Here is a 57,671-nt window from a genome sequence, read left to right as displayed (position 1 = left end):
GCCCTGGATGAGATTGGTAAGCGTTGCCTTGGGCATATTCAGCGAAGCGGAGGCGCGGGTGAAATTTCCGGTCTCGACGACCCGGAGGAACGCGCGCATGGCCGTGAGCTGGTCCATTTTCAAGAGCCGTGATTGTTCGAGAATACGAATAGTGTAGTCAGTTTGAAAAGACTATTCCAGACAGAAGACAATGTTATTCTCCTATCGTGGCTTGTTGTCGCCACATGTGGGTTGAGCTCGGGCCGAAGGCAAGAGAGATGGGCGAACTGTTCAAAGTGGAGACGATGCAGACCGGCCAAGGCTGCTGCACGGCACGCGTCTACCGCGGCGAAGCTTTGCTCAATCCGCCGCCGGTCGTGCTGCACCTGCATGGCGGCTCCTTCGTCGGCGGAACGATCGCCGCCGGTGAGCGTGTCGCCGAGGCACTCGCGGCAGCCGGAGCGGTGGTGATCTCTCCGGAGTATTCCGCGGCCTGCCTCAATCCGTTTCCCGCGGCGCTGGACGTCGCCTATGCCATGTTGTCGTCGATGCGCTCGCGCTGCCCGCAGTTCGCGCACAAGAAATCGTCGCTGTTCGTGGCTGGCGAAGAGGCAGGCGGCAATGTCGCCGCCGGTGCCGCGCTGATGGCGCGTGACCAGTATCTGACCGATCTCAAGGGCCAGATCCTGCTGTCGCCAATGCTCGATCCTTGCCTGGCCACGGAATCGTTCCGGCAATACTGTCCGCAATCCTCGGCGCAATCGATCGCCGATGGGTGGCAGCGTTACCTTGGTCAAAGCGGCGGATTCACCCACCCGTACGCCGCGCCGGCCCACTGCACACGGCTCGCCGGCCTTGTGCCTTCGCTGATCGTGACCAGCGAAGAGTGCCCGATGCGCGACGAGGCCGAAGCCTATGCCGAGCGCCTGCGGCAGGCGGGTGTGACGGTTGAATCCCATGTCCTGCCCGGACGAGCCGGATGGTTGCCGCAAAGTGCGGCTTCCGGCGAAGGCTGGCCGGCACAACGGCAAGAGATTACCGGCATCTTCTCCCGCTTCTTCCAGAAGACGGGGGCGAAGCCGGCGGAAATGACGGTGCGCTAGACGGGGGCGGCGATCACCCAGCCCATTCCCTCGATCTGACATCGAAAGCAAAGCGCCGGCTCCCAACCGGCAAGGAGAGAAAAGATGACATCGACAGTGACCCGTCGGGCCCTCTGGGGCGCCGGCCTGAGTATCCTTTTGTCTGTCGCCGGCGGTGGTGCCGTCATGCTCGGCCTGCCGCAGCATTTCGAAGCCGACGCCGCAACCGAGACCGCCGCGGCGCCGCCTCCGGCCGTGCCGGTCTCGGTGTCGCGGGCGCAGTCCAAGCGCATCACCACCTGGGAGGAATTCTCCGGCCGTCTCGAAGCGATCGAGCGCGTGGAAGTTCGCCCGCGCGTCGGCGGCGCCATCCTCAAGGCGCACTTCCGCGAAGGTGCACTCGTCAAGCAGGGCGACCTCCTGGTGACGATCGATCCCGAGCCCTATGCGGCCGCCGTCGAGCGGGCGAAGGCACAGGTCGAGGCAGCGGAAGCACGCGTCGCACTCGCCAAGATCGAACTCGAGCGTGGCCGCAAGCTTGTGACCACCAGCGCCATTCCGCAGAGCGGCGTCGACCAGCGCGCCAGCGCCTATGACGAAGCCCAGGCAGAGGTGCGCTCGGCCAAGGCAGCCCTGCGCACGGCCGAGCTCGACCTGCAATACACCGAAGTGCGTGCCCCGATCTCCGGCCGCGTCGGCCGGCTCGACATCACCGCCGGCAATCTCGTCGCCGCCGGTTCCGCCTCGCCGGTGCTGACGACGCTCGTCTCGGTCGACCCGATCTATGCAAGCTTCAACGCCAGCGAAGAGGTGGTAACCACCGCGCTTGCGAAGCTCGCGGCCTCTGCCGGCGGCAGCTCGATCGAGCGCCTCCCGGTGCAGGTCGGCACCGCTGCCGACGACGGCACGCCGATCACAGGCCATATCCAGCTCATCAACAACGAGGTGGATGCGGCGACCGGTACGATCCGGGTGCGTGCAGCGCTTGAAAACGCCGAAGGCAAGCTGATCCCCGGACAGTTCGTCCGTATCCGCATCGGCGAGCCGGACCCCGAGGAGAAGCTTGTGGTCAGCGACCGCGCCATCGGTTCCGACCAGGACAAGAAGTTCGTCTTCGTCGTCGGTACCGACAACAAGGTCGAGTATCGCCAGGTCAAGCTCGGACCGAATTCCGACGGTCTGCGCATCGTCGAAAGCGGCCTGAAGTCCGGCGAGAACATCGTCGTCAACGGCCTGCAGCGGGTTCGCCCGGGCGTCGTCGTCGCGCCACAGCAGGTCGAGGAAACGACCGCTTCGATCGCCAAGTAATGGTCCTGGCTGCTCCTCGCTGAGCGCGACGAGCAGCCAGCCAAGGCATCACTCAGCAGACTATGCCGCGCGGCGGACATTTCGCCGCGAACGCCCGAGGTCTGCCTAAAACGTCCCAAGGGGGATACCATGAATTTCTCACGCTTCTTCGTCGACCGCCCGGTCTTCGCGGGCGTCCTTTCGGTCCTGATCTTCGTGGCCGGCCTGATCGGCATGACCGGTCTGCCGATCTCCGAATATCCCGAAGTCGTTCCGCCGCAGATCGTGGTGCGGGCGCAATATCCGGGCGCCAACCCGGCCGTCATTGCCGAGACGGTGGCAACGCCGCTCGAAGAACAGATCAACGGCGTCGAAGGCATGCTCTACATGCAGAGCCAGGCGACCGCCGACGGCCTGATGACGCTGACCGTCACCTTCGAACTCGGTACCGATCCCGACCAGGCCCAGCAGCTGGTACAGAACCGCGTCTCGCAGGCCGAGCCGCGGCTGCCCGAGGAAGTGCGCCGCCTCGGCGTAACCACCGTCAAAAGCTCGCCCGACCTGACACTGGTCGTGCACCTGATCTCGCCGAACGGGCAGTACGACATCAACTATCTGCGCAACTACGGTGTGCTGAACGTCAAGGATCGGCTGGCGCGCGTCGAGGGCGTGGGCCAGGTGCAGATATTCGGCGGCGGCGACTATTCTATGCGCGTCTGGATCGACCCGCAAAAGGCAGCCGAGCGCGGCCTTGCGGCGAGCGACATCGCCAACGCCGTGCGCGGGCAGAACGTCCAGGCAGCCGCCGGCGTCATCGGCGCCTCGCCTTCCGTTCCGGGCCTCGACCTGCAGCTTTCCGTGAACGCGCAGGGCCGCCTGCAAACGCCTGAGGATTTCGCCAACATCGTCGTCAAGTCCGGCGCAGAAGGCGAAGTCACCCGCCTTGGCGACGTCGCCCGCGTCGAGATGGGCGCTGCCGACTATTCGCTGCGCTCGCTGCTCGACAACAAGCCGGCCGTCGGCATGGGTATCTTCCAGGCGCCGGGTTCGAACGCGATCCAGATCTCGGAGAACGTGCACAAGGCCATGGCCGAGCTGAAGCTCACCATGCCCGAGGGCGTCGACTACGAAATCGTCTATGACACGACCCAGTTCGTGCGCGCCTCGATCGAATCGGTCATCCATACGCTGCTCGAAGCGATCGCCCTCGTCGTCATCGTCGTCATCGTCTTCCTGCAGACCTGGCGCGCCTCGATCATCCCGCTCGTCGCCGTTCCGGTCTCGATCGTCGGTACCTTCGCGGTGATGTACGTCTTCGGCTTCTCGATCAACGCGCTCAGCCTCTTCGGCCTGGTGCTGGCGATCGGCATCGTCGTCGACGACGCGATCGTGGTAGTCGAGAACGTCGAGCGCAACATCGAACAGGGCCTGTCGCCTGTCCAGGCAACCTACCGCGCCATGCAGGAAGTGTCAGGCCCGATTATCGCAATCGCGCTGGTGCTCGTCGCCGTTTTCGTCCCGCTTGCCTTCATCACCGGTCTCACCGGCCAGTTCTATCGTCAGTTTGCGCTGACGATCGCGATCTCCACGGTAATCTCGGCGCTGAACTCGCTGACGCTGTCTCCGGCTCTGGCCGCCCTTCTCTTGAAGGACCACCACGCGCCGAAGGACTGGCTGACGCGGGCGATGGACAAGCTCTTCGGCTGGTTCTTCCGCGGCTTCAACCGCTTCTTCGGAGCAAGCTCGGAAGCCTACGGCCGCGGCGTCGGACGGATCCTGACCCGCAAGTCGCTGATCATGGTCGTCTATGTGGTGCTGCTCGGCGTGACCTTCACGCTGTTCCGCGCCATCCCTGGCGGCTTCGTGCCGGCGCAGGACAAGCAGTACCTGATCGGCTTCGCCCAGCTTCCGGATGCAGCCACGCTCGATCGCTCGGAAGACGTGATCAAGCGCATGAGCGAGATCGCGCTCAAGCATCCGGGCGTCGAGAACGCCATCGCCTTCCCGGGCCTGTCGATCAACGGCTTCACCAACTCGTCGAACTCCGGCATTGTCTTCGTCGCCCTGAAGCCCTTCGAGGAACGCAAGACGCCCGAACTGTCCGGCGGCGCGATCGCCATGCAGCTCAACCAGGAATTCGGCGCGATCCAGGATGCCTTCATCGCCATGTTCCCGCCGCCGCCCGTCCAGGGCCTCGGCACGACCGGCGGCTTCAAGCTGCAGCTCGAGGACAAGAACGGCCTCGGCTACCAGGCGCTCGACGAGGCAACCAAGGCATTCCTCGCCAAGGCCTACCAGACACCTGAACTGGCCGGTCTCTATTCGAGCTACCAGATCAACGTGCCGCAGCTCTATGCCGACCTCGACCGCGTCAAGGCGCGCCAGCTCGGCGTGGCCGTCACCGACGTCTTCGAGACCCTGCAGATCTATTTGGGCTCGCTCTACGTCAACGACTTCAACGCCTTCGGCCGCACCTACAGCGTGCGCATCCAGGCGGACGCCAACTACCGCAGCCATGCCGACGACATCGGCAAGCTGAAGGTGCGTTCGCAGTCCGGCGAGATGATCCCGCTGTCGGCGCTTCTCAAGGTCGAGCAGACGGTCGGCGCCGAACGGGCGATCCGCTACAATGGCTTCCTGTCGGCCGACATCAATGGCGGCCCGGCACCGGGCTTCTCGTCCGGCCAGGCTCAGGCTGCCATCGAGAAGATCGCCGCCGAAACGCTGCCGCCCGGCATCGGCTTCGAATGGACGGATCTCACCTACCAGCAGATCCTGGCCGGCAATTCGGGCCTGCTCGTCTTCCCGCTGGCGCTGCTGCTCGTCTATCTCGTGCTTGCCGCACAGTATGAGAGCCTGACGCTACCGATCTCGATCATTCTGATCGTGCCGATGGGCATCATGGCGGCGCTGGTGGGCGTCTGGCTGACGGGAGGCGACAACAACGTCTTCACCCAGATCGGTCTGATCGTGCTGGTCGGCCTATCGGCGAAGAACGCCATCCTGATCGTCGAGTTCGCCCGCGAACTGGAACTCTCAGGCAGCACGCCGGTGAAAGCCGCGATCGAGGCGAGCCGGCTGCGTCTGCGCCCGATCCTGATGACCTCGATGGCCTTCATCATGGGCGTGGTGCCCTTGGTGATGTCCACCGGCGCGGGTGCGGAAATGCGCTCGGCCATGGGTGTCGCGGTCTTTGCCGGCATGATCGGCGTCACGGCGTTCGGCATCTTCATGACCCCGGTCTTCTACGTGCTGATCCGCAAGCTCACCGGCGAGCGGCCCTTGAAGCACGCCGGAGCCCATATCGAGGCGCCGCATCTCGCGCCGGGAGAGTAAGCCTCTCCTTCCCTTTCACGATCTTCAGGCGGGCCGGATCACTCCGGCCCGTTGAAGCTGCGGCGCTGCGCCTCCGCCCAGGCGCAGCGCCGCATTGCATCCCGCTGGACAAATCGCCCTGCCGCGTAGCGGTGCCCATCCCACGTGACAGTTCACTGACGATCGGATAAACCAGCAGCCTCCATTCCATTGGCTCCAGCGGCCAAGCAGACGGCATAGCGTTAGATGACCCCCACCGATCCAATCGCCAATCTCGCCAACCTCATTCGTTGTCCCTCGGTCACCCCGGCCGAAGGCGGAGCGCTTTCCGCCCTCGAGGCCATGCTGAAGCCGCTCGGCTTTGCGGTCGACCGCGTGGTGGCAAAGGACGCCGGCACGCCCGACATCGAGAACCTCTATGCACGGCTCGGCACCGAAGGCCCGCATCTGATGTTCGCCGGTCATACCGATGTCGTTCCGGTCGGCGACGAAGCCGCCTGGAGCCATGGGCCGTTTTCGGCCGAGATCGCCGGCGGGGAAATGTACGGCCGTGGCGCCGTCGACATGAAGGGCGGCATCGCCTGCTTCGTCGCGGCGGTCGCCCGCCACATCGACAAGCATGGCGCGCCGAAGGGCTCGATCTCCTTCCTCATCACCGGCGACGAAGAGGGGCCGGCGATCAACGGCACCACCAAACTCTTGCAATGGGCGGCCGACAAGGGCGAGCGCTGGGACGCCTGCCTCGTCGGCGAGCCGACCAATCCAGACCAGCTCGGCGACATGATCAAGATCGGCCGTCGCGGCTCGCTGTCGGGCCGCATCACGGTCCATGGCGTGCAAGGGCATGCGGCCTATCCGCATCTCGCCGACAGTCCCGTGCGCGGCATCCTGCAATTGACACAGGCGCTGATGGATCCGCCGTTCGACAACGGCACCGAGAGCTTCCAGGCATCGAACCTGGAAGTGACGACGATCGACGTCGGCAATGGTGCGGTCAACGTCATTCCGGCGAAAGCCACCGCCGCGTTCAACATCCGCTTCAACGACTCGTGGACGGCCGAAAGCCTGATGGCCGAGATCATCGCACGGCTCGACCGCGCTGCAGCGGCCGGCAGTCTGCGCCCGGACCGCGCGCCCGTCCGCTACGAAATCGTCTGGAGCGAGCGCCCGAGCCACGTGTTCCTGACGCGCAACAATGCGCTGATCGATTCGCTCTCGGGCGCCGTCGAGGCCGTCACCGGCCGGCAGCCGAAGCTGTCGACGACCGGTGGCACGTCGGACGCGCGCTTCATCAAGGACTATTGCCCGGTGGTGGAGTTTGGCCTGGTCGGCCAGACCATGCACATGGTCGACGAACGTGTCGCCGTCGCCGACCTCGAAACCCTGACCAATATTTACGAGACCTTCGTCCTGCGCTGGTTCGGCCATGCCGCTGCTTGACGAGGTGCTTGCCTATATCAAGGGCCTCTGGCTCTTGGCTCAGGGCAACGAAGAGGGTTTCCGCTGGCTCGATTTCAGCGAGAGCGGCCTCTGGCGCTCGTTCACGTCGATGCTCTGGTGCCTGCCGGCGATCGCCGTTACCTGGGCGTCCTGGCGGTTCTACTATCTGTCGGCGATGCCCGATGGGACGGTGATCGGCATAGGCTTCATCTTCAAGCTGTTGGTCGTCGATCTCGTCAGCTGGCTGCTGCCGCTGGTGCTGATCGCCATTCTGTCCCGTCCGCTCGGCTTTGCAGGAGCAGTGGTGCCGATCATCGTCACCACCAACTGGCTCTCCGTGCCGCTTTCCTACGCGATGGCGGTGCCGGCGGCGATCAGGCTCACCATTCCCGGAAGCCAAGGCCTGACGAGCCTGATCTGGCTGACGCTGCTCGTGGTCAGCATCGCCGTGCTCTTCCGGCTCTTGCGCATGCTGACGGGCAACCAGACGCTGCTGGCCTCGGCGCTGACGGCGCTCTTCCTGCTGCCCTCGATGATGATCGGCGACCTGCTGCAGCGCTTCTTCGGCCTGATCCCGAGCTAGAGTGCGCCGCGCAAAAGTATGCTGCGGTTTTGCTACAACGGTATGCTGTGAGATCGCGCTTCAGAGCTTCGGGATCGGCTTGCGATCAGTAATCCACTTGCAGGAAATAGAGCCCATCGGGTGGGGCCACGGGGCCGCAGGCCTTGCGGTTGCGCGCCTCAAGCGCTGCCTGCAAATCGTCCGGCGACCATTTGCCCTCGCCCACCAGCTTCAGCGATCCCGCAAAGGACCGGATCTGGTTGTGCAGGAAGCTCTGCGCCGTCGCGCGGATTTCGATGACGCCGCCAACGAGCGCGACGTCCAGCCGGTCGAGGGTCCGCACCGGGCTCGTCGCCTGGCAATGGGCGGAGCGGAAGGTGGTGAAATCGTGATGGCCGACGAGGCGCTGGGCGCCCGCATGCATCGCCTCATGGTCGAGCGGCTTCGGCACCCACCAGGCGCGCCGGGCTTCAAGTGCCAGCGGCGCGGGCCGTGAGATGATGCGGTAGAGATAATGCCGGCGCAGCGCCGAGAAGCGCGCATCGAATTCCTCGGACACTTCCTCGGCCTCGAGGATCGCCACGCGCTCGCCCGCAAGCCCCAGATGCGCGTTCAGCGCATTGCGAAGCGTATAGGGCTTCCACGGACGGGTCAGATCGGCATGCATGACCTGGCCGCTGGCGTGCACGCCGGAATCGGTGCGGCCGGCGCCACGGATCGAAACGGTCTCGCCGGTCAGAGACAGGATCGCCTTTTCGATCGCCCCTTGCACGGACTCGCCATTGTCCTGCCGCTGCCAGCCGACATAGTCCGAGCCGTCATACTCGACGGTCAGCTTGAACCGCGGCATCAGCCGACCCTCGTGCCGGGCGCAACCGGTGTTCCGCGCAGGAAGTCGGCCGCTCCGAGCGCCTTGCCGCCGGCGCGCTGCAGGCGGGTCAGCCGAACCGCGCCTTCGCCGCAGGCGATCGTCAGGCTATCGGCGAGCACCGTTCCGGCCTCACCCGTGCCGGAAGCGGGCTGCGAGTTCAGCACCTTGATGCGCTCCGGCTTGCCGGCGATTTCGAGCTCAAACCAGGCGCCCGGGAACGGCGACAGGCCGCGGATATGATCATGCACCTCGCGTGAAGGACGGGCGAAGTCGATGCGGGTTTCCGCCTTGCTGATCTTCTGGGCGTAGACGACACCATCCTCGGCCTGGACCGTCAGCGGCAGATCGTCGGCCTCGAGCTTCGCCATCGCTTCCCGCATCAGGCTGGCGCCAATCTGCATCAGTCGGTCGTGCAGCTCGCCACCGGTCATCGTCTCGCCGATCTGGACCGTCTTGGTGAGAGCGACCGGGCCCGTATCGAGTCCCTTTTCCATCTTCATCACCATCATGCCGGTCTCATGATCGCCGGCCATGATCGCGCGCTGGATGGGTGCGGCACCGCGCCAGCGTGGCAGCAGCGAGGCGTGGCCATTGTAGCAGCCGAGCTTGGTGCCCGTGAGGATGGCCTCGGGCAGAAGCAGGCCATAGGCGACGACGACGGCGACGTCGGCGTCGAAATCACTGAAGGTCTGGCGATCCGCCTCGTCCTTGAAGTTTAGCGGCGTCAGCACGGGAATGCCGAGCAGTTCAGCTGCCTGGTGCACCGGCGACTTCTGCAGATCGAGCCCGCGGCGACCACCGGGCCGTGGCGGCTGCGTATAGGCGGCAACGATCTGGTGACCGGCTTCCGCGAGCGCTGCCAGCGTCGGCACGGAAAATTCCGGCGTACCCATGAAGATGATGCGAAGCGACAAGGCGGTAACTCCGTCCTCTCAGATCACTTCATGCGGGGAAACGGCGAAATGATCTCATTCTCTGAAACAGGGCAACCCCGGGAGGAAAACCGTTTCACGCTTTTCCTGGAGTCAAATTCAGCCGTTCGCGCGATCTGTTCGCGACCGCTTGTGCGATCGAAGCTCAGATCGCCTTGGCGCCGCGCGTCTTGGCGGCCTTGGTGAACTTGCGGATCACCATGTCGCGCTTGAGCTTGGAGATGTGATCGATGAACAACACGCCGTTCAGGTGATCGATCTCGTGCTGCAGGCAGGTGGCGAGCAGGCCGTCGGCTTCGATCGTCTGCTGCTTGCCGTCACGGTCGAGATGCTTGACGGTGATCGACGCGGGGCGCTCGACCTCGGCGTAGTAATCCGGGATCGACAGGCAGCCTTCCTCGTAGACCGAATAGGTTTCGGACGAAGCGACGATCTCGGGATTGATGAAGACGAGCGGCGTCTTCTCGTCGCCCTCTTTCGAAACGTCGAGCACCAGCATGCGCCTGGCGACACCGATCTGGATCGCGGCAAGGCCGATGCCGGGGGCATCGTACATGGTTTCGAGCATGTCGTCGGCCAGACGGCGGACGTCCGCGTCGACGGTTTCGATCGGCGTGGAAACCTGGCGAAGCACAGGATCGGGAAGGATGATAAGCGGCTTGATCGTCATGCTGCTCCCATAGCCGATCTTTCCATCGGCGTGCAAGGAAATTGGCTTGCCACCTTCGGCAGCCTTTCCTGGACGGGCCGGCGTTAACTGCACGGCGCAAATGTTCTTGTTTTGATCTACACATAACCAAAGAATCTGTTAGGTTTGGCGCATGGAACCTGCGCCTCTTCCCTTCGCCCAGCCGCTGTTTTTCATCGGCACCTTGCCGATCACCCTTGGCCATCTCGCGATTGCCGTCGGCCTGGTGGTCGTCGTTGCAATTTTGATGGCGCTTTCGCGGCGACGGGACAACGGCGACGAGGAGCGGCAGGAGCAGATGGCAATGCTGCTCGCCGCCCAGACGGAGATGCAAGGGCGGGTCGCCGCCATGGCCGAGGTCTTCGGCGCGCGGCAGGCAGAACTCAACCAGACGCTCAGCCAGCGCATCGACGGCATGACCCATCGCATCGGCGCCTCGATCACCGAACAGACCAAGGCGACGCACGAAAACCTCAGGCGGCTGCAGGAACGGCTGGCGGTCATCGACAACGCCCAGAACAACATCCAGTCGCTGGCCAAGGACATGGCCGGGCTGCAGGCAATCCTTTCCAACAAGCAGACGCGCGGCGCCTTCGGCCAGTCGCGCATGGAAGCGATCATCGCCGACGGGCTGCCTATGGGCGCCTTCGCCTTCCAGACGACGCTGTCGAACGGTGCACGACCCGACTGCACGATCCGCATGCCGAACGGCCAGCCGCCGCTCGTCATCGACGCCAAGTTTCCGCTGGAAGCCTGGAACGCGATGCGTGACGCACCGGATGCCGAACGCCGCCAGCAGATCGCCCAGCTTTTCCGCCGCGACATGGAAACGCATGTGCGCGATATCGCCAGCAAATATCTGATCTCCGGAGAGACGCAGGACACCGCGTTCCTCTTCGTGCCGTCCGAATCGATCTTCGCCGAAATCCACGAGCATTTCGAAGCGATCGTACAGAAGGCACACCGCCAGCGGATCGTCATCGTTTCCCCTTCCCTGCTCCTGCTGTCGATCCAGGTGATTCAGGCGATCCTCAAGGATGCGCGCATGCGTGAGCAGGCGCATCTGATCCAGGGCGAAGTCGCCAGATTGATGGAGGATCTCGGCCGTCTCGACGAGCGCGTGCGCAAGCTCCAGGGCCATTTCGCCATGAGCCAGAAAGACGTCGAGGACATTCTGATCTCATCGAGCAAGCTTACCCGGCGCGGCGCAAAGATCGAGGCGCTCGAACTCGAGGCCGAAGGCGGCACGCAGGAAACGACCGACCCGCGCGCTGCCGTCGACAACCGGGTGGGGCAATTGCGCCTGCGGGTGGTTGACGAGGACTGAGGCTCTCGGGCACTCTCCGGCCCACTCTGCAATCCGACGGGAAATTTTCACATGATCACTGTTTTTGGGTCCATCAACATGGACCTGATCGCCACGACCGCACGCCTTCCGAAGCCGGGCGAGACCGTCGCCGGAACGGGCTTTTCGACCGCCGCCGGCGGCAAGGGCGCAAACCAGGCCCTGGCCGCACGACGTGCCGGAGCGACAGTGCAGATGGCGGGTGCGATCGGGGCCGACAGCTTCGCCGAAGGTGCCCTGGAACTCTTGAAGGGTGCCGGCACGGACATGTCGCTGACCAAGACGGTAGATGAGCCGACCGGCACCGCGCATATCCTCGTCGGTGGTGACGGCGAAAACGTCATCGTCGTGGTCGCGAGCGCCAATGCGACCGTCGACGAGGCCGATGCGGTGAAGGCCGTCGACGGCATGAAGCCTGGCGACACGTTGATGCTGCAACTCGAAATTCCGGCGGCATCCGTCGAGAGGGCCTTGAACGCAGCCAAACAGAAGGGCGTGCGTTCGGTCATCAACATCGCGCCGCTGACGCCGGATGCGGCACGTCTCGGTCGCATGGCCGATATCGTCATTGCCAACGAGACCGAATTCGAGCTGCTGGCCGGCAAGAGCGGCATCAGCAGTGCGGAGCGCGAAGACGCGATGAAGGCTCTCCATGCGGAGACCGGACAGACTGTCATCGTCACGCTTGGCGCCGATGGCGTCGTCGCGGTGCACGAGGGCGAAATCCAGCGTGCCAAGGGCCTGAAGATCGAACCGGTGGATACGGTCGGCGCCGGCGACACCTTCTGTGGCTATCTCGCGGCCAGCTTGGATGCCGGCATTGCCTTCCCCGATGCGTTGCGCCGTGCCGCAGTTGCCGGTTCGCTCGCCTGCCTCAAGCGCGGCGCGCAACCTTCGATCCCGCTTGCCACGGAAGTGGCATCACGCCTTTAGTTCGTAACGCGTCTGGGCCGGATCGACCGGACCCACAATGCGAATGCTCGGCGAAAACCAAGCCGAGTGCGGGCGAAACGCGCCCGCACTTTCTTCCTGCCACGCTCTGGCGCTCGGCCATCTCCAGCCCTTGAAATCAGCGTTTGCGCAATCCGGACAGGCGATGTCGCGGAGATAAAACTTTGCGCGCAATTTTATCAAAGCGATCGGTAAAACAGCGTCCGCGTTGGCCCTATCTTAAGAATCTCCAGTCTATTCAGGACCCTGAGAGAGCCGGTCGAAAATGACCCGGTTGCCTCCGACATGCCGGTCGGCATCTGACGCTCCATGATGGAGTTCACCCCCATTGCGAAATGCGTCCACCGCAGGTGAAAGCCTGCGGACCTCCCAGCACGTGAGGATTTCATGTTCAAGTTCCAAGCCAAATCGCTGGCGACCAAACTGATCGCGGTGACAGGCGGCACGATCGCACTAGTCCTGCTCGCTTCGAATTTCGTTCTTATCTCCCAGACCCAGGATCGCGTCGAAACGCTGGTCCTCGAACAGGCAAGCGGTGAAGCCCGGGCAATCGCCTCGGACATCGCCGGCGACATCGGCGAGCTTGCAAGTGCAGCGCGCTCGATGGCCGGCATTCTTGGCCGCGCGCATGCCGAAAAGTCGCTGGAGCGCACCGGGGTGATCAATATCCTCAGGGCGAACCTCGAGCAGAACCCGTTTGCCTTCGGCAGCTGGTTCGCGGAGGAGCCCAAGGCCTTCGACGGCCGTCAGGAGGACGTCGTCAACAACAAGGAACTGGGCGGTAACGACAAGGGCATCTTCACGCCCTACTGGTCGAAGAGCCGCACCAACGAAATCCAGTACTCCACTTTCGGCGCCGACTACGCGGCCGAGTGGTACAAACTCGCTGCAACAAGCGGCAAGGGCGCGATCACCCAGCCCTACACCGCGCAGGACACCGACGTTCCGACCGCAATGAGCTCGATCGCCTATCCGGTCATGTCCGGCGGCAAGCTTCTGGGTGTTACCGGCGTCGACATTTCGCTCGCCTCGCTCGGCGATGGCCTGGCGAAGCTGAAGCCCTTCGACACTGGCCGCGTCTACCTCCTGTCGCAGAGCGGCAAGTGGCTGGTGGCGCCGATCCCGGAACTCCTGCTCAAGGAATATGACGGCGAAGGCAACGATGTCGTCAAGAATGCGCTTGCCTCCGGCAAGCCGGGCATCATCTCCAACCTTTCCTATGATGGCAACGAGCCCTTCGACCGTCTCGTCTATCCGTTCACCCTCTCGGGCGTGAACACCAACTGGGTCGTGCTCGTCGACGTGCCGCGCACCGCGATCAATGCCCCGGTCAAGGACCAGACCTACATGATGATCGTCGGCGGCCTCGTCGTACTCGGCGCCGTGCTGCTCGGTCTCTATCTCGCTGTCCGTGGTTTCGTGCAGAAGCCTCTCGCGGCGCTGGTCAAGGACGTCGCCAACCTCAGCCACGGCGACTACACCAAGGCGATTGCCGGCCAGGACCGCTCCGACGAAACCGGCGAAGTCGCCAAGGCGCTCGAAGGTTTCCGCCATCAGCTTGCTGACACCACGCGACTGGAAGGCGAAGCCCGCCACGAGCGCGAACAGGCCGAACGCGAGCGCAATCGCTCGGAAACCGAGCGTGCCGAAACCGGCGCCCTTCAGCGCGACATCGTCGCCCGCCTCGGCAAGGGCCTGTCGCACCTGTCGTCCGGCGATCTCGCCTTCCGCATCACGGACGATTTCCCGGGCGAATACGCTCAACTGAAGCGCGACTTCAACGCGACGATGGAAAGCCTCGAAGAGACGATCCGCACCGTCAACCATTCGGTCGTCAACATCGGCAACGGCACCAGCGAAATCAGCAGCGCCGCCAACGATCTGTCGCACCGCACCGAACAGCAGGCGGCAAGCCTGGAAGAAACCGCGGCGGCCCTCGACGAATTGACGTCGCAGGTCAACGCCAGCGCCGAAAACGCCAAGGTCGCCGCCAAGTCGGTGGAAGTCGCCAGCAGCGATGCCGGACAGTCGGGCGAAGTGGTGCAGAAGGCCATTGCCGCGATGAAGGGTATCGAGCAGTCGTCGCACGAAGTCAGCCGCATCATCGGCGTCATCGACGAGATCGCCTTCCAGACCAACCTTTTGGCGCTCAACGCCGGCGTCGAAGCCGCCCGTGCCGGCGATGCCGGCAAGGGGTTTGCCGTCGTCGCCCAGGAAGTGCGCGAGCTCGCCCAGCGCTCCGCCAATGCCGCCAAGGAGATCAAGACTCTGATCAACACCTCGGCCGGACAGGTGCGCGAAGGCGTCGATCTCGTCGGCAAGGCCGGCGGCGCACTCGAGAAGATCGCTGAGCAGGTCGTTCAGATCAACGGCCTCATCCGCCAGATCTCGAGCTCGGCCTCCGAGCAGGCCGTCGGCCTGAAGGAGATCAACTCGGCCGTCAACCAGATGGACCAGGTGACCCAGCAGAACGCCGCCATGGTCGAAGAGACGACGGCCGCCGGCATGGCGCTCAACGAAGAGGCCCGGACGCTGAACGCGCTGGTTGCCCGCTTCCGCGTCGCCCAAGCCTCCGGTTCGTCGCAGCCCTCCTCGTCCGAGATGCTGCGTGGCACAGCCGAACGCATGCGTGCGGCCGAACGTCCGGCACCGGCTCCTGTCCGCGAGGCGCGACCGGCTCCGGCGGCAACCCCGGCACGCAGCAGCTACTCCGCCTCGACGCAGCGGGTACTCACCCAGACCTCAGGCGCCAACGCGCTTGCCCAGGACAATTGGGAAGAGTTCTGATCAACAGATCGAGAAAAAGAAACGGCGCCCTCGGGGCGCCGTTTTTGTTTGATGCGTGGCGATCTGGCGCGGGATCAGATGCGCGCCAACCGCTCGGTCAAAAGATCGAAGAAGCCCTGGTCGTCGACGAAGCGCATGACCTTGGCGTTGCGCGGCCGGCCAGTGACCTGCCACCAGTCGACAACCGTCATGCCCGCCGTCAGCGGCGACTTGGTTTCGATCTCGACGTTGCAATCGCGGCCGGTGAAAAGCTCGGGGCGCAGCAGATAGGCGATGACCGTCGGGTCGTGCAGCGGGCCGCCATCGGTGCCGTATTTCTCGATATCGAACCGCTCGAAGAATTCGAGCATCTCCGCCATGGCGATCGCCGGGCGGCTGCCGATGTCGCGGATCTTCTGCACCCGCGCCTTGTGGGTGAGCACGCGATGGGTGACGTCGAGCGGCATCATCACGATCGGAATGCCCGAGCGGAAGACGAAATCGGCGGCTTCCGGATCGACATAGATGTTGAACTCTGCCGCCGGCGTGATGTTGCCGCCTTCAAAGAAGCCGCCGCCCATCATCACCAGTTCCTTCACCCGCGGCGCGATCTCGGGCGCCTTCTGAAGCGCGAGCGCAATGTTGGTGAGCGGGCCGAGGGTGCAGAGCGTTACGGTGCCCTCTGCCTCGTTGCGCAGTGTTTCGACGATGAAGTCGACCGCGTGCTGTTCCTCGAGCTTCATCGTCGGCTCGTCGAGCGTCGGGCCGTCGAGGCCGGTCTTGCCGTGGACGTGCTCGGCGGTCACCAGCGGGCGGGCGATCGGCTTGTCGGCGCCGGAAAAGACCCGAACCTTCGGCCGGTCGCAGAGTTCGCAAAGAATGCGGGCGTTGCGGGCGGTCAGGGCCAACGGCACGTTGCCGGCTACCGTGGTGATGCCGAGCAGGTCGATCTCTTCCGGGCTTCCGAAAGCGAGCATGATTGCGGCGGCATCGTCCTGCCCGGGATCGGTGTCTATGATTATCTTTCTCGGCACGGGCACTCTCTCGTCCTCCCTGGATCACGTTTGGCTGGGCCTACCCGGCACAAAGCGCGATCGATTGCAATGCACCGGAGCGTGTACGGGGCCGCATGCGCCCTCCTCGCTTCGCTGTTGGATTCTGCGAGAGCGGACTATGATTTGCGTGCACGTCTGAGGCAAGCGGCTTGCACTCATTGCGCACAGCTACCATATTGCCGCGAGGATGCTGCTGGGCAGGTCCGAACAACGGTCGCTTGATCTCGCAAGGACTTGAGGAATGAGCCGAATTACGCCCTTTACGAGCCCGCTGCTGCTGGGTTTCGACACGATGGAAAAGACCCTTGAGCGTATCGCCAAGGGCAACGACGGATATCCGCCTTACAATATCGAACGCGTTCGCGGCGATGCGTCGACGGACGAGCCGGAAAGGCTGCGCATCACGCTTGCGGTGGCCGGCTTCTCCGAAGAGGACCTCGAGGTCACCACCGAAGAGAACCAGCTCGTCATTCGCGGCCGCCAGATCGACAATGGCGATCGTGATTACCTGCACCGCGGCATCGCCGCGCGCCAGTTCCAACGCACCTTCGTTCTGGCCGATGGCATGAAGGTTCTTGGCGCCGAGCTGCGCAACGGCCTGCTCTCGGTTGACCTCGTTCGTCCTGAGCCGGTGCGTATGGTAAAGAAAATTAACATTTCAGTCCCAGAGTAGGATAACCGGCGGGATTCTCCCCTGGCCGGCGACCACGGAGTATCACCATGGGACTGAAAGCCATCAGCTCGTCACTGTCGAAGAACGACCTCGCGCATCTGGGCGAAGGCGAAATCGGTTACATCCGGAAAATGCGTTCGGACGAAGTGTCGCGCTGCTTCCCGGAAGCACCCGAGATGGGACCGGGTATTGATCTCTGGGCGCTCTTCGGCGCCGACGGCACGCCGATCCTCCTGACCGACAACCGTTCCAGCACCTTCTTCAAGGCCGCCGAGGACGATCTGCGCACTGTCACACTGCACTGATCTTACGCCCGCCATTGGCGGTGGGCGCTGACCTATCGGGATGACGCAGCCGCTCCCTCGAGCCTGAAATTCCGGGCGGAAAATCGCTTCGCGCCCGTTCCTGGGATTGGTCTTCTCGTCCGCAATTCCAGACGGAAAGCCGCGTCGCACTTTTCCTGGAATTGAATTTAGAGCAACGCAATCCCGGACGGAAAACCGCTTCGCACTTTTCCTGGAATTGCTTTAGACGCGCCGGAAAGTGAGATAGGCGGAGCTCCGGCCTTCCCTGCGCGCCTTGGCCTCGTAGCGTGTGCTCGGCCATCCCTCGTAGGGCGTCAGCCAGTCGGCTGCCTTCTGCGCCGTCCATTCGAAGGCCGCATGATCGCGGCAATGCAACAGTGTCCAATTGACATAGGTGTCGATATCCGAGGCGAAGCAGAACACGCCGCCGGGCTTCAGCACGCGCGCAAAACGGTCGAGATTGACCTTGGAGACAAAGCGGCGCTTCCAGTGTTTACGCTTCGGCCACGGATCCGGATAAAGCAGGTCGATCTGGTCGACCGATGCGGCCGGCAGCCAATCGAGGACCTGGGTGGCGTCGTCGTCGTAGAGGCGAATGTTGCTGACGCCGCGATCCTCGATGTGACCGACGAGCTTGGCCATGGAATTGACGAAAGGTTCGACGCCGATGAAGCCGGTCGAGGGCGTTTCGGCGGCGCGGTGGATCAGGTGTTCGCCGCCGCCGAAGCCGATTTCCAGCCGGATTCGCCCGACATCCTGAGGAAACAGTGTCTTCAGCTCCGCCGGAGCAGCGCTCGACAGATCGAGCTTCAGCGTCGGCAGCACGGTTTCCAGATGCGCCGCCTGCCGCTCGCGCAACGGCTTGCCCTTGCGGCGGCCGAAGAAGGCCTCGGTTGCTCTGGCACGGCGCGGTTCGGTCATGTCGTTTGTCCCTTGGTCACGCTGATCCCGGATCAAGCCAACCCAAAATCAAAATGAACGAAGCGGGCGCTCCTTGCCGGAGCACCCGCCCTGAATTTCGCAAGCGCCTGATAGCAGGCCACTGCGCTATCTTCAATGCGCGGCTTTGTCGGCCACGCTGATCGCTCGCTTAGGCAGCGGCCCGGCCGTTGACGGCACTGCCCTGATCGATCGCCGCCTTCAGCGGCTTGACCAGGTCGAGCTTCTCCCAGGAGAAGGAACCGTCGCGGCCAGCCTTGCGGCCAAAGTGACCGTAAGCAGACGTCTTGGCATAGATCGGCTTGTTGAGATCCAGGTGACGACGGATACCCGACGGCGACAGATCCATCGTCTTGCGGATGGCCTGTTCGACCTGGTCTTCCGAGACCTTGCCGGTGCCATGCAGGTCGACATAGATCGACAGCGGCTGGGCAACGCCGATGGCGTAGGAGAGCTGGATCGTGCAACGGTCCGAAAGACCGGCAGCAACGACGTTCTTTGCCAGGTAGCGCGCGGCATAGGCAGCCGAACGGTCGACCTTGGTCGTGTCCTTGCCCGAGAAGGCGCCGCCACCGTGCGGTGCCGCACCGCCATAGGTATCCACGATGATCTTGCGGCCGGTCAGGCCGGCGTCGCCGTCCGGACCGCCGATGACGAACTTGCCGGTCGGGTTGATGTACCAGGTGCAATCGTCAGCGATCTTCAGATCGTCAAGCGCTTCGCGAATATAGGGCTCGACAACCGAGCGAACCTTGGTGGAATCCCAGGTGTCGTCGAGGTGCTGGGTCGACAGGACGATCGAGGTGACTTCCGCCGGCTTGCCGTCGACGTATCGTACGGTGACCTGGCTCTTGGCGTCCGGGCCGAGCTTGGCGACTTCGCCCTCGCCCTTCTTGCGGGCGGCGGCGAGCAGATTGAGGATGCGGTGCGAGTAGTAGATCGGGGCCGGCATGAGTTCGGCGGTTTCGCGGCAAGCGTAGCCGAACATGATGCCCTGGTCGCCAGCACCTTCTTCGCCCTGCTTGTCGGCGGCGCTGTCGACGCCCTGAGCGATATGGGCCGACTGGAAGTGCAGCAGCACGTCGATCTTCGCCGTCTTCCAGTGGAAGCCGTCCTGCTCGTAGCCGATCTCGCGGATCGCCTTGCGGGCGGCGGACTTGAACTTCGAGGGGTTGATGACGTCGTTGCCGTCCTTGTCCTTCTTCAGAAGGCTCGGCGGCAGGCGCACTTCGCCGGCAATGACGACGCGGTTGGTGGTCGCCAAGGTTTCGCAAGCGATGCGAACGCCCCATGGGTCGACACCGGTCTTGGCGGCCTCACGGTAGACCAGATCCACGATCTCGTCGGAGATACGGTCACACACCTTGTCCGGATGACCTTCGGCTACGGATTCACTCGTGAACAGGTAGTTTGCACGCATGCGGGAAGTCCCCTCAATGAAGAAAAGCGCTGGCATGGTGTTAGTGGTTTTGCGCCCGAAAAACAAGCGCACAACGACATAAATATATCTTTATATCACCACCGAAGCCAATCACTTTGGTGCGCCGGCGGAAAAGCGCGCATGAAAAAAGCGGCACAAGAGGCCGCTTTGTTTTCAAGTCCCGACGGGAACGTTGGAACTATTCGCTTTCCGCTTCCGCAGCGAGCGCCTTGACGAGATCGACGAGGCGGCGACGAACCTTCGGATCCGTGATCTTGACGAAGGCACGGTTGAGTTGCAGCCCCTCGGAAGACGAAAGGAAATCCACAACGTAGTTGGAACTGGAGGCTTCCGCCATGCCGGGCTGGCCGGAGGTGTCACCCGGCGCATCTTCGAAGAAGAAGGAAACCGGAACGTTCAGAATGCCCGAAATGTTCTGCAAGCGGCTCGCGCCGACGCGGTTCGTGCCCTTCTCGTACTTCTGAATCTGCTGAAAGGTGATCCCCAGACTTTCGCCGAGCTTCTCCTGGCTCATGCCAAGCATCGTGCGGCGAAGACGAATCCGACTACCGACATGGATGTCGATCGGGTTCGGCTTCTTTTTGTTTTCGATCATATCTGCGTTCCCAAACACGCTGTTTCGTTTGATCCACCGCCTCACACGGGAGCGCCGCTCACCGGGGCGACCGCCACGGTGATACGACAATGCCGCCACAACAAGGACGATGGTGCGGACCACTATGCAATTTTAGGGGTTTTAGGTCAATTCTTCCTAATATTAAAACCAACACGCGAAAACACTGCAACCAGAAGAAGGAACAGTGCACTCAGCCAGAAGATTCGGCTTCGCATAGCGTCGTCCAAAGGCGTAGGCATCTTTCCCGGCAGAAGTGTGTCGACCACTCCCCTATAATTGTAGGACAATCCTACCATTAAAACCCCACGTGCATCAACAATTGCTGATATACCGCTGTTGGCAGCGCGAATAAGGGGTGTTCCGGTCTCGACGGCGCGTAGTTGGGCCTGATGGAAATGCTGGCGCGGACCGGGCGTGTCTCCGAACCACGCGTCGTTGGTGATGTTGAGAATCGCGTCCGCACCACGCGCGGCGCCGCCGATTTCGTCGGGGAAGATCGCCTCGTAGCAGACCAGCGGATAGAGCGTCCTGCCACTCGGCAGGGTCAATAGCGAACGGCTCTTCGCCGCCGAAAAGCCACCTGGCATCGAGGCAGCAACGGAACTCAGGCCCCAGGAGGACAGCAACTCCTCAAAGGGTAGATACTCGCCAAACGGGACCAAATGCACCTTGTCGGCAGCACCGATGATCTGGCCGCGTCCGTCGATGACATAGATCGAGTTGTAGTAGCGCGGTGGCAGACCGGCGCCCGCATCCTCCGCGCGCACGGCGCCGGCGATCAGGATCTGATCGTCATCGAGCACCTCGGCGATCCGTGCCAGGGCGTCGGGATTGTCGGTGAGGATGAAGGGGATCGACGTTTCGGGCCAGACGACGATGTCCGGTCGCTTGCCGCCTTTTTCGGGGGCAGCGGTGGTGAGCGAGAGATGTTCCTCAAAGACGGCCGCCCGTTCGCGATCGTCGAGCTTCTTTGCCTGGTCGATCACCGGCTGGACGAGACGGACGGTCACCGGCGGCTCGGGCGAAGCCGGGGACGGCTGCGCAAGCCGATAGAAGCCGAAACCGACATGCGCCGCGAGGAGGACGAGGGCCGCCGACAGGCCGATCCGGCTCCCCCTGCCCGTGGCAAGGAGGGCGGGTGCCGCGAAAACGAAGACCGCCAGCATGTTGATGGTCGCAAGGTTGACCACGCTTGCGGACTGCATCATCAACGGCATCGGCATCGCCGCGTAACCGATGGCATTCCAGGGAAAGCCTGTGAAGAGGAAGCTGCGGAGCAGTTCGCAAAGGCCGAAGGCCAGCGCAAGCGCCGCGATCCGCCCCACCCCATCGGACCAGAATATCCGCGCGGCCAGCGTCGCAAGCGCATAGAAGAGCGCGAGAAAAGCCGGAAGACCGACGACGGCGAGCGGCAAGGCCCATGCGAATTCGTCGGCCTCCACCAGCAGTGCATTGCCGAGCCACCAGAGACCGCCGAGGAAGTAGCCGAAACCGAACCACCAGCCGATCACTGCCGCCGGCCAGAGCCGCCTGACGATGCCGCCATCCGGATTTCCGCTCGCGCCGTCGAGCAGCCAGACGAGGATGGGGAAGGAGACGAAGGCGAAGGCGAAAATGCCGAAGGGCGGCTGGGCCAGAACGGTGATTAGCCCAGCGAAGAACGCGAGCAATACCCTCGGGAACCCGGACAGAAGCATCACCCTGCCAGCCAGTCTTACCATGCAGCCTCCAGTCGATCCCGGCCGCTAGCCACGGCGCCGGAGCGAAACAACCACCGAATCAATCGGCGCCAGTCTTCCAAAAAACGGGCTGTTTGTCCCCTTCAGGAGGGGAATTGGCTGCGGAAGGCATGTCCTTCCGTCAGGTCAGCGATCCGCTGCAATCCGTCCCGGTCCTCTTTCAAACCGGGAGACGTGGAGCGGATGGCAGGAGATACGCCCCCGCGCGCACGAAGAAACGCGCGGGGCGGAGCGATTATTGCTCGTCGGCTGCCGCGGAGGGGGCAGCCCCATTGGTACGATTGACGGGAACTGTCTCCGGAGCGATTTCGCCCTCCGGTCGCGACACGCGGCGGCGAGCTGGCGGACGCTTGCGCATGATGCGAACGCGTTTCACGCGGCGCGGGTCAGCGTCGAGGATCTGGAACTCGAACCCCGGAATGGCCTGCACGACTTCACCGCGCACCGGAATGCGGCCAAGCGAAGCGAAGATCAGGCCGCCGAGTGTGTCGACGTCCTCGAGCTGCTCGCGCACATCGAAGTCGGGACCGATCGCTGCGGCGATTTCTTCCAGTTCGACGCGGGCGTCGGCGACGAAAACGTCGTCCGACGTGCGGGCGAACATCACTTCGTCGTCGTCGTGTTCGTCTTCGATATCGCCGACGACCATCTCGACGATGTCCTCGAGCGAGACGAGACCATCGGTTCCGCCATATTCATCGATGACGAGCGCCATCTGGATGCGGGCGGCCTGCATGCGCTGCATCAGGTCGGACGCCAGCATCGACGGCGGCACGAACAGCAGCTGGCGGACGATACCCGCTTCTTCCAGCGACTTGCCGAGATCGACGCGAGAGAGGTCGAAGCTCGCCTTCGGCGAACGGGGCGTTTTCTCGGTCTTTTCGCCGGTAGCCGTCGCGGCAGCGGGCGCCTTGCCGTTGCGGCGACGGTTGCGGGCCTGCTTGGTAACGTAGGAAAGCAGGTCGCGGATGTGCACCATGCCTCGGGGATCATCGAGGCCTTCGTTATAGACCGGCATGCGCGAGCGGCCCGACTCCTCGAAGATCACCATCAGTTCGCCGATGGTGATGCTCTGGTCGACCGCTTCGATGTCGGCACGCGGGACCATGACGTCCTCGACCCTGATCTCGCGGAAACGCAGAATGTTGTTGAGCATCGCCCGTTCGCCGGGCGAGAAGGCCGTGTTACTGTCGGCATCCGTCTGGAGTGCGTCGGCGAGATCTTCGCGCAAGCTCGACGGGCTTGCGCCGCGCAGCAGGCGCGCGGCCCGGCTCCAGAAAGTTGAAGTGGATTTCGTGCCCTCGTGTCGAGTGGCGGTGCTACTACTGCCCGCCTCCGCCTCTCCGGAGGCCTCTGCCTCCTCGGTCGTCAGCGCGACAGGCTGTGTTTTGTAATCGCTCATCGGTCCAAACTGTTAATCCGGGGTACGATCCCCGTAGGGGTCAGATAAGCCAAGACGCGCCAAAATGCGAGTCTCCAGGCTTTCCATTCTTTCGGCTTCGTCATCTGCCATATGATCATAACCGAAAAGATGCAGGAATCCATGCACGAGAAGATGCGTCAGGTGCGCATCGAAAGACTTCTCGAGTTCCACGGCTTCGCGCTCGAGCGTTTCGCGGGCGACGATGATGTCGCCCAGCATCGGCCCCGGCATCGCGCCCGGCGTCACCGGGAAGGCGGGAAAGGACAGCACATTGGTCGGCTTGTCCTGATTGCGCCATTCGGCGTTGATCGTCCGAATGGAAGCGTCGTCCGTGAAGACCAGCGACAGTTCGGGCTGCATCTTCGGGAACGGCTGGCCCTCTTCCGCCGCGAGGAAGGCGGCTGCGGCTTCCAGCACTGGTGAAGAAAATGCGAGAAGCGTCTCTTCGTCGGGCCAATCGCCCTCTTCGACGCTGATCTGGATATCCAATGCGGTCATGATCGCGACGACCGCCGATCAGCGGTCGCCCTGCTCGCTTTCATCGTGCACGGCCGTCTGGGCCTCGTAGGCCCTGACGATGCGCGCCACCATCGGATGGCGAACGACGTCGACGTCCTTGAAGCGAACCACGGAAACGCCCTCGACACCTCTGAGGATCTGTAGAGCCTCGACCAGACCCGACTTGACGCCGCGCGGCAGGTCGACCTGGCTCGGATCGCCGGTGACGATCATGCGACCGTTTTCGCCGAGGCGGGTCAGAAACATCTTCATCTGCATCGATGTGGTGTTCTGCGCCTCGTCGAGGATGACGGCGGCATTGGCGAGCGTGCGGCCTCGCATGAAGGCGAGCGGCGCGATTTCAATGACGCCGGCGGTGATGGCGCGTTCGACCTTGTCGCCCGGCATCATGTCATAGAGCGCATCGTAGAGCGGGCGGAGATAGGGATCGACCTTCTCCTTCATGTCGCCGGGCAGGAAGCCCAGGCGCTCGCCCGCTTCCACGGCAGGACGCGAGAGCACGATACGATCGACGGCGCCGCGCTCCAGAAGCTGTGCGGCATGGGCGACGGCAAGATAGGTCTTGCCGGTACCGGCGGGGCCCACGCCGAAGACGAGCTCGGAACGCTCCAGCGCACGGATATAGGCATCCTGCGTCGGTGTGCGCGCCGCGATGGTCTTCTTGCGCGTCGAAATCTGCGCCATCGTCAATTTGGCTTTACGCTCCATGGTCGGCAATTGTAGCTGATCGTCGGCGGCAACCGCCATACGGATCGCGCCCTCGACGTCAGAGGCATCGATCGATGCGCCGCTCTGCAATCGTCCGTAGAGATAATCGAGAGCGCGGCGCGCCTGATTGGTGGCAACGATGTCACCGGATATGGCGACGGAATTGCCCCGCGGCCGGGCGTCGATGCGCAGGCGCTCTTCAAGTAGCTTCAAGTTCTGGTCGAACTGGCCGAAGAGTTCGCTGGCGAACCGATTGTTCTCGAATGTCAGCACGAAGTGATTGGCGTCTGTCGCAGAGGTTTTCGACTGGCGCGATGATGAAGAGATCAATTCGTGTCCGTTCAAGCGGTTCAGGCTCCTTGTTGTCGGTCCTTACCCGATCATCTCTGCAAACAGGCTGTTCGGCCCGGCCTTGATGATTCGCACCTTTATAATGTCACCGATTTGCGATGCTTTTGCATCAACATTCACGGGCTGCAGCCACGGAGAACGCCCGACGAGCTGGCCCGGCATGCGCCCTTGCTTCTCCAAAAGCAGGTCGATTTCGCGACCGACGCAGGATTCGGCGAAGGCGCGCTGCTGCGAAAACAGCAAAGCCTGCAATTTTTCCAAGCGCTTGGCTTTCACCTCCTCGGGAACCTGGTCGCCAAGCTCGGCGCCGGGCGTGCCGGGACGCGTCGAATATTTGAACGAAAATGCCTGTGCATAACCCACGGCTTCGACGAGCCGCATGGTGTCTTCAAAGTCCTCGTCGGTCTCGCCGGGGAAGCCGACGATGAAATCGCCCGATAGCGCGAGGTCCGGCTGGACCCCACGGATGCGCTCGATCAGCGCCAGATATTCGGCCGCCGTGTGCCTCCGGTTCATCGCCTTCAGGATGCGGTCGGAGCCGGACTGCACCGGCAGGTGCAGGTAAGGCATCAGCTTTTCCATCGAGCGATGCGCCTCGATCAGGCTGTCGTCCATGTCGCGCGGGTGGCTGGTGGTGTAGCGCAGCCGGGCGAGCCCCTCGATTTCGCCGAGACGCGTGAGCAGGTCGCCGAGGCCCCATTCGCGGCCATCGGGGCCGACGCCGTGCCAGGCGTTGACGTTCTGGCCGAGCAAAGTGATTTCGCGGACGCCGCCATCGACCAGCTTTTCCGCTTCCGAGACGATCTGTGCCACCGGGCGGGAAACTTCGGATCCGCGCGTATAGGGCACGACGCAGAAGGTGCAGAACTTGTCGCAGCCTTCCTGCACCGTGAGGAAGGCGGTGACGCCGCGGGCGCGGGTCTTTGCCTTGTCGGGCGCCGGCAGGTGCTCGAACTTGTCCTCGACGGCATAGTCCGTCTGGACGACGCGCTCACCGTTGCGGGCCCGCTTCAGCGCTTCCGGCAGGCGATGATAGGTGGTCGGGCCGATCACCAGATCGACGGCCGGCGCGCGCCGGAGGATCTCGTCGCCTTCGGCCTGCGCCACGCAGCCGGCGACGCCGATCACCATCTCGCGGCCTTCCTTGGCCTTCGCCTTCTTCAGGTCGCGCAGGCGGCCGAGCTCGGAATAGACCTTCTCCGCCGCCTTCTCGCGAATGTGACAGGTATTGAGGAGCACGAAGTCAGCATCCTCGAGCACATCAGTCGAGACATAGCCATCACGCGACAAGGCATCCGACATGCGGTCGGAATCGTAGACGTTCATCTGGCAGCCGTAGGTCTTGACGAAGACCTTGCGGGCCGGTGCGCGCTCTTCGCCCGTCACGGGCGTTGTCGACAGAAGGGCTGTTTCCTGGGTCATGCCGGGTTCTTTAGTGCAAAGCGGTCTGAAGTTGAAGTATTTTCGGCATGGCCGCCGTTGCCGAAAGGGTTTCAGGCCCTTCCGCGCAAACGATCCGACAACATGCTGCGGATGCGCTGCTCGACCTTCCGGCTTACTTCCTTGCGATTGGTGTGCCGGTCGTAGTCGATGGCCTCACCGAAATCGACGTCGACCTCGATCGCACCCTCGCGCAGGATCCCGAGCAGATGCGGGACCAGTTCGGTATCGCCCGGCCAGGCGGCGATCGGCCGGTTGAAGCGGCCCATCGGCATGCCGTGGATGCCCGTATAGGAGATGGCGACTGGCTGCACGTGCACGAGCCCGGTCGGCGAATGCGGCACGGCGGAAGCCGCAGCACCGAAGAGCGACGTCTTGATCTCCAGCAGACGGTTGCCGTCGGACGTCGTTCCCTCCGGAAAGAGTACGACGATCTCGCCCGCCGCCATGCGCTCGCCGATTTCGTTCACCTGCTTGCCGGTCGAGCGCTTCTGCTCGCGCTCGACGAAGATCGACGCCTGCAGCCGGGCAAGGACGCCAAAGACCGGCCAGCCCTTCACCTCGGACTTGGCGACGAAGACGACATCGGCGACCGAAGACAGCACCAGAACGTCTTTCCAGGAGGCATGGTTGGCGCAGATGAGCAACGGCCGGCGGCGCTCCGCCTCGCCATGGACCCGCACCTTGATGCCGAGCAGGTAGCAGGCGAGCCGGTGCCAGTATCGCGGCAAACGGCGACGCAGTTTCAGGTTTAGCCAGAGGCAGACGATCTGGATCGGCATCAGGACGAGCGAAACCAGCGCCAGAAGCGCTGCGAAGATCGCTATCCGTAGCCAATTGATCATCCGGGAAAAGAGTTCCTGCGCGACCTTGGATCACGATGGTCCTGGGTCGAATCCACCCGAAATCATGACGTGATCGACACCAAAAAAGTAGAGCAGGATGCGGGCGGAATACCGCATACACTTGTCCTCATCGCGCTCTTATGCGCTTGGGACTAGCGAAGATCGAGGCGCATGACAAGCGCGGCGGTCCGCTGGCCGGCCTTGTCCTGGTAATAGGCACGGCGTTCGCCGACCTTGTTGAAGCCGAGCTTACGGTAAAGCCCGATCGCCGCCTGATTGGTCTCGTCCACTTCGAGGAACAACGCCTCGGAGCCCTTGACCAGCGCCTCGCGCATCGCCGCCTGCATCAGCCGCCAGCCAAGGCCGGAGCGTGCATAGCGCGGCTCGACACCGATCGTCAGGATTTCGGCCTCGCCGGCGACGGCGCGCGACAGGACGAAACCGCCGAAGGCCGGGCGAAAGCTGCCATTGGTCTGCCGGGCGACAAAGCCGAACACCGTCTCCTGCACGAGCAGCGCGTGAATTTCTCCATCGCTCCAGGGGGAAGCGAACCGTTGGCGATGCAGCGCTGCCGCAGCCAGCAGATCGGCTTCCTCCAGCGGGAAGATGTCGAATTCGGTGCGGCGGGTGAAGTAGTCGGTAAAGCTCATCTCGGTCTACGCTCGGGCAATCGCAAAGCCCGCCTGCGGCTTGGCGTCGGGGCCTCTGAGATATAGCGGTCGCGGCTTGGCCGAGGCTGGATCGGCAGCGGCGCCGAGCGTGGCGACGAAGGCAATATCGATGAATTCGGGGGCCTTGGCATCTGCATCCGGGCCAACGAGATGGGCGCCGGAACCGCCGATGACGCCATCGAAACCCGAGAAACGCTCGCGCGCACCTTCGACGGAGAGCGCTTCTGGCTCACTTGCGGCGGCACCGGTCGCGTCGAAAGCCTGGACATAGACTTCGTCCCGCTTGGCATCGATGGCGACGAGAACTTCCCTGCCCGGCGCCGCGGCGCGGATGCCTTCAGCCAGGACCGCGAGCGTCGAGACGCCGACAGCGGATTTGCCGAGCGCCAGCGCCAGACCACGGGCAGTGGCCACGCCGACGCGAATGCCGGTGAACGAGCCAGGGCCGACGGTGACCGCGATGCGGTCGATGTCGGCAAGCGATCGGCCGGCCACGGCCAGCGCCTCGTCGACGAATTCCATCAGCCGCTCAGCATGACCTTTGCCGAGATCGGCGCCGGAGCGCCCGAGCACAACGGCGGTTTCGCTGTCGTAGACGGCAGCGGAGCAGCCCGAGCCGGACGTGTCGATCGCAAGTACAATCATTTCAACGCTGGATCTTTCAGACGCCACAAGCCGCAAAGCCGGCGGGGCTTTGCGGCAAAATCGATACTACTCGGCTGGGTCGGAATGCGGACGGAAATCCGCGCATCCTTTCCCGCATCTCACCTAGCTCAGACGCCGGACGGCGTCCGATGTCAGACGGCCTCGACGGCTTCCACCTCGGGAACGAAATGGCGCAGCAGGTTCTGCACGCCATGCTTCAGCGTCGCGGTGGACGACGGGCAACCGGAGCAGGCACCCTTCATGTTGAGGAAAACTGTCCCGTCCTTGAAGCCGCGGAAGGTGATGTCGCCACCGTCCTGAGCAACGGCCGGGCGCACGCGGGTTTCCAGGAGTTCCTTGATCGTGGCAACGATCGTCTCGTCTCCCTCGTCGAAAAACTCGTCTTCCTGGTCCGACTGCTCGGCGCGACCGCTGCCGGCCATGATCTGCTGGCCCGACATGAAATGTTCCATGATCGAACCAAGAATCGCCGGCTTCAGGTGCTGCCATTCCTGGCCTTCCTTGCTGACGGTGATGAAATCATAGCCGAAATAGACGCCGGTGACGCCCGGGATCGAAAACAGCCGTGCCGCCAGCGGCGAGCCGGCGCGCGCTTCTTCCTCGTCACGGAACTCGGCAGTGCCGTTTTCCATAACAACCTTGCCCGGCAAAAACTTCAGCGTGGCCGGGTTCGGCGTGGCTTCGGTCTGAATGAACATGTCTGTCTCCGTTTCGCCGGGAGCGACATTCGCCCAGCTCTTTAGAATAGTTCAAAAGAATATAGGAGGATGGCTCCATGGTCGCAAGAGCGCATGAAGCGGGATCAGCAAAAGTGTACGCGGTTTTCCGCCGCATCCCGCATGCCCGTGAAAACCGATACCGATCAGCTGAGCGCGTCGATCTCCTCGTCCGTCAAGGCATCGGGGATGACCGTGACGGGGATCGGGAAGGCCGCTGCTTTGCCGGCGATCGACGACACCAGGGGGCCCGGGCCCTCTTTTGCCGATCCGGCGGCCAGCACCAGAATGGCAATGTCGCGATCCTCCTCGATCGCCGCATGGATCTGCTCGGTAGCAGTCCCCTCGCGGATTACGATCTCGGGTTCGATGCCGATCCGCTCGCGGACGGCCTGGGCCACCTTGGCGAGAGTCGCCTCGGCTTCCTCGCGCGCTTCCGCACGCATGATTTCCTCGACCCCCAGCCATTGCTGGAAGTCGCCATCGGCGATCACATAGAGCAGGACGAGACCGCCATTCGAATTCTTGGCGCGCATGCCCGCATAGTGCACGGCGCGCCCGCATTCCGGGGTATCGTCAATCACCGCCATGAATTTGCGGCGGTGACCTTCAAGTCGAGAGAGTCGGGTCGAGACCATAGGGTGAACATTACATCCCGGGCGAGCCGCCGCAAGCTCTCATTTTCGCCTTTTTGGAGCGTGACCACGAAAGCGAGGGCGGCTTTGCGCCCGCGCCCCGCTCGTCGTGAACTGGGGCGCGGAGACCCTATTTTTCCGGTTTACTGCAGAAAGCCGATGATCTCGCGAACTTCGCGCATCGTCTTTTCGGCCCGTGCACGCGCGCGCTCGCCGCCATCCCTGAGGATCGCGTCGATGTGCGCTGTGTCGCCCATCAGGCGGCGCATTTCGGTGGTGATCGGCGACAGGACCTCGACCGCGAGGTCGACGAGCGCCGGCTTGAACACCGAGAACTGCTGCCCGCCGAATTCGGCCAACACCTGCTCCTTGGTCTTGTCCGACAGCGCCGCGTAGATGCCCACGAGGTTTTCCGCTTCCGGGCGCCCCTTCAAACCATCCACTTCGCTCGGAAGCGCGTCCGGATCGGTCTTGGCCTTGCGAATCTTCTTCGAGATCGTTTCGGCGTCGTCCATCAGGTTGACGCGCGAAAGGTCGGACGGGTCGGATTTCGACATCTTCTTGGTGCCGTCGCGCAGCGACATGACACGCGGAGTCGCGCCGCCGATCAGCGGCTCGACCGGCGGGAAGTAGGCATGGATCGGCTCTTCGCCGACGACCATGTCGACACCGTAGCCGGCGCTGCGGATATGCTCCATGAAGTCGATGTTGAACTTCTGGGCGATATCGCGCGTCAGTTCCAGGTGCTGCTTCTGGTCGTCGCCGACCGGAACGTGGGTCGCACGATAGACGAGGATGTCAGCCGCCATCAGGCTCGGATAGGCAAGCAGACCAAGCGAGGCGTTCTCGCGGTCCTTGCCGGCCTTGTCCTTGAACTGCGTCATGCGGTTCATCCAGCCGATGCGGGCGACGCAGTTGAAGATCCAGGCGAGTTCGGCGTGCTGCGGCACCGCGGACTGATTGAAAACGATATGCTTCTTCGGATCGATGCCCGAAGCGATGAAGGCGGCGGCGATCGAGCGGATCTGCCCCTTCAGGTCCTCATGCACGAGCTGCGCCGTGATCGAATGCAGGTCGACGACGCAGTAGATGCAATCGTTGTTTTCCTGCAGCGCCACGAACTTGCGGATCGCGCCGAGATAATTACCGAGATGGAGATTGCCCGTCGGCTGAACGCCGGAGAATACGAGCGGCTTGAATTCGTTCATGTCGTCCTCAATAGGCTGGTGGAGGGCCCCAGGGCCTTTGTCGCCCATGTTGCTAACGGCATGGCTTATGCACGCAGGATGAGAGGCAATCAAGGGGCCCGGAGAAGCCCCATCACGCCGCCGGTTGCAGCAGATCCCACTGGTTGCCGAACGGGTCGCTGAAGACGGCAACGACGCCGTAGGGTTCGTGCCGCGGCGCCTCCAGAAAGACGACGCCGGCGGCCAGCATCGCTGCGTGGTCGCGGGCAAAATCGTCGGTGAAGAGGAAGAAGCCGACGCGACCACCGGTCTGGTTGCCGATCGCCGCCTGCTGACGTTCGCCGTCGGCCTTGGCGAGCAGCAGCGAAGTCTCGACCGCGCCCTTCGGACGAACGACGACCCAACGCTTGCTGTCGTCGAGCCTGGTATCTTCAACGAGGTCGAAGCCGAGCTTGCCGCAATAGAATCCAATGCCGGCATCGTAGTCCGGAACGACCAAGGCGACGCGTGCGATCGTCTGGCGCATCAGTCGCTTGCCTCCGATGCAGCGACGGCCTCTGCCGGTGCTGCCGTCTTGCGCTTGACGCTGCGGCGGATCATGCCGAGGCTGGCACCGCCAAGGCCAAAGGCGAGCGCGAAGTAGACCACCATCGCTGCCGAGACCAGACCGAAGAGGGTTGCTGCCCGCGTCACGAGCGGCGCGGCGGAGGAGAGTTCGAAGGCGAACCAGTCGATCGCGAAATAGAGCGTGGCGGCCATGCCGGCGGCCGCGATGACGAGGCGCGGAATGCGGGTCAACAACGGGATATCCCTGCCCCAATGACCGCGCCAGACGAGCGTTGCAAACAGCAGGACCGCATTGACCCAGCCGGCGACGATCTCGGCGGTGGCTATGCCGCTGGCACCGAGCCGCGGAAACAGGGTGAGCGCCAGCGACACGTTCACGACGACGGAGATGGCAGCGAAGATCATCGGCGTGCGCGTATCCTCTCGCGCGAAGAAGCCGGGAATGAAGGCTTTGATCAGCACGAACGCCGGCAGGCCGAGACCGTAGATCGCCAGGATATGGCCGACGATGATGGTCGATTCCGGCGCAAACTTGCCGCGCTCGAAGAGCAGCCGGACGATCGGCTCGGACATGACCAGCAGCGCGGCCGCGGCCGGCAACGTCAGGAACAGCGTGAACTCGACGGAGCGGTTCTGCAGGTTCGACGCCTCGTTGAGATTGCCGGAGCGAAGGGCACGAGCGAGTTCCGGCAGCAGTACGGTCGCCACGGCGATGCCGACCACACCCAGCGGCAACTGGTAGATGCGATCCGCATAGACCAGCGACGAGACCGCGCCTTCGCTGCTCGAGGCGATGTTGGTGTTGATCAGGAGGTTGATCTGGGTGATGCCGCCGGTAATTGCCGCCGGCAGGGCCAGCACCAGCAGGCGCTTGACGCTGGCGGTCATCTTCGGCCGGCGAAGGCCGATCTTGATGCCGGCGTCGCGCACGGCGATCCAGACGATCGCCAGCTGCACCAGACCGGCCGCCATGACGCCCCAGGAAAGCGCGTAGCCGACGGCCACCGGATCCTGACCCGCATACCAGGCATAGGCCAGCACCCCGATCAGGATGACATTGAGAAAGACGGGCGCAATCGCTGCTGCGAAGAAGCGATGCAGCGAGTTCAGCATGCCGCCCATCATCGCCGCCAGCGACATGCAGGCGAGATAGGGGAACATGATGCCGGCAAACATGATCGTATTGCCGAGCTTTTCCGGATCATCGGCGAAGCCGGGAGCGATCAGTTTGCTGACGATGAAGGGCATCGTCAGTTCCATTGCGATCGTCAGAAAGAGCAGAACGGTGAAGAGGACACCGAAGACTTCCTCGGAAAAGCGTCGCGCGCCCTCCATGCCGTTCGCCTCGATCTCCTTGGCAAAGAGCGGCACGAAGGCGGAGTTGAAAGCCCCTTCGGCAAACAGCCGGCGGAAGGTGTTCGGCAGGCGGAAGGCCGTGTTGAAGGCGTCGGCGACCGGCCCGGTGCCGAGCGCTGCCGCCATGAAGGTTTCGCGGATGAAGCCGAACAGGCGGCTTCCAAGGGTCGCGCCGCCGACGGTTGCAAATTTCTTGACCAGACTCATGTTTCGGCTTTTGTCGTTCTTTGAGCGGAGGAGATGCCCGGTGGCGGCGCGATGATGCCGGAGGGCATGCGGTCGCGGGCTTCGTCACCCTCGCCGGCCATGACGGCCTTGAGGCGGGCGGCAATGTTCATCTGTCGGTTTTCGCTCGTTACCTTCTGGCCGACGAGATCGGTGACATAGAAGGTATCGATCACCTTCTCGCCGAAGGTGGTGATGTGGGCCGAGGCAATATCGAGCGAGAGATCGGACAACACCGCGGTGATCTCGGACAGGAGGCCCGGACGGTCGAGACCCTCGACCTCGATCACCGTGAACTTGTTCGACAGCGTGTTGCTGATCGTCACTTCCGGCGTCACTGTGAAGGCGCGGGTGCGCTTCTTCACCTTCGTTCGGCTGGCGATGACTTCCGGCAGGCGCTTGCGGCCGGCAAGCACGTCCTCGATCAGCTTGCCGATGCTGGCAGCGCGCCGCATCTCGTCTCCATCCACCGCGAACTCGCGGTTGATCAGGATCGTATCCAGCGCGCGGCCATCCGAGGTCGTGAAGATCTGCGCGTCGACGATGTTGGCGCCGGCGGCCGCGCAGGCGCCGGCAATCACGGTCAGCAGGCGCGGATGGTCGGGCGAAAGCACGGTGATTTCGGTGATCGCATGGAACTGGTGCGTGCGCACCATGGTCGCCAGCGCCTGGTCGGCGGCATCGGCCTCACGGATGAAGCGCGCATGGCGCACCTGATCTTCGAGCGCGACCGTCAGCAGATAGGGCTGATAGTGCAGGCGCACATAGGCCTCGCGCTCTTTTTCGGACCAGTCCGTCAGTGCGTCGCCAAGCATGGTAGCGGCGTGCGCCGCGCGCTCCTTGCGCGACAGTTCCGAGAAGCCGCCCGACAGCAGCAGTTCGGTTTCGTAGTAGAGCGTGCGCAGCAGCTGACCTTTCCAGCCGTTCCACACGCCCGGGCCGACGGCGCGGATATCGCAGACCGTCAGCACCAGGAGCATCTTCAGCCGGTCGAGCGATTGCACCCGTTCGGCAAAGTCGACGATGGTCTTGCGGTCGTTGAGGTCGCGCGTCTGGGCAACCATCGACATCGTCAGATGTTCCTCGATCAGCCAGGCGACGAGTTCGGTCTGCTTCGGCGAAAGTCCGAAGCGCGGGCAGAGCCGGCGGGCCACCTTGGCGCCGGCGGTCGAATGATCCTCCGGCCGGCCCTTGGCGATGTCGTGCAGAAGCACGGCCACATAGAGCGCCTCGCGATCCTCGATCCCGGGCATCAGCTTGGCGACCAGCGGATGGGCTTCTTCCTCGATGCCGCCCTCGATGCGCGAGAGAACGTCGACGGTGCGCAACAGGTGCTCGTCGACCGTGTAGTGATGATACATGTTGAACTGCATCATCGAGACGATCTTGCCGAAATCCGGGATGAAGCGGCCAAGCACGCCCGCCTCGTTCATGCGCCTGAGGATCAGTTCCGGCTTGCGGCGCGAGGTGAGGATCGACAGGAACAGGCGGTTCGCCTCGTCGTTCTCGCGCAGGTGCGGCGTGATCAAGCTCAGCGAGCGGGTAACCTGGCGCAAAGCTGCCGGATGGAACTCGAGCCCGTTGATGTCGGCGATATGGAAGAAGCGCAGAAGGTTGACCGGATCGCGCTTGAAGATATCCGGGCTGGCGAGCGCAATGCGGCCGCCGTCGTCGACGAAATCGAGCGTCCCGGCGATCTTGCGGCTGCGGTGGGTGAAGCGGCCGATGATGCCGGAAATGCCGGGCGCATCCTTCGCCTGCTGATCTTCGAGCGCAGCACAGAAGATGCGCGTCAGGTCGCCGACGTCCTTCGCCACCAGGAAGTAGTGCTTCATGAAGCGTTCGACGGCGGAGAGGCCGGGGTGATCGTGATAGCCGAGCGCTTCGGCGATCTCACGCTGGATGTCAAAGGAAAGCCGCTCTTCCGCCTTGCCGGTCAGGAAATGCATGTGGCAGCGCACCGCCCAGAGGAAGTCCTCGGCCTTCTGGAAGAGCTTGTATTCCTGCCGTGAGAGAACGCCGAGCTTGACGAGGTCGGCCGTATCCTTGAGCCGGTAGAAATACTTGGCGATCCAGAACAGCGTGTGCAGGTCGCGAAGACCGCCCTTGCCTTCCTTGACGTTCGGCTCGACGAGATAACGCGTATCGCCCGCCTTGCGGTGGCGCTCGTCGCGTTCGGCCAGCTTGGCGGCGATGAAATCGGGGCCGGTGTTGCGCACGATCTCATGGTCGAAACGGGTTTCGAGCTCGGCGCTCAGCGTCTCGGAGCCGCAGATGTAGCGCGTTTCGAGAATGGCCGTACGGATCGTCATGTCGGCGCGCGAAAGACGAATGCACTCGTCGATAGTGCGGGTGGCGTGGCCGACCTTGAAGCCCAGATCCCAGAGGATATAGAGCATGAACTCGATCGCCGGCTCCGCCCAGACGGCCTTCTTGACCGGCAGCAGGAACAGAAGGTCGATGTCCGAGCCCGGCGCCAGCGTGCCGCGACCATAACCGCCGACCGCGGCGACCGCAATGCGGGAGGCCGGCGGCGCATTGGCGGCGTCGAAGATCTCGTTCAGCACGAAATCGTGCAGCACGGTGATCAGCTGATCCTGCAGCCAGGAAATGCGCTCGGCGCAGAGAATGCCGGCGCCGTCGGCGTTGAACAGCTCGCGCGCCTTGGCGCGGCCGGCGACATTCGCCTGCTTGAAGGCGGCCAGCAGTGCCTGGCGCATCGGATCTCGCTGTTCGGCATGGGCCGAAGCGATGAAGTCGCACTTCGCCCGCAGCGCTGCGACGTCGAGGATCTCGGGGAAAGATATTTCGTGTCTGCCCATGAAGTGCCGAGGGGCGTCCTGTCCGACTGGTTGCGTGGTCGCTCGCGATCAAGCGCTCCTGCATGATCCTTGCGACCGAGGCCGAATAAAGACCACACAGAATTTCGATCGCCGCGCCGGCAAAGGCGCGCGGCGCTGTATAGCCTTTTTACCGACAGCTGCACAGGAAAAAGGCGCGCGCCGCCTCAGCCTGTTTTAACGGCTGGCGGGATGCGGGCGGAAAGAGCCGCACACGGCTTTCCTCATCCCGGCTTGGCGGCGCTCAGTTCCTTCTTCAGCGCATAGAGCGCATCGAGCGCTTCGCGCGGCGTCATGTCGTCGGGGTTGAGCGCCTTCAACGCGTCCTCGACCTTGGACGGACCGGCGGCCTTCACCTCTTCGCGGCGGATCGCCACCTGGAAGAGCGGCAGGTCGTCGATCAGCTGGCTCGCGGGGTTCTTGCGGTCGGCATCCTCGAGCTTGGCGAGCACGTCCTTGGCGCGCGCCACGACGGAAGCCGGCAGGCCGGCAAGGCGGGCGACCTGAATGCCGTAGGAGCGGTCGGCAGCGCCAGGCCCGACCTCGTGCAGGAAGATCACGTCGCCGTGCCACTCCTTGACGCGCATGGTCGCGTTGGAAAGCCGCGCGAGTTTTTCCGAAAGCACGGTCAGCTCATGGAAGTGGGTGGCGAAGAGGCCGCGGCAGCGGTTCGCCTCGTGCAGGTGTTCGACAGCCGCCCAGGCGATCGACAGACCGTCGAAGGTGGCGGTGCCACGGCCGATCTCGTCGAGGATCACCAGCGAACGGTCAGTGGCCTGGTTGAGGATCGCCGCCGTCTCGACCATCTCGACCATGAAGGTCGAGCGGCCGCGCGCCAGATCGTCGGAGGCGCCGACGCGGGAGAACAGGCGGTCGACGATCCCGATATGGGCGCTCGCGGCAGGGACGAAGGTGCCCATCTGCGCCATGATCGCGATCAGCGCGTTCTGGCGCAGAAAGGTCGATTTACCGCCCATGTTGGGACCGGTGAGCAGCCAGATCGCGCCACCCTCCTCGCCCTCCGGTGGCGAGAGATCACAGCCGTTGGCGACGAAGGCATTGGCTGCCTGGCGCTTCAGCGCCTGCTCGACCACAGGGTGACGGCCGCCGTCGATTGCGAACATGCGCGAGCGGTCGACAGTGGGACGAGCATAGGCCTGCTCCTCGGCAAGCACAGCGAGACCGACCGACACATCGACGGTCGCAAGCGCCAAGGCAGCAGCCTTGAGCGTCTCGGCGGCAGCGACGACCTCTGATGTCATCTGATCGAAGGCCTCGAGCTCGATCGAAAGCGCCCGGTCGGCGGCATTGGCGATCTTGCTTTCAAGCTCGGCCAGTTCCGTCGTGGTGAAGCGCATGGCATTCGCCATCGTCTGGCGATGGATGAAGCGGGCACGTCCGGCATCCGTATCGGTCATCGAGCCCGCATTGCCGGCCGTCACCTCGATGAAGTAGCCGAGCACGTTGTTGTGCTTGATCTTCAGCGACTTAATGCCGGTCTCTTCGGAATATTGCAGCTGCAGCCCGGCGATCACCCGGCGCGACTGGTCGCGCAGCCCCCGGACTTCGTCGAGTTCGGCATTGGCGCCTTCGCAGACGAAACCGCCGTCACGCTTCAGAAGCGGCAGCTCTTCGCCAAGCGTTGCGTCGAGCAGACCGAGCAGGCCGGCGGGCAGTGCATCGATCGCGGCGCGTGCTTCCTTCAGCTCATCAGACAGCGTGCCCGCGGCCATCAAACGCGAAATCGACGCGGACGCATGCAGGCCCGCCTGAATGGCACCGAGGTCACGCGGACCGCCGCGGCCAAGCGCCAACCGCGACAAGGCGCGCGGCATGTCCGGCGCACGCCTGAGCGCATCGCGCAGGTCGCCGGCGAAGGACGGCTGGTCCGCAAGGATCTCGATCGAATCGAGACGCTTATTGATGCGGTCCGGGTCGGTCAGCGGCGACATCAGCCGTTCGGCAAGAAGCCGGGCGCCGCCGCTCGTCACGGTGCGGTCGAGCGCTTTCAACAGCGTGCCTTCGCGCGCACCAGAAAGCGTCTTCACCAGTTCGAGATTGCCGCGGGTTGCCGGGTCGATGAACAGCGTCGAGGCGGCGCTTTCGCGCTCCGGCGTGCCGAGCGCCGGACGTTCGGCAAGCTGGGTCTTCTCGACATAGGAAATTGCCGCGGAAGCGGCGGCCAGCTCGGCGCGAGAGAACGTGCCGAAACCGTCGAGCGTCTTGACGCCGAAGTAGCGGGCGATGCGGCCCTCGGCCGTGGCGCTGTCGAACAGAACCGCCGGCTGCGGCACCGCGACGCGGCCGAGCACATCGAAGACGGGCCTCAGTTCCGGATCGTGAAACACCGTATCGGCAAGGATCAGTTCGCGCGGCTCGATACGCAGGATATCGGCGAGCAGACGGCTTGCGGCGGTTTCCGCCAACCGGAAGATGCCGGTGGAGATATCGATCCAGGCAAGCGCGTATGCCGGCTCCGATCCGCTTTTGATCCGCGCCAGCGCCATCAGATAGTTGGTCTCCGACGGAGACAGAAGCTTCTCTTCCGTGATCGTTCCCGGCGTAACAAGCCGAACGACATCCCGGCGGACGACCGATTTGCTGCCGCGCTTCTTGGCCTCGGCCGGATACTCGACCTGCTCGCACACGGCAACGCGGAAGCCGAGCCCGATCAGCTTCTGCAGGTAATCGTCGGCGGCATGCACCGGCACCCCGCACATCGGGATTTCCTGCCCCATGTGCTGGCCGCGCTTGGTCAGCGTGATGCCGAGCGCCCGCGATGCCTCTACCGCATCCTGGAAGAACAGCTCGTAGAAGTCACCCATGCGGTAAAAGAGCAGCGAATCCGGGTTGTTAGCCTTGATCTCGATGAACTGTTCCATCATCGGCGTTGCGGTGGAACGGCTCTCCTCCGTCGCCAGTTCGGCTGCGGACAACACCTCGCTGGCGCGGTTCGATTGGTCTGTCACGAAATTCATGATTGTTCCGAAAAAAGAGATGGCACACTATCCCCAAGCAATTATAGACGACAACCATAAAGAGGCGCGCCGCAAGGCTCGCCCACAGGAGGATTGAGGAAACATGCCGGCCACCGACAAGACCGATCGCACAATGACGAGCGTCACCGCGCAGGAAGCGCTCGATTTTCACTCGCAGGGTCGTCCCGGAAAGCTGGAGATTTCCCCCACCAAGGCGATGGCCACCCAGCGCGACCTGTCGCTTGCCTATTCGCCGGGCGTTGCCGTCCCGGTCAAGGCGATCGCCGAGGATCCGAACACCGCCTACGACTATACGACACGCGGTAACATGGTGGCCGTAATCTCGAACGGCACCGCCATTCTCGGCCTCGGCAACCTCGGAGCGCTTGCCTCCAAGCCGGTCATGGAAGGCAAGGCCGTGCTGTTCAAGCGCTTTGCCGACGTGGATTCGATCGACCTTGAGGTCGATACCGAAAACGTCGACGAGTTCATCAACTGCGTGCGCTTCCTAGGCCCGTCCTTCGGCGGCATCAACCTCGAAGACATCAAGGCGCCGGACTGTTTCATCATCGAGCAGAAACTGCGCGAGGTCATGGACATCCCGGTGTTCCACGACGACCAGCACGGCACCGCGATCATCGCCGCGGCCGGCCTCATCAATGCGCTGGCGCTGACCGGCCGCGATTTCAAGACGACGAAGCTCGTCTGCAATGGCGCCGGCGCTGCGGCCATCGCCTGTATCGAGCTCATCAAGTCCATGGGCTTTGCCTCGGAAAACATCATCCTGTGCGATACCAAGGGCGTCATCTTCGAAGGCCGCACCGAGGGCATGAACCAGTGGAAGTCGGCGCATGCCGTCAAGACCGATCGGCGCACGCTCGCCGAAGCGCTCGACGGCGCCGACGTGGTCTTCGGCCTCTCCGCCAAGGGTGCGCTGTCGGAAGACATGGTACGCTCGATGGCACCACGGCCGATCATCTTCGCCATGGCCAACCCGGATCCGGAAATCACGCCCGAGGAAGTCGCCCGCATCCGCGACGACGCGATCGTCGCCACCGGCCGCTCGGACTATCCGAACCAGGTCAACAACGTGCTCGGCTTCCCCTATATCTTCCGCGGGGCGCTGGACGTGCGCGCCACGACGATCAACGACGAGATGAAGATTGCCGCCGCAGTAGCGCTGGCAAGCCTTGCCAAGGAAGATGTGCCTGACGATGTTGCCGCGGCCTATCAGGGCAACCGCCCGCGCTTCGGCCCGCAATACATCATCCCGGTCCCCTTCGATCCACGCCTGATCTCGGCGATCCCGATGGCGGTCGCCAAGGCTGCGATCGAAAGCGGCGTCGCGCGCAAGCCGATCACCGACCTCGAAGCCTATGGCCGCCAGCTTTCCGCCCGGCGCGACCCGATCGCCTCGACGCTGCAGCGCATCTACGAGCGCGTGCGGCGCCAGCCCAAGCGCATCGTCTTTGCCGAAGGCGAAGAGGTGCAGGTCATGCGCTCGGCGATCGCCTATGCCAACCAGCAGCTCGGCACCGCCATCCTGCTCGGCCGCGAAGAGCGTATGCGCGAGACGGCGGAGCGCGAGGGGATCGACCTCGATCGCCCCGGCATCCAGATCGTCAACGCACGTCTTTCCAAGCGCGTCGGCGCCTATACGGACTATCTCTATGCCCGCCTGCAGCGGAAGGGCTTCCTGTTCCGCGACGCCCAGCGCCTGATCAACAACGACCGCAACCACTTCGCCGCCTGCATGGTCGCACTCGGCGATGCCGACGGCATGGTCACGGGTCTCACCCGCAACTACTCGACCGCGCTCGAGGACGTCCGCCGTTGCATCGATCCGAAGCCCGGCCATCGTGTCATTGGCGTCTCGATCGCGCTCTGCCGCGGCCGCACCGTGCTGGTCGCCGACACCGCCGTGCACGACATGCCCTCCTCGGAAGAACTTGCCGATATCGCCGAGGAAGCAGCCGGCCTCGCCAAGCGGCTCGGCTATGTGCCGCGCGTGGCGATGCTTGCCTATTCCACCTTCGGCCATCCGCAGGGCGAACGCTCCGAGCGGGTGCGCGAAGCGGTCAACATCCTCGACAAGCGCCGGGTCGACTTCGAATATGACGGGGAAATGGCCGCCGACGTGGCGCTGAATGCCCGTGTCATGGAGCAGTATCCGTTCTGCCGCCTTTCGGGCACGGCGAACGTGCTCGTCATGCCGGCGTTCCACTCGGCATCGATCTCGACCAAGATGCTGCAGGAACTCGGCGGCTCGACCGTCATCGGCCCCCTGCTCGTCGGCTTCGACAAGTCGATCCAGATCGTTTCGATGTCGGCCAAGGATTCCGACATCGTCAACATGGCGGCGATTGCCGCCTACAATGCCGGCATGTGACACTGCCGGATGTGCCGTTTTGGTACAGACCTGGCGCTGTAAGTCGCCAGGTCGACCGGATTAGTAACAAATCGGCACAACTTATAAAAAGAAGAGCTCGCGTCCCCTGGAGAGAAGAAGCGAGCTCAAAAATTGGCAACCGAACTACGTTTCAGGTGATAAAAGACGGAGGATTTGGAATTTCATGCCGGCCGACCTCCGGAATTGATCGGCCATTCCTCCGTTATTTTCTTATTCTCTCGTCATGAAATCAGAGAAGAACTTGACAATACAAGTCTCTCTTTCAGGCACGAAAGTCAAACTCGTCATTAATATTTGGTTAATCCTGTCAGGCGCCCGTCAGGAGACGGAGGTAGCGAACCGGCCGGCGTCTGCGCCGTAGTAATTGAGGTAGCGGCCGGAGATATTGCTGATCGGCAGCACGATCAAAACATCGGTCGTGTGGAACGCATGATCGACCACGGCGCCGTCGCCAACCATGGCGCCCAGGCGCATGTAACCCTTGATCAGCGGCGGCAGGGCGGTGAGTGCCTTTTTCGCATTGATCGCTTCGGCCGGCATCAGATCCATGGTCCGATGCAGCTCCGGACGTGCGCTCACGGCCCATTCGTCTCGGGCGCGGATGTTGTGGTGCAGGAAGGAAAGCGCCAGTGCGTGCTCCGCCGGAACGACACCGGGGAACGAGCCGCAACCGAACATGGCGTCCATGCCGTATTTCAGGGCGTAGGCCCAGTTTCCCTGCCAAAGCAGCTCCACCGTCCGCTTGGTGCGGTAGTCCGGCAGCACGCAGGAGCGGCCGAGCTCCATGAAGCGTTTGGTCGGATGGCGCGCGAGGAGCTGGTCGATGGCAAATTCGGAAGCCGAGTAGAAACCGCCCGCACGTTCGGCCACGTCCTGGCGCAGCAGGCGATAGGTGCCGACGATCTGATCCTCGGCATCTCCCTCGATCGAGGTGTCGAGAACAAGGAGGTGATCACAGATCGCGTCCCAGCTGTCGACGTCGCGCTTGCGACGATCGGCCTCGGCGCCGACCTGCGCCTTCATCTCCTCGACGAAAACCTTGTAGCGTACGGCCTGGGCGGCATCTATCTCCGATGCCGTGCGTGCCAGCCGCGTCTCGAGATTGGCGATCCTGCCTAGAACGTCAGTCGTCGGGACGGCGGTCTTCTTGCCGATGCAAGCCTGAGAAGTGTCAACCACGTTCGCCGAATCCAGTAGCTCGATGGCCATCCGCGTCATCCCGAATCAATTCTGTCTGCCGGGCTTAGACCACGTTTCTGCAACAACATAGTGACATGAAAGCGGCATACAACCCCCACGCTCCGATGGTTACCGTAACCGCTGTAGAAGTTACCGTTTGCGCAGCAGGCGGGCGATCTCCGACGTCAGAAGCTGCGGGTCCGCGGGCTTCGACAACACGGCGTCCGCGCCGGCATCCGTCAGCCTCTCGCGCATATCGACACGGACATCCGACGTCAGGACGATAACGGGCAGCCGCGGCACGGATCGCGCGTTCTCATCGGCGCGCAGGCGCTGCAGCAGCGAAAGGCCGTCGCCACCCGGCATGTTGAGATCGGTCACCAACAGCTCCGGCAGCGCACGCTCGCCGGGCGCGTTCAGGGCTTCGGCGACAGCGCCGAAATCGCCAACAACGCGGACCGAATATCCCGAGCGCTGGAGCACGGTTCGCACGATCAGCGCGTTGACCGGATCGTCTTCGGCGAGAAGGATCCCATCAGCCTTGCTTCGAACGGGCGTGGGCGCCGGCTCCTCGCGCAGAACGGGCCGGTTGTCGTTGATCGCGTCGCGCTTCTCGATGCCTTTCAGGCGGCCAAGCAGCACCTCGACCAGGGACTTTTCGCGCAGCGGCCGGATCAGCCAGGCCTCGTAGCCGTCCATCTGGTTGACGGGATGGCTGTTGCGCTCTTCGGGATTGATCAGGTAGGTGCGGCGCACCTCCAGCCGCGCGATTGCCGGCTGCAACGAAAGCAGCTGCTTGTACTGCTGGGCATGACGGTGGTCCACGATCACGTCGGTCAGGGCTGCGCCGCCGGCGAGCACGTCCGCAAGGACATGCTGGGCCGCGGCAAGCGTGGTGGCGCGATGGCACCGTCCGCCGAGGGTGGCGATCGTCGCGGCGAGCGCCGCGGAGGCCGGACCGTCCGGCGCCATGACCAGGACATGCGATCCGGCAAGGCAGGACCGACGCTCCGCTGCGACCGCTTCGATCTCGGCAAAGGGCAGGCGAATTTCGAAACGGCTGCCGCGTCCCGGCGCGCTGGCCGCCGTGAGGCTGCCGCCACAGGCCTGCATGATCCGGCGGGAGATGGCGAGGCCGAGGCCTGTGCCCTTGGCCCGCTGTTCGTCGTTTCCAGCCTGCTCGAACTCCTCGAAGATGCGCTTCAGATCCTCGGGCGACATGCCCGGGCCAGTGTCGTCAATCCGGATTCGCACGCATTCGTCGACCGTATCGGCGCTGACAAAGACGCCGCCGACCTCGGTGAATTTCACCGCATTGCCGATGACGTTGAAAAGCACCTGGCGCAGGCGCGCCGCATCGAAGGCCATTTCGGCGGGCACATCGACGGCGACCGTGGCGCCGATCTCGATGCCTTTTTCATGCGCCCGGTTGGAGAGCATCTCCACCACGCTCTCGATGACGCCGCGCGGATCCTGCCGGGTCGGGCGAAACTGGAAGCGACCGGCCGAAAGCGACGAGAAATCGATCAGATCCTCGACGAGCTGGACCAGCGCATGGCCGGACTGCTGCATGCCGGCGAGGTAGTTTTTCTGCTCGCTCGACAGCCGGGTCTGGCCGAGCAGGTGGCTCATGCCGAGAATGCCGGAAAGCGGGGTGCGGATTTCATGGCTGACGGTGGCGAGAAGCCTCGACTTCGCCTGACTTGCCTCCTCCGCCCGCCGGCGTGCCGCTTCGCGCTCGCGTGCGGCCTTCGCCTCCTCGGTGACGTCGCGGGCGATGCTGTGGCGCATGAGCTTGCCGCTGGCCGGATCGCGGGCGATCACGTCATGCCAATCGTAAAGGCGCACACCGTCCGATGCGGCCATCCGGACCAGATAGTGATTGGGTGCGGCCTTCGGCTCGAAACTCAGGCCGAGCGCCGCGCAATTGAGACCGCGGACATCATGGTGGCCGCAGACCTGATGGAAGACCGCATTGGCATGAACGATCTTTCCGTCCATGCCACGCATGATCGCAAGGTCGCCCAGCGCATCGTGAATGGTCGAGAGCAGCGCGGACGTCTCAGAGCGATGCCAATCGCGATCCCGGTCCGCTTCGTCGCGGGCCTGCCTGCCATCGAACGACCGCATGGCTTCGACAACGAGCAGAAGCACGCCGACGGAGCCTGCCGCCGCGATCGCGGCGGAAAACAGGTAGAAGCCGGCGTTCATGCCGATGACGAGAATGAGACCGGAGGCGACCAGGCCGAGCAGCGCCAGCGACGCCTGGTTGATCGCACGGCGCTTGCCATTGACGGGGGCTTCCTGCTCGCGGGCTGGAGGCGGTGCCTCCACGGCGGGCGGAGACACCGGCTGCGCGTCACCGGTCCGGTTTCCTGTCCGGAAGCCGGATTCGATCCGCTCCAGCAATCGTGACGGTTCGCTCATGCGATCCGGCTAACACGACAAGCGTTCCGAATGGCTTCAATGGACCGGTAAAATCTTACCGATCTGCCTTTTTCGCGTGCAGCAGCTCGTCAAGGATGATCGCGCCGGCGCCGATGGTGATGAAGGTATCGGCCAGATTGAAGACGGCGAAGGACCATGTTTCCGTATAGAAAAGGATGTAGTCGATCACGTAGCCGAAGATCAGCCGGTCGACGAGATTGCCGAGCGCGCCCGCGATGATCAGCGCATAGCCGAGATGGGCGAAGAAGCGGTCCTTAGGCGTGCGCTTCCAGAGCCAGAGAACGAAGGCGACGACGGTGAGCCGCATGCCGACGATGAACCAGCCTTCCATGCCCGACAGCATCGAGAAGGCGACGCCGTAGTTGTAGGTGCGGTAGAGCGCCAGCATCGGCACGACGTGGACCGCCTGATTGAAGGGCAGGTAGAGCTCGACCAGATACTTGATCATCTGGTCGGCGATAAGCGCGAGAAGGATGAAGACCGCGATCGGTAGCGGTCGGGAAAACAGGACCTGTCTCTCGCTCATGCGCGGGCGTCCAGCGTCAGCAGGTGACGGCGTGCCTCGAACAGCATGATGCCGGTGGCGATCGCAAGGTTGAGCGAATCGGCGCGTCCGGCCTGCGGGATGCGCGCGAGCGCGCCTGCCTCACGGGCAAGTTCTTCCGGCAGACCGGCCTGCTCGTTGCCCATCAGGATCACCACCGGCTTCGACTTGTAGTCGATGGTGCGGTAGTCGACGGCACCGGCAAGATGGGTGGCAACCACCTTCACGCCGGCGGATTTCTGCCAGCGGATGAAATCCTCGGCGCTGGCGCGTGCCACCGGCATCGCAAAGACCGAGCCCATGGTGGCGCGCACGGTTTCGAGCGAAAACGGATCGGTGGTCTCGCCGACGAGAATGATGCCGGAGGCGCCGGCAGCATCGGCCGTGCGGATGATGGTGCCGAGGTTGCCGGGGTCGCGTACCCGATCCAACGCCACGTAGGTTTCGCCCAGCTGCGGCTTCAGATCCTTCAGCGCCTGGTAGCGCTGCTCGAAGATGCCGACCACCATCTGCGGATTGTCGCGCCGGGTGATCGTCGACAGCACCTTCTCGCTGACTTCCAGCACCAGCCCGCCCTTGGCGAAGGTCTTTGCCGCCACCTGCTCGACATGCGGCTTGCCCTTGGCCGCCTTGGCATAGATCAGCGTCTTGATCTTCCAGCCAAGATCGAGCGCGTCGATCACCAGCTTCAAGCCCTCGGCCATGAAGGAGCGCGTCTCGTCGCGATGCTTCTTCTGTGCCAGCGCGCGGATGTCCTTGATGATCGGGTTGGTGAGGCTCGTGACCTCCTTCACCTGACCGACACGACCGGTGCCGTGCTCGCTTCTGTCGTTCGTCATTGCGGTACCCAGCGGCTGAAGAGTGAGGTCGAAAGCGCCCTGCCCGGCTCCCGGCCGTCAAGCCCGCCCTCGCGGATGATGAGTTCGCCCGACTCCACCCGGCCGCCGCGGCCGCGCATCGTCTCGCGCATTAGTTCATGGATCGAATAGAAGCTCGCCCGGATCGAATAGGCGGTCAGCACCAGGCCGCGCGCCTCCGGCGACAGGATCTCGCGGCAGATGTCGAGCATCGCCGCCAGGTGGTCGAAGAGCTGCCAGACTTCGCCATTCGGCCCACGGCCAAACTTCGGCGGGTCGGTCAGGATGATGTCGTAGCGGCTGCCGCGGCGCTCTTCGCGCTGGATGAACTTCATCGCATCGTCGCAGATCCAACGGATCGGCAGATTTTCGGCGCGCGCCAGCTGCTGGTTCTCGCGCGCCCAGCCAATCGCCTTCTTCGAGGCATCGACGTGGGTGACTTCTGCGCCAGCCTTGGCGGCAATCAGCGAGGCGACGCCGGTGTAGCCAAACAGGTTCAGGACCTTGAGCGGTCGCCCTGCTCTTTCCACCTGGTCCTTGACCCAACTCCAGTGTGCGAGCTGCTCGGGGAAGACGCCGACATGGCGAAACGAGGTGAAGCGACCGTGGAAATCGGTGCCGAGAAGCTGCATCGGCCAGGTTTCGCCGAGCACGGCGCCGGGAAAGCGCCAGCGGCCCATGCCGTCCTCGTCGGTGTCGCCGGTAAAGATCGCGTCGGCCTTTTCCCAGACGCTGTCGGGCAGGCTGCGCGGCCAGAGCGCCTGCGCCTCGGGTCGCACGATGCGATAGGGGCCATACTGCTCAAGCTTCTCGCCGGCGCCGCTGTCGATGAGATGGTAGCCGGCAGCGTCCGACGTTTCGAGGATGAGCGGTATGCGCTCGGCCGGCTTTTCGCCGGTCCGCCGGGCAATCACCCGCGCCGGCGTTTCCTGGGTCGCGGCCTGCTTGACGGGCCGGTCGCGCGTTTCGGCGACCTGCGCTGCCTGTGGGCGCGCCGGCCGTTCCTTGAAGCCGCCGCCCTTTGGCGCCGCCGGACGCTTCTCTCCGTGGCGACCGCCGCCACGCGCCTCGGCGCCGCGGCCCTTGGCCGTGGTCACGGAGGCATTCTTCGACCGCCGGTCCTTTTCCTTCACGCTGAGATCCCTGGGCTTTGTTAGAGCATGTGCCGCCTGCCCTTCGCACTATCGAGCGCGAGCGGGCGGACGCCATGAGGTTTGTCGCCGCAGCCTCAAGCCGCGGCATCTATTGAAGCTGCAAATAGCATCGCTGATGCTCTTGGCAAAGCCGTTTCCGTTTTGCGAAGATCAGCGAGGGAGAACCCGCCGCAAATTTCACTGGGCCGGAACCGGCTTAGGGACAAAACTCGGCAGCAGGCCTAATGTGTTGCAGTGACCTTTGCGCGCCGATAGCGACGCGCGGCGCTGCACGGGGAGGACAATGCATGGATATGACCGGCGAAGAGCGGATTTCGGCAGGGCGCGACGCGGTGTGGCGCGGCCTCAACGATCCGGAGGTCCTAAAGCGGTGCATCCCGGGCTGCCAGTCGCTGGAAATGACGTCGCCGACCGAGCTTGCGGCGGTGGTGAAGATCAAGATCGGTCCGGTCTCGGCTACCTTCAGCGGCAATGTCGTACTCTCCAACCTCAATCCGCCGGAGGGCTATACGATCTCGGGCGAAGGAAAGGGCGGGATCGCCGGTTTCGCCAAGGGTGGCGCCGACGTCACCTTGATGGAGGATGGGGCGGAAACGGTACTGCGCTACGACGTCAAGGCGGAGATCGGCGGCAAACTCGCCCAGCTCGGTTCGCGCCTCATCGATTCGACCGCGAAGAAGCTGGCGCAACAGTTCTTTGCCGACTTCGGCGCGGCTGTTGGTGGCGAGCAGGCGGAAGCGGCGAGCTGAAGGGCTCGCAGCTCCGCGGCAGCAAACAAGCGGTCAGTTCTGAGGGGCGGCCAACGTCGCCTGGGTGGCAAGCTTTTCAGCTTGGCTACGATGTTTCTCGGCTTCGCGGTGCCATTTCACGGCCTCGTTGGCCTCGGTGCGCGCGCGGCGACGATGCTTTCCCTGACTGAACCAGGTTGCTGCCGCGCCGAGGATCACGCCGACGATGACGGCCAGGAACAGGAAGACGAAGAAGGGCGCGCTGACGGAAAGCACACTGTCTTCCGGACGGAAGGGGTTCAACGCCAGCGTCACGCTCTGGCGGTTGGCGACACTGAGAACGATCAGGATCACGCCAACCGGAATGAGCACAACGATGTTGATCAGTTTCTTGAACATTCAATCGCTCCATCTTGCGGGCGGCCGCATGGTTTCCGGTGGCCACGGGGGACAACGGGCATCGATTGCGCCGGACCGCTGAGACCGAGAAAGATGATCAGTCTTCGTCGTCGCCATTCATGCCGGGATTAAGGCGCTCGCGCAATTCCTTGCCGGTCTTGAAGAACGGTACCCATTTTTCTTCGACGAAAACGGAATCGCCGGTGCGCGGGTTGCGCCCGGAGCGCGACGGCCGATTCTTGACGGAAAAGGCACCGAAGCCGCGCAGTTCGACCCGGTTACCTGCCGCGAGCGCATCTGTGATCTCATCGAGTACCGCATTGACGATGTTTTCGACATCGCGGTGATAGAGATGCGGATTGCGAGCTGCAACAATCTGCACCAGTTCTGACTTGATCACTGTCGCCCCCTAAAATTCTTGTTTGTTTTGCTTTTTCGGTCTGCATTGTGATTGCCGACAGTGTGTCGCCGACGCTTGCAAGAACGCCGGCATCTCCTGGCGGCTCAGGCTGGGTATATGTCGCCTTCCTCATTGGCCATCAACCTGCCAAACCGAAACAAGACCGTCAAGAAACAACTTGTCGCCCGCGATTTTTTCGAGACCGCTCATTGCCGGAAAAGCGTCATATCCCAACATCTTGATCCAGTTGGCGGCGAGCGCGCCGAGGCCAAAAGGCAGGGTCTTTCGCGGCGCTTCCCAGTCGACGATCGGCAGGTCCTTCGATACCTTTTTCTCCGTGAGGAAGGCACGAATTTCGTCCTCGCCGCCGAGCGTATCGACGAGCTTGGCTTTGAGCGCCTGTCGGCCGGTGAAAATGCGGCCGTCGGCGAGCAGCAGCGCCTCGGGACGCGGCAGCTTGCGGCGCTCGGCGACCAGGTCGACAAACCAGGCATAGCTGTCGTCGATCATCGCCTGGATCATCGCCTTCGCCTCGTCGCTTGCCGGATGGAAAGGTGACGGCTCCGCCTTCAGCGGCCGCGACTTGATCGATTCCAGCGACACGCCGAGCTTGTCCATCAGGTCCTTGATCTGCGGGTACTGGAAGATGACGCCGATGGAGCCGGTGATCGAGCTTTCGCCCGCGATGATCGTGTCGCCGGCGAGCGCAATCATGTAGCCCGCCGAAGCGGCGAGCGTGCGCACGTCGGAGACGACGGGCTTCTTGGCGGCAACCTTGCGAATCGCCTTGTAGAGCACTTCGCCGCCGTAGGTGGTGCCGCCCGGGGAAGAAATGGTCACGACCAGCGCCTTGACGCTGTCGTTATCGGCAATCGTCTGGAGCCGTTCCAGGAGCTCGCGGTCATCCTGGATCAGACCGCTGATGGTGACGCGCGCCACCTGCTGACGGCTGCGACCGACATCGTCTGCAGCGCCCGACCAGGCAAAGATCGCGAACGCTGCAACGAGAAGCAGCCCCGCCACCACCCAGCGCCAGAAGCTCAGTTTCCGGCGAAGGCTGCGGCGGTCGGCGATGGCGAGTTCGTCCATGTGGGTTTCTCCCGAAATGTTGGCGCAGCTTCTGTCAGTTTCCGCGGGAACGTGCTATCTGCGCGCGCAGAGGCATATTCCATAAACGCGCTTGGCCACGGTTGAAAGCCGCGGCTGGCGTTTTCGTGTTTCACCCGAGTTTTTTTGCAGCAGCATTGTGCAGCAGCAAAAAATATCCATATTTGCGACGACTTACACCAGTGTATGTATATGACCCTTCGACAGGGTCGGCGATAAAAGCAGTAAACCGACAGGCCCTTTCATGTTGAACCACGCGCCAGCCCCGGGCATTTTTGCCGATACGGGTGAGAGCTCCGCCGACGCTTATGCGCTCGCCGCGAGGCATTCCGTGCGCGTCCGGCGGCTGAAAGTCATTCTGCCTGTAGCCGCCGGCATCATTGCCGTGATCTTTGCAGCCGTGTCGTTTGTCAGGGCCTTCATGCCCGTGGACCTGCAACTCGAATCGGCAACGATCGAGGACGGCAAGATCGTCATGCAGAATCCGGCCATCTCCGGCAGAAACAAGCAGGGCATCAGCTACTCCATGAAGGCCCAGCGGGCGCTCCAGGATATCGCCAACCCGGACATCATCACGCTGCAGACGATCCATGCGGAAATGCCGATGAAGGATTCGATGGTCGCAACCGTGGACGCCACCAACGGCATCTACGACCGCGGCGCCAATACGCTCGACATGAACGCCCCGTTCACCATTTCCGTCAATAATGGCCTCAACGCCGACTTCCAGTCGGCCTATCTGGACATCAATGCCGGCGAGATGGAAACGAAGCGACCCGTTGCGATCAGCATAAAGGGCGGTTCGATCATTGCGCAGACGCTGCGAATGACAGATAAGGGACGTATTGTAATATTTGAGGGCATGGTGAGGGTGAACGTCGAGCCCACCGCCATCCGCAAGAACGCGAAATAGGACCCGGTGCACCCCATGTCGGTCACAACCGCCTCTTTATTCAAAATTTCCGCCAGCCTGGCGATTGCTGGCGCCGGCGCTTTGATCATTGCCTCCGGCGCTTTTGCGCAGGCCACATCAAGCAAGATGAAGGGCCTTGAACTCTCCAACGACAAACCGATCCAGATCGAGAGCGACAAGCTCGAAATCAAGGATCCGGAGAGCAAGGCGATCTTTACCGGCAACGTCAAGGTCGTGCAGGGCACGACGACGCTCCAGGCCGGCAACATGGTGGTCTTCTACAAGTCCGGCGGTGGCTCGGTTTCGAGCGGCGACGCCGACATCGACCGCATCGAGGTCAGCGAGAAGGTTTTCCTGAGCTCGGGCACGCAACAGGCAACGGCGGACACCGGCTCCTTCGACATGACGAAGCAGATCTTCGTGCTGAAGGGCGACAAGGTGGTGCTGTCGGAAGGCAAAAACGTCTTCGTCGGCTGCCAGCTCAACGTCCAGATGGAGACCGGTGAGGCCCAGCTCGAAGCCTGTGGCGGCCGCGTGCAGATCCAGCTCGACCCGAAGTCCCGCAAGCCAAACTGACGTAGACCGCTCGTGCACTTTCCCTTCCTTCACAAACGCAAACGGGTCCGCAAGCCGTCGGCGACCGTCGCGGCCGTTTCCGGACACGCGGTCGACAAGGCGCGTTATGACGGCACGCTGATCGCGCGCGGTCTGACGAAGGCCTATCGTGAGCGCCGCGTCGTCAACGGCGTTTCACTCGTGGTGCGGCGCGGCGAGGCCGTGGGCCTCCTCGGACCGAACGGCGCCGGCAAGACCACCTGTTTCTACATGATCACCGGCCTCGTGCCGGTCGACGAAGGCTCGATCGAAATCAACGGCAACGATGTCACGACCATGCCGATGTACCGGCGTGCCCGTCTTGGCGTCGGCTACCTGCCACAGGAAGCGTCGATCTTTCGCGGACTGACGGTGGAGGAAAACATCCGCGCCGTGCTCGAGGTCCATGACAAGAACCTAGAGCGACGCGAGAGCAAGCTCAACGACCTGCTCGGCGAGTTCAACATCACGCACCTGCGCAAGTCCCCGGCAATCGCGCTTTCGGGTGGCGAGCGGCGGCGTCTCGAAATCGCCCGCGCGCTTGCGACCGATCCGACCTTCATGCTGCTCGACGAACCCTTTGCGGGCGTCGATCCCATCTCGGTCGCCGATATCCAGGCACTTGTCCGTCACCTGACCTCGCGCGGCATCGGCGTTTTGATCACCGACCACAACGTCCGCGAGACGCTCGGCCTCATCGATCGCGCCTATATCATCCATGCCGGTGAAGTGCTGACCCATGGTCGCGCCAACGACATCGTCACCAATCCTGACGTGCGCCGGCTCTATCTCGGCGACAATTTCAGCCTCTGAGGCCGCTTCGCGGGCGATTCCGCCCGCGACCACGCTTGACCAAACCTTCTCGATAAGCAATTTTTGGGCCAATTGATAAGGGCCCGCCCCGGCAAACGGAGACGCACCGCGGCCCAAGAGATTTCTCGGGAGTTTCGCGTCAGCATGGCACTGTCCGCCAGCCTTCATCTGCGCCAGTCCCAGTCCCTGGTGATGACGCCACAGCTCATGCAGTCGATCCAGCTGCTGCAGATGACTCATCTTGAGCTCAACCAATTCATCGCCCAGGAAGTCGAAAAGAACCCGCTGCTCGAATTTCAGGCGAATGACGATCTGCCAGGCACGCCCGAGCGAAGCGAAGGCACGGCCGGAGACGAGTCTGCGGGCGACGACTTCGGCGCACAAGCCGATCTCTACGACAGCGCGACATCGCCGAGCGGCGAGCGGCTCGGCGAACAGCTCGACGCCGATTTCGCCAATGTCTTCCAGGACGACACGGCGCCGCAGCGCGCCGATGCGCCGGAACTGCTCGGCCAGTGGAAGTCGATGCCGGGGGGCGGCGAAGGCGAGGACTACGACCTCGACGACTTCGTTGCCGGCCGCAAGAGCCTGCGCGAGACACTCACGGAGCAATTGCCATTTGCACTATCCGACCCTTCCGATCGGCTGATCGCGCAGCACCTCATCGATCAGCTCGACGATGCCGGCTATCTCCAGGCCGATCTCGGCGAAGTCGCCGAACGGCTGGGCGCTGACCATGCGGCGGTCGTGCGGGTCCTGCTGACGCTGCAGCAGTTCGATCCGCCCGGCGTGTTCGCACGTTCGCTTGGCGAATGTCTTGCAATCCAGTTGCGTGCCCGAGACCGCCTCGACCCGGCGATGGAGGCCCTGCTTGCCAATCTCGAACTGCTGGCACGGCGCGATTTTGCGACGCTCAAGAAGATCTGCGGCGTCGACGAGGAAGACCTGATCGACATGCTGGCGGAAATCCGCAAGCTCGATCCGAAGCCCGGTACCAGCTTCGAGACCAGCGTCAGCGAGGCAATCGTGCCCGACATCGTCGTGCGTGCCGCGCCCGACGGCTCATGGATGATCGAGCTCAATCCGGACGCCCTGCCCCGGGTGCTGGTCAACCAGGATTATTACGCGACGGTCTCGCGCGGCACGCAGAAAAACAGCGCCGACCAGGCCTTCCTCAACGAGTGCCTGCAGAACGCCAACTGGCTGACACGCAGCCTCGACCAGCGCGCCCGGACGATCATGAAGGTTGCGACGGAGATCGTTCGCCAGCAGGACGCCTTCCTCGCCAACGGCATCGGCCACCTCAGGCCGCTGAACCTCAAGACCGTTGCCGATGCGATCAAGATGCATGAATCGACCGTCAGCCGTGTCACCTCGAACAAGTACATGTTGACGCCGCGGGGGCTGTTCGAGCTCAAGTATTTCTTCACAGTCTCGATCGGCTCGGCCGAAGGTGGCGACAGCCATTCGGCGGAAGCCGTGCGCCACCGCATCCGCGCGCTGATCCAGGAGGAGAGCGCCGAAGCTGTGCTTTCCGACGACGATATCGTCGAAAACCTCAAGAAGGTCGGCATCGACATTGCCCGCCGTACCGTGGCCAAATACCGGGAAGCGATGAACATTCCCTCTTCCGTGCAGCGGCGACGGGAGAAGCGGGCGCTGGCGAAGGCCGCCGGTTTCTGAGCACCATAAGTTAAGCTGCATTAACTTTTTTGCGACCTCCAATTGACTCTCTCCGACACAGGCGATATGAGCCCGCCGCAATTGCCGGGGAGATGCTCGCCCCGGAAGCGAACCGGTACGACCGGTGGCTGCGACAAGGCGCGCCCGCAAGTCTGAAAGGCTTGGATGACGGGACCGCTTGGAATAGACTGGCTGCGCAAATCACGAACGAGAGAGGAAACTCCATGAGTGTGCGTGTATCCGGTAAACAGATGGAAATCGGCGATTCGTTCCGAGCCCGCATCGGCGAGCAGATCGAGCAGGCCGTAACCAAATATTTCGACGGAGGATATTCAAGCCAGGTCACTGTGGAAAAATCCGGGTCGCGCTTCAGCGCCGACTGCAAGCTTCATCTCGATACGGGCGTGGTTATGCAGGCGAACGGTCAAGCGAACGACCCTCAAGCTGCGTTTGACGCGGCGTCGGATCGCATCGAAAAGCGTCTGCGTCGCTACAAGCGCAAGCTGAAGGATCACCATAACGGCAACGGGCAGAGCGCTGCCGAGGTCGCCTACACAGTGATGGATTCGGTGCCCTTCGAGGACGACGAAGTCCCCGAGGATTATGCACCGACGATCGTCGCCGAAAGCACGAAACAATTGAGGACGATGTCTGTCGCCAGTGCCGTGATGGCACTCGACATGACCGACGAACCTGTCCTGATGTTCCGTAGCCCCGGCAAGGACGATCTGAATATCGTCTACAGACGCAACGATGGAAATATTGGCTGGATCGACGCTGCCAATATCAAAGCATGAGCGGATAGAGGAGCGCTGGCGCGCCAGTGCTCCTCTTGCCCATAATCAGCGGGCAGGCCGGAAAAATGTGACTTTTCTGTGCATGGAACCCGCCATGACAAAGATGGTTAGAGCCATTGCGACGCATTTGTGATGATGTTGTCGGGCTCTAACCGGCGAACGAGGACAAAAGAATGGCATTGGCAGGTCTACTGCATCAAAATGCGATCATCCCGGCCATGAGGGCCAACTCGAAAAAGCAACTCCTTCAGGAATTGGCGGCAAAAGCATCAAAGATCACCGGGCTTCCCGAGCGTGAAATCTTCGACGTGATCCTGCAGCGGGAGCGTCTTGGCTCCACCGGCGTCGGCAATGGCATCGCCATCCCGCACGGCAAGCTCAACAATCTTCCCTCGATCATCGGCATCTTCGCGCGACTGGATACGCCTGTCGATTTCGAAGCGCTCGACGACCAGCCGGTCGATCTCGTCTTCCTGCTGCTCGCCCCGGAGGGTGCCGGCGCCGATCACCTCAAGGCCCTGTCGCGTATCGCCCGCGTGCTGCGCGACCAGGACATGGTCGCCAAGATCCGTTCGAGCGATTCCGCCAGCGCGATCTACACGCTGCTCGACGACGACGCGACCTCCCACGCCGCCTGAAAGTAGCAACGGCGCGCGTCCGCCGGACGCGCAGTGCCTGCGTCAGTAGAGCTGACGACCGTTCAAATGATCTATGAAAATCCGGAACAGCGCACCCTGGCTTGAAATGCCGAGCCGGCGGTAGATGTTCTTGCGATGGATCCGGACCGTTCCCTCGGCAATGTTCATCACCTTGCCGATCGAAAGGTTGCTGTGTCCCCTGAGGATCAGGCGTACGATGTTGCGCTGCTGCTTGGTCAGCCGGTCCGAACAAAGGCTGTCGAACGCTGCTTCCATCGCATCGTCGCCCTCTTCGGAGGGCGGCGGTGCAAAGCTCTGGCCCTGCTGGCGCCAATTCGAGCGGACCGCCTCACGCACGATCGGCTCATAGACACGCAGCCGCTCGAGTTCGGTCGCGCTGAAGGGCTCACCGCCGCGACCTCGCATCAGCGAGTAGGTCGCCTGCAGGCCTCCGTCGAGCGGTATGACGAAGCCGACCTCCTCCACCAGGACGCCCGTTTCCATCGAGACGCAAGGATGAACCTCGGCGGACGACGAGAAGTCGGACTGGAAGAACCGGTCCGGTGCCAGCTCGCGCATGCGCCAGAGGCCGGCGGGCTGTCCGGCGCAACAGGCGACATAGAAGGGATCGAGCAGATAGGCGCCGCCGAGATAGGCGGAGAGCGCGCTCGCCGATACCTTCGCCGTGTAGCCGTCGTGCAGCACGATCGGCCGTGAATCATAGGGATAGGCGAAGGCGACGGAGAGATCGAAACTGGTGACCGATCGCAGCATCCGGTCGAGCGCCTGGCCGAAATCCTCAGTACCGATCAGACCGATCATCGCCGAGATATCGGCGGATTCCCTTGCCAGCATTCCGGTTTCATCCCCCCACTCCTCGTATCCCCCATGGGATATCGACAGCCCCTGCTTCGTCAACAATAATTCCCCCGGGAGAGAGCAACAGGTCGCCGCGAAACGGATCGCCTTGGCGAGCGTTGCGACGAACACCGATGAGGAGGACGCAATGGCAGGCAGGCTTTCAGACAAGGTGGCGCTGATCAGCGGTGGCGCAGGCGGGTGCGGCCTGGCCGCATCAGAACTCTTCGCGCGCGAAGGCGCAAAGGTCGCTATCGTCGACCTGCCGCGCAGCAAGGGTGAAGAGGTCGCGGCATCGATCCGCGCCAATGGCGGCGAAGCGATCTTCGCGCCCGCCGACGTCTCGGTATCCGCAGAGGTGACATCAGCCGTCAAGGCGGTCGAGACGGCGTTCGGCCCAATCACCGTGCTCTTCAACCACGCCGGCATCCTCGCCGTCGGTCCCTTCCTCGAAGTCGAGGAAGACGAATGGGACCGGCTGATGGCGGTGAACGTGCGCAGCATGTTCCTAATGACCAAGGCAGTGCTGCCGGGCATGCTTTCCGCCGGCGGCGGCAGCATCGTCTGCACCTCGTCGATTTCGGCCGTCGCGGCAACGCCGATGGAAGTGCTCTACGACACGACCAAGGGCGCCTGCCACATGTTCGCCCGCGCCATCGCCGTCGAGTTCCGCGATCGCGGCATCCGCTGCAACGCCGTCTGCCCGGGTTTCATTGCCACCGACCACGGCAAGCGCGAGCTTGTCGGCCTTAGCAAATATGGGGTCGACGTTTCGGAGGCGGCCATCGCCGCCCAGCAGGGCCGCATGTGCGACCCCAAGGAAGTGGCGAATGCGGCGCTGTTCCTGGCAAGCGACGAGGCGAGCTTCATCAACGGCACGCATCTGTTCGTCGACAATTGCTTCACCGCGGTTTGAGGGAGGGGAAAATGCTTCAGGCAGGTGGACACTGGCGCAACTGGGTCGGAAACCAATCATGCATCGTGCGCCATCGCGGCGCTCCGGAAAATGAGGCGGCGCTGGCCGAAATGGTGCGTG

At 63.2% G+C, this 57,671-nt stretch carries 51 protein-coding genes (1 of these 51 running past the window's edge); 19 read left to right on the top strand and 32 right to left on the bottom strand.

The genetic code is table 11. The features are described 5' to 3' along the window. On the bottom strand, nt 1-117 hold the 5' end (the start) of the coding sequence (locus I8N66_RS00760) for a LysR family transcriptional regulator (RefSeq protein ID WP_113536596.1). The gene continues 795 nt to the left of window position 1, outside the view; the window shows 117 of its 912 coding nt (coding positions 1-117); the start codon lies at nt 115-117; the stop codon falls past the left edge of the window. A gap of 140 nt (nt 118-257) precedes the next feature. Between I8N66_RS00760 and I8N66_RS00755 the strand changes: the two genes are divergently transcribed. The 5 genes from I8N66_RS00755 to I8N66_RS00735 all read left to right on the top strand — a co-directional run bounded on the left by I8N66_RS00755 (nt 258) and on the right by I8N66_RS00735 (nt 7,686). Then, nucleotides 258-1,082, top strand: coding sequence for an alpha/beta hydrolase fold domain-containing protein (locus tag I8N66_RS00755; protein WP_113536597.1), 825 nt, complete (start codon nt 258-260; stop codon nt 1,080-1,082). Between the two features lie 84 nt (nt 1,083-1,166). Further along, nucleotides 1,167-2,369, top strand: coding sequence for an efflux RND transporter periplasmic adaptor subunit (locus I8N66_RS00750; protein WP_113536598.1), 1,203 nt, complete (start codon nt 1,167-1,169; stop codon nt 2,367-2,369). A 129-nt stretch (nt 2,370-2,498) separates the two neighbouring features. After that, the gene (locus I8N66_RS00745; RefSeq protein WP_113536599.1) at nt 2,499-5,684 is read left to right on the top strand and encodes a multidrug efflux RND transporter permease subunit; all 3,186 of its coding nucleotides are present in this window, start codon (nt 2,499-2,501) and stop codon (nt 5,682-5,684) included. A 225-nt stretch (nt 5,685-5,909) separates the two neighbouring features. After that, nucleotides 5,910-7,103, top strand: coding sequence for a succinyl-diaminopimelate desuccinylase (gene dapE, locus I8N66_RS00740; RefSeq protein ID WP_113536600.1), 1,194 nt, complete (start codon nt 5,910-5,912; stop codon nt 7,101-7,103). Further along, nucleotides 7,090-7,686, top strand: coding sequence for a hypothetical protein (locus I8N66_RS00735; protein WP_113536601.1), 597 nt, complete (start codon nt 7,090-7,092; stop codon nt 7,684-7,686). The genes dapE and I8N66_RS00735 overlap by 14 nt, the downstream gene beginning before the upstream one ends. 85 nt (nt 7,687-7,771) lie before the next feature. Here the strand turns inward: I8N66_RS00735 and truA are convergent, their stop codons facing one another. From truA to def, 3 genes are all read right to left on the bottom strand, one after another. Beyond that, nucleotides 7,772-8,515, bottom strand: a complete 744-nt coding sequence (truA, locus tag I8N66_RS00730) for a tRNA pseudouridine(38-40) synthase TruA (protein ID WP_113536602.1) — start codon at nt 8,513-8,515, stop codon at nt 7,772-7,774. Continuing rightward, nucleotides 8,515-9,450 carry a methionyl-tRNA formyltransferase gene (fmt, locus tag I8N66_RS00725; protein ID WP_291148494.1) on the bottom strand — a complete coding sequence of 312 codons (936 nt, stop codon included), beginning with the start codon at nt 9,448-9,450 and terminating at the stop codon, nt 8,515-8,517. Before fmt ends, truA begins: the two co-directional genes overlap by 1 nt. Nucleotides 9,451-9,613: 163 nt before the next feature. Continuing rightward, the gene (gene def / locus I8N66_RS00720; protein WP_113536771.1) at nt 9,614-10,138 is read right to left on the bottom strand and encodes a peptide deformylase; all 525 of its coding nucleotides are present in this window, start codon (nt 10,136-10,138) and stop codon (nt 9,614-9,616) included. Between the two features lie 151 nt (nt 10,139-10,289). Here def and I8N66_RS00715 point away from each other — a divergent pair, with 151 nt between their 5' ends. The 3 genes from I8N66_RS00715 to I8N66_RS00705 all read left to right on the top strand — a co-directional run bounded on the left by I8N66_RS00715 (nt 10,290) and on the right by I8N66_RS00705 (nt 15,239). Beyond that, the gene (locus I8N66_RS00715; RefSeq protein ID WP_291148491.1) at nt 10,290-11,483 is read left to right on the top strand and encodes a DNA recombination protein RmuC; all 1,194 of its coding nucleotides are present in this window, start codon (nt 10,290-10,292) and stop codon (nt 11,481-11,483) included. A gap of 51 nt (nt 11,484-11,534) precedes the next feature. Continuing rightward, nucleotides 11,535-12,434: a ribokinase gene (locus tag I8N66_RS00710; RefSeq protein ID WP_113536605.1), complete on the top strand. Its 900-nt coding sequence runs from the start codon at nt 11,535-11,537 to the stop codon at nt 12,432-12,434. Between the two features lie 405 nt (nt 12,435-12,839). Then, a complete protein-coding gene (locus I8N66_RS00705; protein WP_291148486.1) occupies nt 12,840-15,239 on the top strand; it encodes a methyl-accepting chemotaxis protein in 2,400 nt (799 codons plus the stop codon). Nucleotides 15,240-15,313: 74 nt separating this feature from the next. On the opposite strand, the gene I8N66_RS00700 is transcribed toward I8N66_RS00705, so the two are convergent. Next, complete coding sequence (locus tag I8N66_RS00700; protein WP_291148483.1) at nt 15,314-16,258, bottom strand: nucleoside hydrolase; 945 nt, start codon at nt 16,256-16,258, stop codon at nt 15,314-15,316. Nucleotides 16,259-16,514: 256 nt separating this feature from the next. On the opposite strand from I8N66_RS00700, the gene I8N66_RS00695 reads away from it, so the two are divergent. Beyond that, nucleotides 16,515-16,946, top strand: a complete 432-nt coding sequence (locus I8N66_RS00695; protein WP_034797386.1) for an Hsp20 family protein — start codon at nt 16,515-16,517, stop codon at nt 16,944-16,946. A 47-nt stretch (nt 16,947-16,993) separates the two neighbouring features. Next, nucleotides 16,994-17,251 (top strand): DUF1150 family protein, encoded by a 258-nt coding sequence (locus I8N66_RS00690; RefSeq protein ID WP_113536610.1) that lies wholly within the window; start codon nt 16,994-16,996, stop codon nt 17,249-17,251. A gap of 222 nt (nt 17,252-17,473) precedes the next feature. Here the strand turns inward: I8N66_RS00690 and trmB are convergent, their stop codons facing one another. The 18 genes from trmB to mutS form a co-directional block, all read right to left on the bottom strand. Beyond that, complete coding sequence (trmB, locus tag I8N66_RS00685) at nt 17,474-18,172, bottom strand: tRNA (guanosine(46)-N7)-methyltransferase TrmB (RefSeq protein WP_223726269.1); 699 nt, start codon at nt 18,170-18,172, stop codon at nt 17,474-17,476. 169 nt (nt 18,173-18,341) lie between these two features. Next, on the bottom strand, nt 18,342-19,610 hold the full coding sequence (gene metK, locus I8N66_RS00680) for a methionine adenosyltransferase (RefSeq protein ID WP_113536772.1): 1,269 nt from the start codon (nt 19,608-19,610) through the stop codon (nt 18,342-18,344). Between the two features lie 199 nt (nt 19,611-19,809). After that, nucleotides 19,810-20,226, bottom strand: coding sequence for a helix-turn-helix domain-containing protein (locus tag I8N66_RS00675; protein ID WP_113536612.1), 417 nt, complete (start codon nt 20,224-20,226; stop codon nt 19,810-19,812). 146 nt (nt 20,227-20,372) lie between these two features. After that, nucleotides 20,373-21,968, bottom strand: a complete 1,596-nt coding sequence (lnt, locus tag I8N66_RS00670; RefSeq protein ID WP_291148469.1) for an apolipoprotein N-acyltransferase — start codon at nt 21,966-21,968, stop codon at nt 20,373-20,375. 253 nt (nt 21,969-22,221) lie between these two features. Then, nucleotides 22,222-23,388 (bottom strand): hemolysin family protein, encoded by a 1,167-nt coding sequence (locus I8N66_RS00665; RefSeq protein WP_291148466.1) that lies wholly within the window; start codon nt 23,386-23,388, stop codon nt 22,222-22,224. Between the two features lie 12 nt (nt 23,389-23,400). Next, a complete protein-coding gene (gene ybeY / locus I8N66_RS00660) occupies nt 23,401-23,907 on the bottom strand; it encodes an rRNA maturation RNase YbeY (protein WP_291148463.1) in 507 nt (168 codons plus the stop codon). Between the two features lie 18 nt (nt 23,908-23,925). Then, nucleotides 23,926-24,981, bottom strand: a complete 1,056-nt coding sequence (locus I8N66_RS00655) for a PhoH family protein (RefSeq protein ID WP_291148461.1) — start codon at nt 24,979-24,981, stop codon at nt 23,926-23,928. Between the two features lie 27 nt (nt 24,982-25,008). Next, nucleotides 25,009-26,409 carry a tRNA (N6-isopentenyl adenosine(37)-C2)-methylthiotransferase MiaB gene (miaB, locus tag I8N66_RS00650; RefSeq protein ID WP_291148459.1) on the bottom strand — a complete coding sequence of 467 codons (1,401 nt, stop codon included), beginning with the start codon at nt 26,407-26,409 and terminating at the stop codon, nt 25,009-25,011. Between the two features lie 71 nt (nt 26,410-26,480). After that, nucleotides 26,481-27,272, bottom strand: coding sequence for a lysophospholipid acyltransferase family protein (locus I8N66_RS00645; RefSeq protein ID WP_291148457.1), 792 nt, complete (start codon nt 27,270-27,272; stop codon nt 26,481-26,483). 152 nt (nt 27,273-27,424) lie between these two features. After that, nucleotides 27,425-27,922: an N-acetyltransferase gene (locus tag I8N66_RS00640; protein ID WP_113536619.1), complete on the bottom strand. Its 498-nt coding sequence runs from the start codon at nt 27,920-27,922 to the stop codon at nt 27,425-27,427. Between the two features lie 6 nt (nt 27,923-27,928). Then, nucleotides 27,929-28,588, bottom strand: a complete 660-nt coding sequence (gene tsaB, locus I8N66_RS00635) for a tRNA (adenosine(37)-N6)-threonylcarbamoyltransferase complex dimerization subunit type 1 TsaB (RefSeq protein ID WP_113536620.1) — start codon at nt 28,586-28,588, stop codon at nt 27,929-27,931. A 152-nt stretch (nt 28,589-28,740) separates the two neighbouring features. Further along, nucleotides 28,741-29,307, bottom strand: a complete 567-nt coding sequence (locus I8N66_RS00630) for a NifU family protein (RefSeq protein WP_223726263.1) — start codon at nt 29,305-29,307, stop codon at nt 28,741-28,743. Nucleotides 29,308-29,471: 164 nt separating this feature from the next. After that, nucleotides 29,472-29,963, bottom strand: coding sequence for a universal stress protein (locus I8N66_RS00625; protein ID WP_113536622.1), 492 nt, complete (start codon nt 29,961-29,963; stop codon nt 29,472-29,474). Between the two features lie 140 nt (nt 29,964-30,103). Beyond that, a complete protein-coding gene (trpS, locus tag I8N66_RS00620) occupies nt 30,104-31,168 on the bottom strand; it encodes a tryptophan--tRNA ligase (RefSeq protein ID WP_113536623.1) in 1,065 nt (354 codons plus the stop codon). Between the two features lie 112 nt (nt 31,169-31,280). After that, on the bottom strand, nt 31,281-31,673 hold the full coding sequence (locus tag I8N66_RS00615; RefSeq protein ID WP_291148445.1) for a VOC family protein: 393 nt from the start codon (nt 31,671-31,673) through the stop codon (nt 31,281-31,283). After that, nucleotides 31,673-33,277: a murein biosynthesis integral membrane protein MurJ gene (gene murJ / locus I8N66_RS00610; protein WP_291148442.1), complete on the bottom strand. Its 1,605-nt coding sequence runs from the start codon at nt 33,275-33,277 to the stop codon at nt 31,673-31,675. Before murJ ends, I8N66_RS00615 begins: the two co-directional genes overlap by 1 nt. Further along, nucleotides 33,274-36,117 (bottom strand): [protein-PII] uridylyltransferase, encoded by a 2,844-nt coding sequence (locus I8N66_RS00605; RefSeq protein ID WP_291148438.1) that lies wholly within the window; start codon nt 36,115-36,117, stop codon nt 33,274-33,276. The genes murJ and I8N66_RS00605 overlap by 4 nt, the downstream gene beginning before the upstream one ends. Nucleotides 36,118-36,359: 242 nt before the next feature. Next, nucleotides 36,360-39,113: a DNA mismatch repair protein MutS gene (mutS, locus tag I8N66_RS00600; RefSeq protein ID WP_291148435.1), complete on the bottom strand. Its 2,754-nt coding sequence runs from the start codon at nt 39,111-39,113 to the stop codon at nt 36,360-36,362. Nucleotides 39,114-39,216: 103 nt separating this feature from the next. Between mutS and I8N66_RS00595 the strand changes: the two genes are divergently transcribed. Further along, the gene (locus I8N66_RS00595) at nt 39,217-41,502 is read left to right on the top strand and encodes an NADP-dependent malic enzyme (protein WP_113536628.1); all 2,286 of its coding nucleotides are present in this window, start codon (nt 39,217-39,219) and stop codon (nt 41,500-41,502) included. 339 nt (nt 41,503-41,841) lie between these two features. Here the strand turns inward: I8N66_RS00595 and I8N66_RS00590 are convergent, their stop codons facing one another. The 5 genes from I8N66_RS00590 to I8N66_RS00570 form a co-directional block, all read right to left on the bottom strand. Next, nucleotides 41,842-42,732, bottom strand: a complete 891-nt coding sequence (locus I8N66_RS00590) for a GNAT family N-acetyltransferase (protein WP_113536629.1) — start codon at nt 42,730-42,732, stop codon at nt 41,842-41,844. A gap of 120 nt (nt 42,733-42,852) precedes the next feature. After that, nucleotides 42,853-45,129 (bottom strand): ATP-binding protein, encoded by a 2,277-nt coding sequence (locus I8N66_RS00585; RefSeq protein ID WP_291148431.1) that lies wholly within the window; start codon nt 45,127-45,129, stop codon nt 42,853-42,855. A gap of 55 nt (nt 45,130-45,184) precedes the next feature. Continuing rightward, the gene (lspA, locus tag I8N66_RS00580; RefSeq protein WP_113536631.1) at nt 45,185-45,676 is read right to left on the bottom strand and encodes a signal peptidase II; all 492 of its coding nucleotides are present in this window, start codon (nt 45,674-45,676) and stop codon (nt 45,185-45,187) included. Beyond that, a complete protein-coding gene (locus tag I8N66_RS00575; RefSeq protein WP_113536632.1) occupies nt 45,673-46,533 on the bottom strand; it encodes an RNA methyltransferase in 861 nt (286 codons plus the stop codon). The genes lspA and I8N66_RS00575 overlap by 4 nt, the downstream gene beginning before the upstream one ends. Next, nucleotides 46,530-47,684 (bottom strand): class I SAM-dependent rRNA methyltransferase, encoded by a 1,155-nt coding sequence (locus I8N66_RS00570; protein WP_291148426.1) that lies wholly within the window; start codon nt 47,682-47,684, stop codon nt 46,530-46,532. Before I8N66_RS00570 ends, I8N66_RS00575 begins: the two co-directional genes overlap by 4 nt. 308 nt (nt 47,685-47,992) lie before the next feature. On the opposite strand from I8N66_RS00570, the gene I8N66_RS00565 reads away from it, so the two are divergent. Continuing rightward, the gene (locus I8N66_RS00565) at nt 47,993-48,454 is read left to right on the top strand and encodes a carbon monoxide dehydrogenase subunit G (protein WP_113536634.1); all 462 of its coding nucleotides are present in this window, start codon (nt 47,993-47,995) and stop codon (nt 48,452-48,454) included. Nucleotides 48,455-48,487: 33 nt separating this feature from the next. Here the strand turns inward: I8N66_RS00565 and I8N66_RS00560 are convergent, their stop codons facing one another. The 3 genes from I8N66_RS00560 to sppA all read right to left on the bottom strand — a co-directional run bounded on the left by I8N66_RS00560 (nt 48,488) and on the right by sppA (nt 50,321). After that, nucleotides 48,488-48,832 carry a lipopolysaccharide assembly protein LapA domain-containing protein gene (locus tag I8N66_RS00560; protein WP_113536635.1) on the bottom strand — a complete coding sequence of 115 codons (345 nt, stop codon included), beginning with the start codon at nt 48,830-48,832 and terminating at the stop codon, nt 48,488-48,490. A gap of 97 nt (nt 48,833-48,929) precedes the next feature. Continuing rightward, a complete protein-coding gene (locus I8N66_RS00555; RefSeq protein WP_025425688.1) occupies nt 48,930-49,232 on the bottom strand; it encodes an integration host factor subunit beta in 303 nt (100 codons plus the stop codon). A 129-nt stretch (nt 49,233-49,361) separates the two neighbouring features. After that, nucleotides 49,362-50,321, bottom strand: a complete 960-nt coding sequence (gene sppA / locus I8N66_RS00550; RefSeq protein WP_291148407.1) for a signal peptide peptidase SppA — start codon at nt 50,319-50,321, stop codon at nt 49,362-49,364. A 262-nt stretch (nt 50,322-50,583) separates the two neighbouring features. On the opposite strand from sppA, the gene lptC reads away from it, so the two are divergent. The 6 genes from lptC (at nt 50,584) to ptsN (ending at nt 55,777) form a co-directional block, all read left to right on the top strand. Beyond that, complete coding sequence (gene lptC, locus I8N66_RS00545) at nt 50,584-51,252, top strand: LPS export ABC transporter periplasmic protein LptC (protein ID WP_291148405.1); 669 nt, start codon at nt 50,584-50,586, stop codon at nt 51,250-51,252. A 15-nt stretch (nt 51,253-51,267) separates the two neighbouring features. Further along, a complete protein-coding gene (locus I8N66_RS00540; RefSeq protein WP_113536638.1) occupies nt 51,268-51,828 on the top strand; it encodes an LptA/OstA family protein in 561 nt (186 codons plus the stop codon). A 12-nt stretch (nt 51,829-51,840) separates the two neighbouring features. Beyond that, a complete protein-coding gene (gene lptB / locus I8N66_RS00535; RefSeq protein ID WP_113536639.1) occupies nt 51,841-52,659 on the top strand; it encodes an LPS export ABC transporter ATP-binding protein in 819 nt (272 codons plus the stop codon). Nucleotides 52,660-52,803: 144 nt separating this feature from the next. Continuing rightward, the gene (gene rpoN, locus I8N66_RS00530; RefSeq protein ID WP_291148402.1) at nt 52,804-54,342 is read left to right on the top strand and encodes an RNA polymerase factor sigma-54; all 1,539 of its coding nucleotides are present in this window, start codon (nt 52,804-52,806) and stop codon (nt 54,340-54,342) included. A 224-nt stretch (nt 54,343-54,566) separates the two neighbouring features. Then, nucleotides 54,567-55,139, top strand: a complete 573-nt coding sequence (gene raiA / locus I8N66_RS00525) for a ribosome-associated translation inhibitor RaiA (protein ID WP_113536641.1) — start codon at nt 54,567-54,569, stop codon at nt 55,137-55,139. Nucleotides 55,140-55,312: 173 nt separating this feature from the next. Further along, a complete protein-coding gene (gene ptsN, locus I8N66_RS00520) occupies nt 55,313-55,777 on the top strand; it encodes a PTS IIA-like nitrogen regulatory protein PtsN (RefSeq protein ID WP_043615607.1) in 465 nt (154 codons plus the stop codon). Nucleotides 55,778-55,819: 42 nt separating this feature from the next. Here ptsN and I8N66_RS00515 read toward each other — a convergent pair whose 3' ends face one another. Continuing rightward, nucleotides 55,820-56,632 carry a helix-turn-helix transcriptional regulator gene (locus I8N66_RS00515; RefSeq protein WP_113536642.1) on the bottom strand — a complete coding sequence of 271 codons (813 nt, stop codon included), beginning with the start codon at nt 56,630-56,632 and terminating at the stop codon, nt 55,820-55,822. 151 nt (nt 56,633-56,783) lie between these two features. Between I8N66_RS00515 and I8N66_RS00510 the strand changes: the two genes are divergently transcribed. Beyond that, nucleotides 56,784-57,551: an SDR family oxidoreductase gene (locus tag I8N66_RS00510; RefSeq protein ID WP_291148389.1), complete on the top strand. Its 768-nt coding sequence runs from the start codon at nt 56,784-56,786 to the stop codon at nt 57,549-57,551. Nucleotides 57,552-57,671: the final 120 nt, after the last annotated feature.

Source organism: Ensifer sp. SSB1, from assembly GCF_016652895.1.
Lineage (GTDB): Bacteria > Pseudomonadota > Alphaproteobacteria > Rhizobiales > Rhizobiaceae > Ensifer.
The sequence above is the reverse complement of the archived record's forward strand: the minus strand, read 5'-3'. Positions and strand labels throughout refer to the sequence as shown.

Bases quoted from the DNA above. Each gene is read 5' to 3' on its own strand.
- I8N66_RS00755 (WP_113536597.1), top strand. From the start codon at position 258: ATGGGCGAACTGTTCAAAGTGGAGACGATGCAGACCGGCCAAGGCTGC.
- I8N66_RS00750 (WP_113536598.1), top strand. From the start codon at position 1,167: ATGACATCGACAGTGACCCGTCGGGCCCTCTGGGGCGCCGGCCTGAGT.
- I8N66_RS00745 (WP_113536599.1), top strand. From the start codon at position 2,499: ATGAATTTCTCACGCTTCTTCGTCGACCGCCCGGTCTTCGCGGGCGTC.
- dapE (WP_113536600.1), top strand. From the start codon at position 5,910: ATGACCCCCACCGATCCAATCGCCAATCTCGCCAACCTCATTCGTTGT.
- I8N66_RS00735 (WP_113536601.1), top strand. From the start codon at position 7,090: ATGCCGCTGCTTGACGAGGTGCTTGCCTATATCAAGGGCCTCTGGCTC.
- truA (WP_113536602.1), bottom strand. From the start codon at position 8,515: ATGCCGCGGTTCAAGCTGACCGTCGAGTATGACGGCTCGGACTATGTC.
- def (WP_113536771.1), bottom strand. From the start codon at position 10,138: ATGACGATCAAGCCGCTTATCATCCTTCCCGATCCTGTGCTTCGCCAG.
- I8N66_RS00715 (WP_291148491.1), top strand. From the start codon at position 10,290: ATGGAACCTGCGCCTCTTCCCTTCGCCCAGCCGCTGTTTTTCATCGGC.
- I8N66_RS00710 (WP_113536605.1), top strand. From the start codon at position 11,535: ATGATCACTGTTTTTGGGTCCATCAACATGGACCTGATCGCCACGACC.
- I8N66_RS00705 (WP_291148486.1), top strand. From the start codon at position 12,840: ATGTTCAAGTTCCAAGCCAAATCGCTGGCGACCAAACTGATCGCGGTG.
- I8N66_RS00695 (WP_034797386.1), top strand. From the start codon at position 16,515: ATGAGCCGAATTACGCCCTTTACGAGCCCGCTGCTGCTGGGTTTCGAC.
- I8N66_RS00690 (WP_113536610.1), top strand. From the start codon at position 16,994: ATGGGACTGAAAGCCATCAGCTCGTCACTGTCGAAGAACGACCTCGCG.
- trmB (WP_223726269.1), bottom strand. From the start codon at position 18,172: ATGACCGAACCGCGCCGTGCCAGAGCAACCGAGGCCTTCTTCGGCCGC.
- metK (WP_113536772.1), bottom strand. From the start codon at position 19,610: ATGCGTGCAAACTACCTGTTCACGAGTGAATCCGTAGCCGAAGGTCAT.
- I8N66_RS00675 (WP_113536612.1), bottom strand. From the start codon at position 20,226: ATGATCGAAAACAAAAAGAAGCCGAACCCGATCGACATCCATGTCGGT.
- lnt (WP_291148469.1), bottom strand. From the start codon at position 21,968: ATGGTAAGACTGGCTGGCAGGGTGATGCTTCTGTCCGGGTTCCCGAGG.
- I8N66_RS00665 (WP_291148466.1), bottom strand. From the start codon at position 23,388: ATGAGCGATTACAAAACACAGCCTGTCGCGCTGACGACCGAGGAGGCA.
- ybeY (WP_291148463.1), bottom strand. From the start codon at position 23,907: ATGACCGCATTGGATATCCAGATCAGCGTCGAAGAGGGCGATTGGCCC.
- miaB (WP_291148459.1), bottom strand. From the start codon at position 26,409: ATGACCCAGGAAACAGCCCTTCTGTCGACAACGCCCGTGACGGGCGAA.
- I8N66_RS00645 (WP_291148457.1), bottom strand. From the start codon at position 27,272: ATGATCAATTGGCTACGGATAGCGATCTTCGCAGCGCTTCTGGCGCTG.
- I8N66_RS00640 (WP_113536619.1), bottom strand. From the start codon at position 27,922: ATGAGCTTTACCGACTACTTCACCCGCCGCACCGAATTCGACATCTTC.
- tsaB (WP_113536620.1), bottom strand. From the start codon at position 28,588: ATGATTGTACTTGCGATCGACACGTCCGGCTCGGGCTGCTCCGCTGCC.
- I8N66_RS00630 (WP_223726263.1), bottom strand. From the start codon at position 29,307: ATGTTCATTCAGACCGAAGCCACGCCGAACCCGGCCACGCTGAAGTTT.
- I8N66_RS00625 (WP_113536622.1), bottom strand. From the start codon at position 29,963: ATGGTCTCGACCCGACTCTCTCGACTTGAAGGTCACCGCCGCAAATTC.
- trpS (WP_113536623.1), bottom strand. From the start codon at position 31,168: ATGAACGAATTCAAGCCGCTCGTATTCTCCGGCGTTCAGCCGACGGGC.
- I8N66_RS00615 (WP_291148445.1), bottom strand. From the start codon at position 31,673: ATGCGCCAGACGATCGCACGCGTCGCCTTGGTCGTTCCGGACTACGAT.
- murJ (WP_291148442.1), bottom strand. From the start codon at position 33,277: ATGAGTCTGGTCAAGAAATTTGCAACCGTCGGCGGCGCGACCCTTGGA.
- I8N66_RS00605 (WP_291148438.1), bottom strand. From the start codon at position 36,117: ATGGGCAGACACGAAATATCTTTCCCCGAGATCCTCGACGTCGCAGCG.
- mutS (WP_291148435.1), bottom strand. From the start codon at position 39,113: ATGAATTTCGTGACAGACCAATCGAACCGCGCCAGCGAGGTGTTGTCC.
- I8N66_RS00595 (WP_113536628.1), top strand. From the start codon at position 39,217: ATGCCGGCCACCGACAAGACCGATCGCACAATGACGAGCGTCACCGCG.
- I8N66_RS00590 (WP_113536629.1), bottom strand. From the start codon at position 42,732: ATGGCCATCGAGCTACTGGATTCGGCGAACGTGGTTGACACTTCTCAG.
- I8N66_RS00585 (WP_291148431.1), bottom strand. From the start codon at position 45,129: ATGAGCGAACCGTCACGATTGCTGGAGCGGATCGAATCCGGCTTCCGG.
- lspA (WP_113536631.1), bottom strand. From the start codon at position 45,676: ATGAGCGAGAGACAGGTCCTGTTTTCCCGACCGCTACCGATCGCGGTC.
- I8N66_RS00575 (WP_113536632.1), bottom strand. From the start codon at position 46,533: ATGACGAACGACAGAAGCGAGCACGGCACCGGTCGTGTCGGTCAGGTG.
- I8N66_RS00565 (WP_113536634.1), top strand. From the start codon at position 47,993: ATGGATATGACCGGCGAAGAGCGGATTTCGGCAGGGCGCGACGCGGTG.
- I8N66_RS00560 (WP_113536635.1), bottom strand. From the start codon at position 48,832: ATGTTCAAGAAACTGATCAACATCGTTGTGCTCATTCCGGTTGGCGTG.
- sppA (WP_291148407.1), bottom strand. From the start codon at position 50,321: ATGGACGAACTCGCCATCGCCGACCGCCGCAGCCTTCGCCGGAAACTG.
- lptC (WP_291148405.1), top strand. From the start codon at position 50,584: ATGTTGAACCACGCGCCAGCCCCGGGCATTTTTGCCGATACGGGTGAG.
- I8N66_RS00540 (WP_113536638.1), top strand. From the start codon at position 51,268: ATGTCGGTCACAACCGCCTCTTTATTCAAAATTTCCGCCAGCCTGGCG.
- rpoN (WP_291148402.1), top strand. From the start codon at position 52,804: ATGGCACTGTCCGCCAGCCTTCATCTGCGCCAGTCCCAGTCCCTGGTG.
- raiA (WP_113536641.1), top strand. From the start codon at position 54,567: ATGAGTGTGCGTGTATCCGGTAAACAGATGGAAATCGGCGATTCGTTC.
- ptsN (WP_043615607.1), top strand. From the start codon at position 55,313: ATGGCATTGGCAGGTCTACTGCATCAAAATGCGATCATCCCGGCCATG.
- I8N66_RS00515 (WP_113536642.1), bottom strand. From the start codon at position 56,632: ATGCTGGCAAGGGAATCCGCCGATATCTCGGCGATGATCGGTCTGATC.
- I8N66_RS00510 (WP_291148389.1), top strand. From the start codon at position 56,784: ATGGCAGGCAGGCTTTCAGACAAGGTGGCGCTGATCAGCGGTGGCGCA.